At 71.7% G+C, this 57671-nt stretch carries 46 protein-coding genes, 3 tRNA genes and 4 pseudogenes (1 of these 53 running past the window's edge); 25 read left to right on the forward strand and 28 right to left on the reverse strand.

Annotation, left to right across the window (positions count from 1 at the left end; all coding sequences use genetic code 11):
• The 3 genes and pseudogenes from N5I75_RS10805 to N5I75_RS10815 form a co-directional block, all read left to right on the forward strand.
• A pseudogene (locus N5I75_RS10805) lies at positions 1-204 on the forward strand (sugar ABC transporter permease); the annotation flags it as partial.
• A gap of 67 nt (positions 205-271) precedes the next feature.
• Positions 272-1420 carry an aldose epimerase family protein gene (locus N5I75_RS10810; RefSeq protein ID WP_476676486.1) on the forward strand — a complete coding sequence of 383 codons (1149 nt, stop codon included), beginning with the start codon at positions 272-274 and terminating at the stop codon, positions 1418-1420.
• A 78-nt stretch (positions 1421-1498) separates the two neighbouring features.
• The gene (locus N5I75_RS10815; RefSeq protein WP_476676487.1) at positions 1499-2698 is read left to right on the forward strand and encodes a pyridoxal phosphate-dependent aminotransferase; all 1200 of its coding nucleotides are present in this window, start codon (positions 1499-1501) and stop codon (positions 2696-2698) included.
• 6 nt (positions 2699-2704) lie between these two features.
• Here N5I75_RS10815 and N5I75_RS10820 read toward each other — a convergent pair whose 3' ends face one another.
• The 13 genes and pseudogenes from N5I75_RS10820 to N5I75_RS10880 form a co-directional block, all read right to left on the reverse strand.
• Positions 2705-3172 carry an RrF2 family transcriptional regulator gene (locus N5I75_RS10820; protein ID WP_476676488.1) on the reverse strand — a complete coding sequence of 156 codons (468 nt, stop codon included), beginning with the start codon at positions 3170-3172 and terminating at the stop codon, positions 2705-2707.
• Positions 3169-4080 carry a sulfite exporter TauE/SafE family protein gene (locus N5I75_RS10825; protein ID WP_476676489.1) on the reverse strand — a complete coding sequence of 304 codons (912 nt, stop codon included), beginning with the start codon at positions 4078-4080 and terminating at the stop codon, positions 3169-3171. The genes N5I75_RS10820 and N5I75_RS10825 overlap by 4 nt, the downstream gene beginning before the upstream one ends.
• An 81-nt stretch (positions 4081-4161) precedes the next feature.
• On the reverse strand, positions 4162-4362 hold the full coding sequence (locus N5I75_RS10830; RefSeq protein ID WP_476676490.1) for a DUF397 domain-containing protein: 201 nt from the start codon (positions 4360-4362) through the stop codon (positions 4162-4164).
• The gene (locus N5I75_RS10835) at positions 4359-4562 is read right to left on the reverse strand and encodes a DUF397 domain-containing protein (RefSeq protein WP_476676491.1); all 204 of its coding nucleotides are present in this window, start codon (positions 4560-4562) and stop codon (positions 4359-4361) included. Before N5I75_RS10835 ends, N5I75_RS10830 begins: the two co-directional genes overlap by 4 nt.
• Positions 4559-5415 (reverse strand): annotated as a pseudogene (locus tag N5I75_RS10840) (helix-turn-helix domain-containing protein). Before N5I75_RS10840 ends, N5I75_RS10835 begins: the two are co-directional and overlap by 4 nt.
• Positions 5416-5531: 116 nt before the next feature.
• Positions 5532-7037, reverse strand: coding sequence for an arabinosylfuranosidase ArfA (arfA, locus tag N5I75_RS10845; protein ID WP_476676492.1), 1506 nt, complete (start codon positions 7035-7037; stop codon positions 5532-5534).
• Between the two features lie 32 nt (positions 7038-7069).
• A complete protein-coding gene (locus tag N5I75_RS10850) occupies positions 7070-7921 on the reverse strand; it encodes a carbohydrate ABC transporter permease (protein ID WP_476676493.1) in 852 nt (283 codons plus the stop codon).
• A complete protein-coding gene (locus N5I75_RS10855; RefSeq protein ID WP_476676494.1) occupies positions 7918-8865 on the reverse strand; it encodes a carbohydrate ABC transporter permease in 948 nt (315 codons plus the stop codon). The genes N5I75_RS10850 and N5I75_RS10855 overlap by 4 nt, the downstream gene beginning before the upstream one ends.
• Complete coding sequence (locus N5I75_RS10860) at positions 8862-10211, reverse strand: extracellular solute-binding protein (protein ID WP_476676495.1); 1350 nt, start codon at positions 10209-10211, stop codon at positions 8862-8864. The genes N5I75_RS10855 and N5I75_RS10860 overlap by 4 nt, the downstream gene beginning before the upstream one ends.
• Positions 10212-10429: 218 nt before the next feature.
• Positions 10430-11287, reverse strand: coding sequence for an SMP-30/gluconolactonase/LRE family protein (locus tag N5I75_RS10865; RefSeq protein WP_476676496.1), 858 nt, complete (start codon positions 11285-11287; stop codon positions 10430-10432).
• Positions 11284-12057 carry an IclR family transcriptional regulator gene (locus N5I75_RS10870; protein WP_476676497.1) on the reverse strand — a complete coding sequence of 258 codons (774 nt, stop codon included), beginning with the start codon at positions 12055-12057 and terminating at the stop codon, positions 11284-11286. Before N5I75_RS10870 ends, N5I75_RS10865 begins: the two co-directional genes overlap by 4 nt.
• A gap of 92 nt (positions 12058-12149) precedes the next feature.
• Positions 12150-13385, reverse strand: coding sequence for a PucR-like N-terminal domain-containing protein (locus tag N5I75_RS10875; RefSeq protein WP_476676498.1), 1236 nt, complete (start codon positions 13383-13385; stop codon positions 12150-12152).
• 3 nt (positions 13386-13388) lie between these two features.
• The gene (locus N5I75_RS10880; RefSeq protein ID WP_476676499.1) at positions 13389-13559 is read right to left on the reverse strand and encodes a hypothetical protein; all 171 of its coding nucleotides are present in this window, start codon (positions 13557-13559) and stop codon (positions 13389-13391) included.
• A 113-nt stretch (positions 13560-13672) separates the two neighbouring features.
• Between N5I75_RS10880 and pgfA the strand changes: the two genes are divergently transcribed.
• The 10 genes from pgfA (at position 13673) to N5I75_RS10930 (ending at position 25593) form a co-directional block, all read left to right on the forward strand.
• Positions 13673-14686 carry a cell envelope lipid trafficking protein PgfA gene (pgfA, locus tag N5I75_RS10885; protein ID WP_476676500.1) on the forward strand — a complete coding sequence of 338 codons (1014 nt, stop codon included), beginning with the start codon at positions 13673-13675 and terminating at the stop codon, positions 14684-14686.
• Positions 14687-14862: 176 nt separating this feature from the next.
• The gene (locus N5I75_RS10890; protein WP_476676501.1) at positions 14863-16089 is read left to right on the forward strand and encodes a glycosyltransferase family 4 protein; all 1227 of its coding nucleotides are present in this window, start codon (positions 14863-14865) and stop codon (positions 16087-16089) included.
• Positions 16086-16823 carry a class I SAM-dependent methyltransferase gene (locus tag N5I75_RS10895; protein ID WP_476676502.1) on the forward strand — a complete coding sequence of 246 codons (738 nt, stop codon included), beginning with the start codon at positions 16086-16088 and terminating at the stop codon, positions 16821-16823. The genes N5I75_RS10890 and N5I75_RS10895 overlap by 4 nt, the downstream gene beginning before the upstream one ends.
• On the forward strand, positions 16820-21031 hold the full coding sequence (locus tag N5I75_RS10900) for an alpha-(1->3)-arabinofuranosyltransferase (RefSeq protein ID WP_476676503.1): 4212 nt from the start codon (positions 16820-16822) through the stop codon (positions 21029-21031). Before N5I75_RS10895 ends, N5I75_RS10900 begins: the two co-directional genes overlap by 4 nt.
• Complete coding sequence (locus tag N5I75_RS10905) at positions 21028-22311, forward strand: condensation protein (protein ID WP_476676504.1); 1284 nt, start codon at positions 21028-21030, stop codon at positions 22309-22311. Before N5I75_RS10900 ends, N5I75_RS10905 begins: the two co-directional genes overlap by 4 nt.
• Positions 22308-23039, forward strand: a complete 732-nt coding sequence (locus N5I75_RS10910) for a class I SAM-dependent methyltransferase (RefSeq protein ID WP_476676505.1) — start codon at positions 22308-22310, stop codon at positions 23037-23039. Before N5I75_RS10905 ends, N5I75_RS10910 begins: the two co-directional genes overlap by 4 nt.
• Before the next feature lie 6 nt (positions 23040-23045).
• A complete protein-coding gene (locus N5I75_RS10915; protein ID WP_476676506.1) occupies positions 23046-24002 on the forward strand; it encodes a DMT family transporter in 957 nt (318 codons plus the stop codon).
• Positions 23992-24201 carry a Trm112 family protein gene (locus N5I75_RS10920; protein WP_476676507.1) on the forward strand — a complete coding sequence of 70 codons (210 nt, stop codon included), beginning with the start codon at positions 23992-23994 and terminating at the stop codon, positions 24199-24201. The genes N5I75_RS10915 and N5I75_RS10920 overlap by 11 nt, the downstream gene beginning before the upstream one ends.
• Complete coding sequence (locus N5I75_RS10925) at positions 24198-25028, forward strand: FkbM family methyltransferase (RefSeq protein ID WP_476676508.1); 831 nt, start codon at positions 24198-24200, stop codon at positions 25026-25028. Before N5I75_RS10920 ends, N5I75_RS10925 begins: the two co-directional genes overlap by 4 nt.
• Positions 25006-25593 (forward strand): hypothetical protein, encoded by a 588-nt coding sequence (locus N5I75_RS10930; RefSeq protein ID WP_476676509.1) that lies wholly within the window; start codon positions 25006-25008, stop codon positions 25591-25593. The genes N5I75_RS10925 and N5I75_RS10930 overlap by 23 nt, the downstream gene beginning before the upstream one ends.
• Here N5I75_RS10930 and N5I75_RS10935 read toward each other — a convergent pair.
• Entirely contained in the window at positions 25556-25771 is a 216-nt protein-coding gene (locus N5I75_RS10935; RefSeq protein ID WP_476676510.1) for a DUF397 domain-containing protein, read from the reverse strand. The genes N5I75_RS10930 and N5I75_RS10935 overlap by 38 nt on opposite strands.
• Positions 25772-25779: 8 nt before the next feature.
• Positions 25780-26598 carry a helix-turn-helix domain-containing protein gene (locus tag N5I75_RS10940; RefSeq protein ID WP_476676511.1) on the reverse strand — a complete coding sequence of 273 codons (819 nt, stop codon included), beginning with the start codon at positions 26596-26598 and terminating at the stop codon, positions 25780-25782.
• 202 nt (positions 26599-26800) lie between these two features.
• Here N5I75_RS10940 and N5I75_RS10945 point away from each other — a divergent pair, with 202 nt between their 5' ends.
• Positions 26801-27202: an ATP-binding protein gene (locus tag N5I75_RS10945; protein ID WP_476676512.1), complete on the forward strand. Its 402-nt coding sequence runs from the start codon at positions 26801-26803 to the stop codon at positions 27200-27202.
• 7 nt (positions 27203-27209) lie between these two features.
• Here the strand turns inward: N5I75_RS10945 and N5I75_RS10950 are convergent, their stop codons facing one another.
• The 3 genes from N5I75_RS10950 to N5I75_RS10960 all read right to left on the reverse strand — a co-directional run bounded on the left by N5I75_RS10950 (position 27210) and on the right by N5I75_RS10960 (position 29813).
• Positions 27210-28400: an MFS transporter gene (locus tag N5I75_RS10950; RefSeq protein WP_476676513.1), complete on the reverse strand. Its 1191-nt coding sequence runs from the start codon at positions 28398-28400 to the stop codon at positions 27210-27212.
• Between the two features lie 283 nt (positions 28401-28683).
• The gene (locus N5I75_RS10955) at positions 28684-28968 is read right to left on the reverse strand and encodes a DUF4190 domain-containing protein (protein ID WP_476676514.1); all 285 of its coding nucleotides are present in this window, start codon (positions 28966-28968) and stop codon (positions 28684-28686) included.
• A 113-nt stretch (positions 28969-29081) separates the two neighbouring features.
• Positions 29082-29813: a FadR/GntR family transcriptional regulator gene (locus tag N5I75_RS10960; protein ID WP_476676515.1), complete on the reverse strand. Its 732-nt coding sequence runs from the start codon at positions 29811-29813 to the stop codon at positions 29082-29084.
• Positions 29814-30011: 198 nt separating this feature from the next.
• On the opposite strand from N5I75_RS10960, the gene N5I75_RS10965 reads away from it, so the two are divergent.
• Both N5I75_RS10965 and N5I75_RS10970 read left to right on the forward strand, forming a co-directional pair.
• Positions 30012-31469 (forward strand): acyl-CoA synthetase, encoded by a 1458-nt coding sequence (locus N5I75_RS10965; RefSeq protein ID WP_476676516.1) that lies wholly within the window; start codon positions 30012-30014, stop codon positions 31467-31469.
• Positions 31462-32850, forward strand: coding sequence for a carboxyl transferase domain-containing protein (locus N5I75_RS10970; protein WP_476676517.1), 1389 nt, complete (start codon positions 31462-31464; stop codon positions 32848-32850). The genes N5I75_RS10965 and N5I75_RS10970 overlap by 8 nt, the downstream gene beginning before the upstream one ends.
• A 274-nt stretch (positions 32851-33124) precedes the next feature.
• On the opposite strand, the gene N5I75_RS10975 is transcribed toward N5I75_RS10970, so the two are convergent.
• On the reverse strand, positions 33125-34021 hold the full coding sequence (locus tag N5I75_RS10975) for an LLM class flavin-dependent oxidoreductase (RefSeq protein ID WP_476676518.1): 897 nt from the start codon (positions 34019-34021) through the stop codon (positions 33125-33127).
• A 380-nt stretch (positions 34022-34401) separates the two neighbouring features.
• Complete coding sequence (locus tag N5I75_RS10980) at positions 34402-38094, reverse strand: S8 family serine peptidase (protein WP_476676519.1); 3693 nt, start codon at positions 38092-38094, stop codon at positions 34402-34404.
• 294 nt (positions 38095-38388) lie between these two features.
• On the opposite strand from N5I75_RS10980, the gene N5I75_RS10985 reads away from it, so the two are divergent.
• Together N5I75_RS10985 and N5I75_RS10990 are read left to right on the forward strand one after the other, a co-directional pair.
• Positions 38389-39426, forward strand: coding sequence for a rod shape-determining protein (locus N5I75_RS10985; RefSeq protein WP_476676520.1), 1038 nt, complete (start codon positions 38389-38391; stop codon positions 39424-39426).
• A 410-nt stretch (positions 39427-39836) separates the two neighbouring features.
• Positions 39837-41294, forward strand: coding sequence for a sensor histidine kinase (locus tag N5I75_RS10990; RefSeq protein WP_476676521.1), 1458 nt, complete (start codon positions 39837-39839; stop codon positions 41292-41294).
• Between the two features lie 115 nt (positions 41295-41409).
• On the opposite strand, the gene N5I75_RS10995 is transcribed toward N5I75_RS10990, so the two are convergent.
• The 3 genes from N5I75_RS10995 to N5I75_RS11005 form a co-directional block, all read right to left on the reverse strand.
• Positions 41410-41486, reverse strand: a tRNA-Ile gene (locus N5I75_RS10995).
• 176 nt (positions 41487-41662) lie between these two features.
• Positions 41663-41735: transfer RNA gene (locus N5I75_RS11000), tRNA-Asn, on the reverse strand.
• A 5-nt stretch (positions 41736-41740) separates the two neighbouring features.
• Positions 41741-41813 (reverse strand) — tRNA-Asn (locus tag N5I75_RS11005).
• 147 nt (positions 41814-41960) lie between these two features.
• Here N5I75_RS11005 and N5I75_RS11010 point away from each other — a divergent pair.
• The 4 genes from N5I75_RS11010 to N5I75_RS11025 all read left to right on the forward strand — a co-directional run bounded on the left by N5I75_RS11010 (position 41961) and on the right by N5I75_RS11025 (position 47580).
• Positions 41961-42263 carry a YtxH domain-containing protein gene (locus tag N5I75_RS11010; RefSeq protein WP_476676522.1) on the forward strand — a complete coding sequence of 101 codons (303 nt, stop codon included), beginning with the start codon at positions 41961-41963 and terminating at the stop codon, positions 42261-42263.
• Positions 42264-42317: 54 nt separating this feature from the next.
• Positions 42318-43748 carry an FGGY family carbohydrate kinase gene (locus tag N5I75_RS11015; protein ID WP_476676523.1) on the forward strand — a complete coding sequence of 477 codons (1431 nt, stop codon included), beginning with the start codon at positions 42318-42320 and terminating at the stop codon, positions 43746-43748.
• A 164-nt stretch (positions 43749-43912) separates the two neighbouring features.
• A complete protein-coding gene (locus N5I75_RS11020; RefSeq protein WP_476676524.1) occupies positions 43913-45652 on the forward strand; it encodes an ABC transporter ATP-binding protein in 1740 nt (579 codons plus the stop codon).
• A complete protein-coding gene (locus N5I75_RS11025; RefSeq protein ID WP_476676525.1) occupies positions 45652-47580 on the forward strand; it encodes an ABC transporter ATP-binding protein in 1929 nt (642 codons plus the stop codon). The genes N5I75_RS11020 and N5I75_RS11025 overlap by 1 nt, the downstream gene beginning before the upstream one ends.
• 84 nt (positions 47581-47664) lie before the next feature.
• On the opposite strand, the gene N5I75_RS11030 is transcribed toward N5I75_RS11025, so the two are convergent.
• The 5 genes and pseudogenes from N5I75_RS11030 to N5I75_RS11050 all read right to left on the reverse strand — a co-directional run.
• A complete protein-coding gene (locus N5I75_RS11030) occupies positions 47665-48939 on the reverse strand; it encodes an RNA polymerase sigma factor (RefSeq protein ID WP_476676526.1) in 1275 nt (424 codons plus the stop codon).
• Between the two features lie 157 nt (positions 48940-49096).
• Positions 49097-51004, reverse strand: coding sequence for a DNA primase (gene dnaG / locus N5I75_RS11035; RefSeq protein ID WP_476676527.1), 1908 nt, complete (start codon positions 51002-51004; stop codon positions 49097-49099).
• A 45-nt stretch (positions 51005-51049) separates the two neighbouring features.
• Positions 51050-52315: an NAD(P)/FAD-dependent oxidoreductase gene (locus N5I75_RS11040; protein ID WP_476676528.1), complete on the reverse strand. Its 1266-nt coding sequence runs from the start codon at positions 52313-52315 to the stop codon at positions 51050-51052.
• Between the two features lie 115 nt (positions 52316-52430).
• Positions 52431-53732, reverse strand: a complete 1302-nt coding sequence (locus N5I75_RS11045; protein ID WP_476676529.1) for a deoxyguanosinetriphosphate triphosphohydrolase — start codon at positions 53730-53732, stop codon at positions 52431-52433.
• Positions 53733-53781: 49 nt separating this feature from the next.
• A pseudogene (locus N5I75_RS11050) lies at positions 53782-54543 on the reverse strand (sirohydrochlorin chelatase); the annotation flags it as partial.
• Between the two features lie 148 nt (positions 54544-54691).
• Between N5I75_RS11050 and N5I75_RS11055 the strand changes: the two are divergent.
• The 3 genes and pseudogenes from N5I75_RS11055 to N5I75_RS11065 form a co-directional block, all read left to right on the forward strand.
• Entirely contained in the window at positions 54692-55360 is a 669-nt protein-coding gene (locus N5I75_RS11055) for a SanA/YdcF family protein (RefSeq protein WP_476676530.1), read from the forward strand.
• Positions 55361-55384: 24 nt separating this feature from the next.
• A pseudogene (locus N5I75_RS11060) lies at positions 55385-55912 on the forward strand (DUF5753 domain-containing protein); the annotation flags it as partial.
• A 189-nt stretch (positions 55913-56101) separates the two neighbouring features.
• Positions 56102-57671 carry the 5' portion of a molybdopterin oxidoreductase family protein gene (locus tag N5I75_RS11065; protein ID WP_476676531.1) on the forward strand. 524 nt of this gene lie beyond the right edge of the window, so only the first 1570 of its 2094 coding nucleotides appear in the window; it begins with the start codon at positions 56102-56104; the stop codon falls past the right edge of the window.

Genomic DNA, 57671 nt, shown 5'->3' on the forward strand with positions numbered 1-57671 from the left:
GCGTCCTTCATCGGCGGCGCCTCCATGAGCGGCGGTGTCGGCACCATCCTCGGCGCGATCATCGGCGGCCTCGTCCTCGGTGTGCTGAACAACGGCATGAACCTGCTCGGTGTCGGCTCCGACTGGCAGTCCGTGATCAAGGGCCTCGCCCTGCTCGCCGCGGTCGGCTTCGACGTGTGGAACAAGCGCCGCGCCGGTTCCTGAGCACTCTCCGCCCCCCACACGCACGTCGCACGTCATCAGGCACCACTCCCCGCATTAGGAGCGTCAGATGGACACGACCAGACGTACGGTGCTCGCGGCGACCGCCGCCGCGGGCATCGCCGCCACCACCCTGGGGGGCACGGCCCAGGCCGCCTCGCGCGGGAAACCGACGAAGGAGCTGTTCGGCAGGCTCGCCGACGGTACGAAGATCTACCGCTGGTCCCTGTCGAACGGCTCCACCCGCCTGAAGGTCCTCTCCTACGGCGGCATCGTGCAGTCCCTGGAGCTGCCGGACCGCAAGGGCCGGTACGTGAACGTCTCCCTCGGCTACGACCACATCGAGGGCTACGTCACCGGGACGACGTTCTTCGGCGCGACCATCGGCCGGTACGGCAACCGCATCGCGAACGGCCGCTTCACGCTGGACGGCAAGACGTACCAACTGTCGGTGAACGACGGCGAGAACTCACTGCACGGCGGCGCGAAGGGCTTCAACACACGGGTCTGGGACGTCGAGCCGTTCACGTCGGGATCCGACGTCGGCCTGCACCTGCACTACACGTCGATCGACGGCGAGATGGGCTACCCCGGCACACTCAAGACGACAGTCACCTACACGCTCACCGCGCGCGGCGACTGGCGCATCGACTACAGGGCGACGACGGACAAGGCGACCGTCGTCAACCTCACCAACCACACCTACTACAACCTCGCGGGAGAGGGCAGCGGAGGCATCTACGACCACGAACTGACCCTCGCCGCGTCGCGCTACACACCCACGGACGCGGGTCTCATCCCCACCGGTGAGCTGGCGAAGGTGGCGGGCACCCCGTTCGACTTCCGTCGCGCGAAGGCGATCGGCGACGACATCCGCGTCGCCCACCCGCAGCTCGTCACAGCGAAGGGCTTCGACCACAACTGGGTCCTCGACAAGGGCATCACGGCCCGCCCGGTGCACTTCGCGACGCTCCGCGACCCGGGCTCGGGCCGCACGCTGAAGATCGCCACGGACCAGCCCGGGGTGCAGTTCTACTCCGGCAACTTCCTCGACGGCACGCTCGTCGGCCCGTCGGGCCGCACCTACCGCCAGGGCGACGGCCTCTGCCTGGAGACCCAGCACTTCCCGGACTCCCCGAACCAGCCCAAGTTCCCGTCGACGGTGCTGCGGCCCGGGGAGACGTACCGGACGACGACGGTGCACTCGTTCGGCACGTGAGCCACCCGGGTTGAACACCGCCCCGCCCGTATCCGTATCCGTGGTTCCCATGGTCGCGGATACGGGCGGAGTCATGTGATGAGTGGAAGCGTCGTCTCGCTGTTCCAGGGCGCCACCGCCCACACCCCGTCGTACGGGCAGCTCACGCGGGCCGGGGCGGCGTCCGGCGGGCCCGTGACCGACTTCTGCATCCCCTGCAACCCCTACTTCCCCACCCCCGCGATGCTCGACGCGCTGCGCGGGCGGCTGCACGAGATCCTGACGTACTACCCGAGCGACGCGGCCACGATCACCGCCGAGCTGTGCCAGGTCCTGGGCCTCAACCCCGCCACGGTGGCCATGGGCAACGGTTCGACGGAACTCATCACCTGGATCGACCACCTACTGGTCCGCGAGTCCCTGGCCGTCCCCGTCCCCACCTTCGGCCGGTGGACGGACCAGCCGATGGAGACGGGCAAACGCGTCGACATGTTCCCGCTGCCCGAGCGCGACGGCTTCGCCCTGGACCCGGCGGCGTACGCGGACTTCCTCCACGCCCGCGGCTCCCGGGCCGCCGTGATCTGCAACCCCAACAACCCGGACGGCGGCCTGCTCCCCCGCCGCGCGCTGCTCACCCTCCTCGACGAACTGCGCCACCTGGACCTGATCGTCGTCGACGAGTCCTTCCTGGACTTCGCCGACGCGGACGGCGGCGGCCAGAACCCGAGCGTGGTCCAGGAAGCCGTACTCCGTCCGAACGTCATCGTCCTGCGCAGCCTCGGCAAGAACTTCGGCCTGCACGGCATCCGCTTCGGCTACCTGGTCGCGAACCCGGCCCTGGCGGGGCACGTACGGGCGGCACTCCCGAAGTGGAACCTCAACTCCTTCGCGGAGACGGTGGTGTTCATGCTCCGCGAGCACCGCCAGGAGTACGCGGCCAGCATCCGCCAGGTCTGCCACGACCGCCAGGACATGCGGTGGCAGCTCGACCGCCTCCCCGGCCTCACCGTCTACCCCTCGCAGGGCAACTTCCTGTACGTGCGTCTGCCCGACGGGGTCGACGGGGTGTGGCTCCGCGATCAGCTCCTGGCCCGGCACGGGGTGCTGGTCCGCGAGTGCGGCAACAAGATCGGCGCATCGAGCCGCTTCCTGCGCCTGGTGGTGCGGCCACGGGCGGACGTGGAGCGGCTGGTGGCGGGGCTTGAGTCGCTGCTCGGGGCGGGTGCTTCTTCGGGTGTGACGCGGCCCTACAGTTCGGGGACGGCGGCGGTGGACCGGCTGATGCCGGCGGGTTACTGAGGGGCCTCAGGGGTTGTGCCAGGCGGCGGGGTCGTCGGCCAGCTCCCGTACGGGGGCCGGGAGCCGGTCGCGGGCGATGTCGTCGAGGGTGACGCCCTCCAGGATCTTGCGGACGTTGGCGCGCAGGGCGACCCAGAGCGGCAGGAGCGGCTCGGCGGGCCCGGTGTAGGCGAGGGCGTTCGGCCGCTCGCCGCGCACCGACACAATGGGCCCTTCGACGGCGCGTACGACATCGGCGACGGTGATGGCGTCGGCGGGCCGGGCGAGAAGATAGCCGCCGTTGCCGCCGCGCCGGCTGACGACGATGGAGCCGCGGCGCAGGTCGCTGAGGATTCCCTCCAGGAACTTGTGCGGGATGTCCTGGGCGTCGGAGAGCACTTCGGCCTTGACGGGTTCGGCGCCCTCGGGGCTCGTGCGGGCGGCGAGTTCCAGGCATGCGCGCACCGCGTAGTCGGCTCGGGCTGAAATCCTCATGGGGTCATTGTCGGGGTCCGTTCGGGGCTCGTGACGGCAGGCTCCTCGCGGCGCCGGGTGCGCAAGGTGACGGCGACGCCGAAGGCGGCGACACCGAGGCAGACCAGCACCAGCGGCACCCCTTCGAGTCCCCACATGGCGAGGCCGGACCCGGTGAGCAGCACGATCAGCGCCCAGCGCAGGGCGGGCCCCGCGACCCGGGTGGAGAGCACGGCCCCGCACAGGACCCCCGGAATGGCACCGATCAGCAGGGTCCCGGCGAGACCGAGGGAGACGTCGCCGACGAGAAGATGCCCGAGGGCGGCGGCGCCGACGAGCGGAACGGCCTGCAACAGATCAGTCCCGACCAGGTGGTTCGCCTTGAGCCGGGGATGCGCCAGCATCAGCATCACGATGATCAGCGACCCGGAGCCGACCGAGGTCATCCCGACGACGACCCCGCCGACAAGCCCGATCAGGAGGGTGGCGACCGGCCTGACCCGCACGTCAGCGTCCTCGGCGGCATCGGATCCGAGCCCGCGCCGCCGGTCGAGCCACATCCGGGCGACCATCCCCACCACGGCGAGCAGCAGGGCGCCCCCGATGACGTACTTCACCCGCTCCTGAAGCTCCTCGCCGTCCCCGAACGCCTGGAGCAGCAGGGCGCCCCCGAACGCGGCGGGCACGGCCGTCGGCAGCAGCCACCGCACGATGTCCCAGCGGATCGTCCCCGCCCTGTGGTGCACGGCGGCGCCGAACGGCTTCATGAACAGGGACGTCGCGAGGTCACTGCCGATGGCGGCGGTGGGATTGACCCCGAAGAACATGACCATGATCGGCGTCATCAGGGCGCCGCCGCCCATCCCGGTCAGCCCGACCGCGAGGCCGACGAGCGCCCCGGCGACGACGATCGCCCACGAGAAATCCATGCGCACTACTGTGCATACATTCCCTATGGGATTGATATGGATTACGTTCGAATCTCGGTGGGTGGACGCGGCTGGGCGGCTTCAACAGTCGCGGGTGACGTGCCGCACGAATCGAGCCCAGGCCGGGCCGCCCACGGCGACATACGGCTCGGTCAGACGCTTGGAGTCCCGTACGCACATCGCGTCTCCGATGACGGCGACCTCGACACAGTCAGAACCGGCCTCGCTACCGCTGTAGCTGCTCTTGAACCACGCACCCGTGTTCGCGCCCGTGCCCGTCATGCCTCGTTCAGCACCCGGGTGACGTGGCTTACGAACTGGGCCCATGCCGACCCGCCAACTGCGAACCATGGGCCGGCGTCCCGCTTGGAGTCCCGTACGAGCATCGACTCGTAGGCGACAGCGACCTCGACACAGTCGGAACCCGGCTCGCTGCCGCTGTAGCTGCTCTTGAACCACGTGTACGTCTCGGTGTCCGTCATGTCTCGTTCAGCACCTTCTCGATGAACGCCAGCGATTCGCGGGGTGCGAGCGCTTGAGCCCGGATCATGCCATAGCGCATTTCGAGGTACTGGACCTGCGCCGGGTCCGTGATCAACTGCCGGAAGGACTGCACCTCCACATGCCCAAGTGTCGTACCGCCGCGCTGTTTCAGCACGCGAAAGGCACCGTCGAGACCGGGGTGCACTTCGCAGTCGGTCGGCATGACCTGGATGTCGACGTTCATCAGCGCGCCCAGCCGCAGCAGGTGTTGCAGTTGGCGCCGGTGGACATCCCGCCCGCCGAGTGGCCTGCGCAGCGTCACCTCTTCCTGCACGAAGCTGAAGACGGGAAAGACTCCGCTGTCGAGAATGTCCGGGCGATTCGGGCGGCCACCTCGCGTTCGATCACCTCCGGCTTGAGTGTGGGGCGCCGGACCGCGAACAGCGCCGTCGCATACTCCTCCGTCTGCAACAGCGCGTGCAACGTCCGGTCCCCGTACGCCAGTACCTCCACCGAGTCCCGCTCCAGCTTGGCCAGATCGCGGACCTTCTTCGGATATCTGGCGTCCTCCAGGTCCACCTTCATGGCCGCGATCCGGCCCCGCGCGTCCAGCACCTCGTCGGCCTTGTCCAGGTACTCGGGCCGGGGAATCCTCGTGCCCTGCTCCACCTTGTGGACGAGCCCTTCCCCGTACCCGAGCCGCGCCCCGAACTGCCCCGCGCTCAGCCCGGCCACCTTCCGCCAGGCCCGCAGTTGCCGCCCGACGGCGACGACCACCGGTTTGACCTCGTCGTCCGGCTCGACGTCCCAACCTGATCCGTCGCCCGGCTCGCCTGTCTGCTCAGCGATCACGAAGACCACCTCCGCACCGCTAACGACCGGCCTTCGCAACCGGCGCACGGTGTGCAGCGACAGCAAGAAAAAATTCGAACGTGTGCCAGTCAATTACCGCGATACGGGGCATTTGCTCACGCCAGCCGGATCACATTCCAGGACAGTGGTTCCAGGGATGCCTTCAGGGTGCCGTCCTCCAGCTCTGTCCCCGTTCCCGCGTGCGGCTTCACCCGCTCCGGGTCGTCCAGCGTGTTGCGGGCGTCCGGGTCCTCGTCGGACAGGACCGAGTGTTCGGCCACCTCCGACAACTCCAGGCCGTGCAGCGCCACTTCCAGTGGCAGCGGCTCCGTCTGGCTGCGGTTCACCGCGAACACCGTCACCGTGCCGTCCTCCGCGCGGACCGCCGTCGCGTGCAGCAGGTCCGCCGTGCCGTGGCGCTGAGTTTCGTACGTCGGGCCCGAGACCCGTACGTCCAGGACCTCGCCGCGGCCGTACTTCGAGGCCTGGGCGAAGGGGTAGAACGTCGTCTGGCGCCAGGCCGGGCCACCCGGTTCGGTCATGATCGGGGCGATGACGTTCACCAGCTGCGCGAGGCAAGCGACCTTGACGCGGTCCGCGTGGCGGAGGAGGGCGATGAGGAGGGAGCCGAAGACGACCGCGTCGGTGACCGAGTAGACGTCCTCCAGGAGGCGCGGGGCCTCCGGCCAGTCCAGGGCCGAGACCTGGGCCTCGGTGCGGGACATGTACCAGACGTTCCACTCGTCGAAGGAGAGGTTGATCCTCTTCGGGGATTTGAGGCGGGCGCCCACGTGGTCGCAGGTCGCCACGACGTTCTCGATGAACGACTCCATGTCGACCGCCGACGCGAGGAACGAGTCCCGGTCGCCGTCGTGCTCCTCGTAGTAGGCGTGGAGCGAGATCGCGTCCACCAGGTCGTAGGTCTCGGCCAGGACTGTCGCCTCCCACTCCGCGAACGTCTCCATCGACTGGCCCGAGCTGCCGCACGCGACCAGCTCGACGTCCTTGTCGATCTGGCGCATCGCGCGTGCTGTCTCGGCGGCCAGCCGGCCGTATTCCTCCGCCGTCTTGTGGCCGGTCTGCCAGGGGCCGTCCATCTCGTTGCCCAGGCACCAGAGGCGGATGCCGAAGGGGTCCTTGTCGCCGTGGGCGATGCGCAGGTCGGAGAGGGCCGTGCCCTGCGGGTGGTTCGCGTACTCCTGGAGTTCTATCGCCTCCGCCACGCCCCGCGTGCCGAGGTTCACCGCCATCATCGGCTCCGCCTGCGGGCCGATCTTCCGCAGGAACGCGATGTACTCGGAGAGCCCGAAGCGGTTCGGCTCCGTCGTGCGCCAGGCCAGGTCCAGGCGGCGGGGGCGGTCCTCGACCGGGCCCACCGAGTCCTCCCACTTGTAGCCCGAGACGAAGTTGCCGCCGGGGTAGCGGATCGCCGTCACGCCCAGTTCGCGGACCAGGTCGAGGACGTCCGCGCGCAGGCCCGCCTCGTCCGCCGTCGGGTGGTCCGGCTCGTGGATGCCGGTGTAGACGCAGCGGCCGAGGTGTTCGACGAACGAGCCGAAGAGGCGCGGGTCGACCTCGCCGACCTTGAACGCCGGGTCGAGTGTGAAGCGTGCCGTGTGCAATGGTTCCCTTTCCGTAAGGTGCGCGGTCCGTGTCACTGGCCCGCGAGGCCCGTGTGCGCCACTCCCGCCACGATCTGCCGCTGGAAGAAGACGAAGACCACGATCAGCGGCAGGCCCGCCATCAGGCCGCCGGCCATGAGCTGGGCCCACTGGATGCCGTAGGAGTTCATGACGGTCGCGATGCCGTTCGGCATGGTCATGAGGTCGGGGTTGTTGGTGACCATGTACGGCCACAGGAAGTTGTTCCACGACGCGATGAACGTGAAGATGCCGACCGCCGCGAGGGAGGGGCGGGCGAGCGGGACGACGATGGTGAAGAAGATCCGCCAGCGGCCCGCGCCGTCGATGAACGCCGCTTCCTCCAGTTCGCGCGGGATGCCCTGGAAGAACTTGTAGAGGATGTAGACCATGGCCGCCGGGGCGCACTGGGGCAGGATCATCCCCCAGTAGGTGTCGACCATGCCCATCTGCTGGACCGTGGTGAACAGCGGGACGCCGAGCACCGCCGGGGAGATCATCAGGCCCGCCATCACCACGCCCATCAGGACGCCCTTGCCCCGGAACTCCGTACGGGCGAAGCCGTAGCCCGCGAGGGCCGCGACGACCAGGACCACGGCCGTGACGCACACCGAGACGACCAGCGAGTTCACGAACCAGTTGGTGATGTTGCCGGTCTCGAAGAGCGCCTTCCACGCCTGGCCGGTCCACTCCTTCGGCAGCCAGTGCGGCGGCACCTCGACCGCCTCGGTCTCCGACTTGAGCGAGGTGAACAGGGCCCAGGCCAGCGGCGCCAGGAAGACCGCCGAGACGGCCGTCCCGAGCAGCGTCAGGGCTATCTGGCTCGGTGTCCACGCACGACGGACACCACGGGTGGCCGTACTCATCGCGCCCCCTCCTCACGGTTGCGCAGCAGCCACATCCGCCCCAGGGCGACGGCCGCGATGATCACGAAGAAGATGACGGAGATCGCGGAGGCGTAGCCCACGCGGTAGCTGGTGAAGCCCTGTTCGAGCGTGTACTGCACGAAGGTGCGGGTCGAGTCCTCCGGTCCGGGGCCGAAGTCCATCATCACCACGGCCTGGTCGAAGACCTGGAGCGAGGCGAGGATCTGGAGCGCGATGACGAGGCCCGTGATGTTGCGGAGCATCGGCAGCGTGATGTGGACCATGCGGTGCCAGGCGTTCGCGCCGTCCAGCTTCGCGGCCTCGTAGAGGTGGGCCGGGATGCCCTGGAGCGCGGCGAGGTAGAGCAGGAAGCTGAAGCCGACCGTCCACCACAGGGTCGTGATGACGACGGCGAGCATGGCGTACGCCTTGTCGGTCAGCCAGGGCGTCTCGATGCCGAAGACGTAGTTGATCATGCCCGTGCCCGGGTTGAACAGCCACTGCCACAGGTTGCCCGCGACCGTCGACGGCAGGAGGAACGGGAGGAAGAAGCAGAGCCTCCACAGCCACTTCCCGCGCTCGATGTGGTGCGCCAGCATCGCGAGGAGGAAGGCGATGACGGTGATGCAGGGCACGACGAGGAGGGTGAAGTGCGCGCTGTGGCCGAGCGCGTCCCACATCAGGGGGTCCCGCAACGCCTCGCGGTAGTTGTCCAGGCCGACGAAGCCGGGGTTGTCGCCGGAGATGTCGGCGTCGGTGAAGCTGAGGTAGACGCCGCGCAGCAGCGGCCAGATCACGAACAGCGCGAACAGGATCAGGAACGGGGCCACGAACCAGCCGCCGTGCTGGAAGCCCTGCTTGCGGCGGACGGCGGCCCCGCGCGGAGCGGTCGCGCTGCGCGCGCGGGGTGGGGCGATGACGGTCTCGGCGCTGGTCGTCGTCATGCGGCCGCACCTCCCTGCGCGGCGGTCCTGCCGTCCATGGGGTTCTTCATGTCGAGGAGCTGGGCGAGGGTGCTCTTCATGCGGCGGGCGGCGGCCTCCGGCTTCGCCGAGCCCATCGTCGAGGAGACGACGATCGGGCCGACGCGCTGGGCGAGGATGCCGGTGGAGCCCGCGAACCACACCTTCGGCTCGGTGGCCTGGTGGTTCATGGCCGACACGTACTCGTTCTGCGGGGCGAGCCTCCGGTACGCGGCCGTCGACAGGGTGGGTGTGTGGGCCGGGATGTGGCCGCCCGCCGCCCATTGCCGGGCGTGCTGGACGACGTACGCGGCCAGCTGGTGGGCGGCCTCGTTGGCCGCGCCGCCCCGGCCCGCCTGGTGCGGCAGCACGAACGCGTGCGACTCCGCGTGTGTGGCCCGCTTGCCGAAGACGGGTGGCAGCGGGGTCGCCCCGTAGTCGAGTTTCGCGCCGTCGAAGACCGGGACCGACCAGTTGCCCTCCCAGGTGAAGGGCGCCCCGTTGATGAACTGTTCGCCGTCGGCCGCGCCCGCGATCGCGTACCCGTCGGTGACGTGCTGCCGCAGGAACTCCAGGACCTGGGTCGCCTTGTCGGTGTCGAACGTGACCTCGGTGTTCGCCGCGTCGAAGTAGGTGCCGCCGAGCTGCGTGTAGAACGCCACGAAGAACCACCACATGAAATTCAGGTCGTTCGCGTGCAGGCCGAGGGTCTGCAGCCCCTTCTTCGTCGCCTTCTTCGCCTTCTTCAGCACCGCGAACCACTCGTCCGTCGACGTCACCGGCACGATCCGGCCGTCGTCGCCGAGCAGGTCCGCCCTCTTCAGCACGTCCTTGCGGTAGAAGCTGAGCTGTACGTGGATGTCGAGGGGCAGGGCGTAGAGCTTGCCGTCGATCACGGCGCGCTTCCACAGCGCGGGGTTGAAGTCCCGTTCCCGCACGCCGTACTTGGCGAGGAGGCCCACGTCCCAGGGGTCGAGGAGGCGGCCCGGGGAGAAGCCCGTGACCCGGCCCAGGTGCATGACACCGAGGTCAGGGGCGCGGTTGCCGGCCGCCGCCATGGCGAGCTTGGTGTAGAAGGGGCTGCCCCACTGGAGCGTGGAGTCCTTGACGTCGATGCCGGGGCTGGCGGCGCGGAAGGCGTCCAGCATCGCGATCATGTTGTAGCCGTCGCCGCCGCTGAAGAGGTTCCAGTAGCGGACCCGGGTGTCGGCGCCGGAGGCGAGTGCGTCGGCGCCGGTTCCGAGCGCCGCGAAGCCGAAGCTTCCGGCTACGGTCAACCCGCCCAGTCCGGCGAGGAGTTGCCTGCGGTTCAGGCCAGGTCGTCCCATGCCCTGCCCTCACTGTCGAGGATGGCTCGTTCGAAATTTCGGCTGCTGCTCGTAACTTCGAACGGGACCGTAGAAGCGAAGCGCTTCGACGTCAATGGGTCGCGCTGGAATTCGCGCGGCCCATGGGAAAAGCCGCCCTCGCGGGTGCCCCTTGCGGGATCGTCGCGAGTGCGGCTTGTCTGTGGCTGGTCGCGCAGTTCCCCGCGCCCCCGGCGGGGCTATCCGAAGGGGGGCTGCGGGAGGCCCTGGCCTGCTCCCGGGAGGGCCAGCAGGGAGCCCGCCAAGGGGGACGGAGCCTTCAGGCCCACCCTCGCCGTCGTCACGTACAGGTCCCTCAAGTCGCCACCCCCGAACGCGCACGCCGTCGGGCGCTGGATCGGCAGGGGCACGACACGGTCCAGGGCGCCGGACGGCGTGTAGCGGCGCAGGGCCGCGCCGTCCCAGAGGGCCACCCAGATGCAGCCCTCCGCGTCCACGGTCAGGCCGTCGGGGAAGCCCGCGCCCTCCTCGATCGTGGCCAGCTCCCGGCGGCCGGTGACCCGTTCACCGTCCACGTCGAGGACGTCGATGCGGCGCGTCGGCGTGTCGACGTAGTACATGCGGCTGCCGTCCGGGCTCCAGCCGGTGCCGTTGGAGACCGTGACGTCGTCGAGGACCGTGGTCACCGTCGTGCCGTCCGGGGCGACGCGGATCAGGTTGCCCGCGCCGGGCGTCTCGTCGTACGCCATCGAGCCCGCCCAGAGCGCGCCGTCGGGGGCGACGGCCGCGTCGTTGCCGCGGCGGCCCGCGACCGGCTCGCGGTGCAGCCATGCGAAGGAGCCGTCCGGTGCGTAAGTACCCACCCCGTCACGGAGGTTGACCACCAGGCCACCGCCCGCGCGCGGTTTCGCCGCGCCCACGTGCTGCTCCGTCGCCATGACCGTACGGCGTCCGCTGTCCGGCTCGTAGGTGTGGACGCGCGAGCCGAGTATGTCCACCCAGATCAGGCGGTCGCCCTCCGCGTCCCAGGTCGGGCCCTCGCCGAGCTGTGCCGACTCGCGTACGGCCACCTCGACCGGGGTCTCGGCGGCGCTCACATCGTCCCCCGGTGCCCGAGCCGCTCCGACAGATCGGCGGCGCCCTTCGCCGCGAGCTGCGTCAGCTCGTCCAGGCGGTCGTCGCTCCAGCGGATCATCGGTACGGAGATGGAGAGCGCGGCGACGACCCGGTTGGTGCGGTCGCGGACCGGGGCGGCGACGCACGACACGTCGGTGTTCGACTCGCGGGACTCCACGGCGATGCCGCGGCGGCGGATGTCGGCCAGGTGGGCGTGGAGCGCGGCCGGGTCCGTGATGCTGTTCTCCGTCATGGCGAGCAGCTCGGCGCCGGCCGGGATGCGGGCCGCCAGCTCGGTCTCGGGCAGGGACGCGAGGAGCATCTTGCCGACCGAGGTGCAGTGCGCGGGCAGGCGGCGGCCCGCGGCGGAGACCATGCGCACGGCGTGCGTGGAGTCGACCTTGGCGATGTAGATGACGTCGGTGCCCTCCAGGATCGCGACGTGCACCGTCTCGTCGCAGGTCTCGGCGACGCTGCGGGCGACCTGCTGGCCCTCGGCGGCGAGGTCGAGCTGTTCCGCGTACCGGCTGCCGAGCTGGTAGGGGCGGACGCCGAGGCGGTAGCGGCCCGGCTGGCCGGGGACCTGCACGATGTAGGAGCGGGCGGCGAGCGTGGTCACCAGCTCATGGACCGTGGTGCGCGGCAGCTGTAGCTTGCGGACGATGTCGGGGGCGGACAGCGTGCCGTCCCCGTCCAGGAAGAGCTCCAGAATGTCCAGAGCCCGCGTCACGGCGGGTACGAGACGTCCCACGACCGGCCCCCTCCCATGTTCGACATTTCAACAGTCGGTCGGTATCACGAACATAGGCTACGCACAGCGGGGTTGAGCGGGCAAGGGAGGAACTAGGCCCCCAGTTCACCGCGCAGGCGGCGGGCCCGAAGGACCAGTTCCAGTTCGAAGCGGCGGTCCGGGTCGTCGACCTCGGCGCCCCACAGTTCGCGGATCTGGCGCAGGCGGTAGCGGACCGTCTGCGGGTGGACGCCCAGGCGGGCGGCGACCTCCGGGGCGCCGCCGCGCGTCTCCAGCCAGGCGAGCAGCGTCTCGGCGAGGCGCCGCGCGTGTGTCGGCCCGCACTGGGTGAGCGGGGCGAGGGCGCGCCGGGTCAGGTCGTCGACCAGCTCCTCGGGCTGGAGCAGGACGAGGGCCTGGGTGTGCTCGGTGCAGTGCAGGACCTCCTCGCCGGGGAGCAGCCCGCGCTCCATCAGGGCCACCGCCGACTCGGCCCAGCGCAGCGACTTCGCGGCGGCGGGCGGGGCGACGGGCGGTCCGATCGCGCCGCTCCACCCGGCGAGCGCGCGGCGCAGCAGGTCGGGGCGGCCTGCCGCGTCGGGGTCGGGGACGACGAGCCGGGGCCGCTCGGTCTCCATGTCGAGCAGGACGTCGGGGCCGACGGCCGGGGCGACGGCGTCGCGCGCGGGGCGCACGAGGACGCCGACGGCGACGCGCTCGGGCACCGGCCAGCCGATGCGGGCGGCGCGTTCGGTGAGCGCCTTGACGGGGTCGGGCGGCGCCGCGGTCCGCCCTTCGAGCATCAGGTCCATGAGCTTGCGCTCCAGGCGGAGACGTTCTCCGGCCTGCCTCGCGGCGGCCTCGGCGTAGCCGCGGACCGACTGGTCGACGAGGCCGTCGAGGTACTCGTAGCCCGCTTCGGCGAGTTCGTACATGGCCGGGGGCGGGATGCGCAGGCGGGTGCCGAGGTCGGCGAGGCGGCGCCAGGCGAGTTTCACGCCGAGCCGGTACATGGCCTGGAGGGAGTCGAGGCTGCGGCCGTGCAGGCTCTGTCCGCGCCCGAACTCCTGGAAGACGCGCGGGGGCCGGCCGTCCGGCGCCGGTCCGGTGTCGGAGGCGGAGACGTCCGGCAGGCGGCGCACAAAGCCCTCGATGGCGCGGCGGATGCCGACCAGGGCGAGGGGTTCGCCGGAGGTGTCGTGGACGAGCGGCAGGTGCGGGAACTCGCGGCGGATCTCGTCGAAGATGTCCTGGGCGAGCCGGGGCGCCTCCTCCAGGGCGAGCGCGGCGAACTGCTTGACCTGGAGGCGCGGTACGTCGCACCAGGCGGAGCGGGTCGTGGCGGGCACGGTTCAGCGCCCTTGTCCGGGGTTTGCGGGCGTCTTCGGGGTCTCGTAGGTCACGAGCGGGGTGTTGGGCTGGTCCGGGGTCGCGTTGATCAGCGCGAGCACGCCGAAGGAGGCGGCGACGGCGAGCGCCGCTCCGGCGGCCGCGGTGAGCGCGGCGGCGAGCAGTCGGTTCATCGCAGGGTCAGCCTCTCTGCAGCGGCCTGGTCCCCACCCGGTGCCAACCGTCAAGTACCCAGTTTTGACAGCAGATTGACACTCCGTCAAGGCGCGTCTACGGTTCCCGGCCCATGAAGAGCCCTCCCGCGAAAACCTCTTTCGTCTGTGTGGGTCTCGGCACGTTCCTGCTCGTCCTCGCGGGGATGCTCGCCTGGTACGTGGAGCCGCGCGCCGAGCGCACCAGCATCGACGTCGACGTGACGACCGTGTTCACCGGAACCGGGAGCTACTTCGACACCGACCGGATCAGAACGGTCGAGGACCGGCGGCTGACGATCACGCGGCAGGTCCGCGGCGACGTCGCCGAGAGCGAGCGCAGCGGCCGGGCCGTGTGGGACGTGGTGACGTCCGTCGACACGGACAGGACACTGCCCGCCGCCGATCCGCACGACGCGCTCCAGTGGACCAAGGAGCGCTGGGTCACCGACCGCGCGACCAACGCCCCGGTGCACTGCTGCGGCGAGGACCCGGAGTTCGCGGGCGAGGCGTACCTGAAGTTCCCCTTCGACGTCGAGAAGCGCACCTACACCTGGTGGGACAACACGCTCGGCGCGACGGTGCCGCTCCGGTACGCGGGGAAGGCGAAGGTGCGGGGCCACACGGGCTACCGGTTCGTCGGCAGCGTCGCCCCCACCCGGACCGGCTCGCGCCAGGTGCCGGGGCGGATCGTCGGGCAGCCCGACAAGGGGCAGGTCCTCGCCGAGGAGTGGTACGCCAACCACCGCGTCGATCTCGTCGCGGACCCGCGCACCGGACGGGTCGTGTACGCGGCCGTCGGCCCCCGCCTGACGCTGCGCGCGCCCGGCACGGTGCGGGACGCGGCGGTGCTCCTGGACAGCCGGAAGATCGCCTTCACCCCGCAGACGCAGCGCGAGCAGGTGGCGCTCGCCCGGGACGACAACAAGCTCCTGCGGCTGCTCGGCACGGTGTTGCCGCTCGTGGCGGGGGCGCTGGGCGCGGTGCTCGTGGTGGCCGGGGCCGTGTTCGTCGTACGGGGCGGGAGGGGCAGGCGCGAGCCGGGCGGGCAGCCGGGGCGCCCCGGGCCCGGCCCGTCGCCGACAGCGCTGGAGAAAACCATGATGTGACGGCACGTCAGCTCGGAAAGAGGCCGAACTTGTCACGCGGGTGAGTAGCCGCGGCGCACAGCGCGGCGAAAACTGTCGAACCCCACCTTGTGCAACCGGCAAGTACGGCCCCGCTCGGCCGACCGCGTCCTGCCGAGCGTCCCCCCGCACGCGTTCAGTGACGAGTTGGAGCACCCATGCCCCAGCACGTGCCGCGCCGCATCGTCTTCCTCGCCCACCGCGACCTCGGCAACCCGGCCGCGGGCGGCTCCGAGCTGCTCGTCGACCGCCTGGCCGACGGGCTCACGGACCTGGGTCACCAGGTGACGCTGCTGTGCGGCGGACCGGCCGGGCACGGCGCCTTCCGCGACTACCGCGTGGTCTCGGCGGGCGGGCAGGCCGCGCACTACCTGCGGGCCCGCTCGGCCTTCGCCCGGCAGGTCGGCGACTGCGACCTCCTGGTCGAGGTCTGCAACGGCATGCCGTACCTGGCGCCGCTCTGGCACCGCGGCCCCACGCTGTGCCTGGTCAACCACGTCCACACGGACCTGTGGCGGATGCGCCTTCGCGGCCCCCTCGCGCCCGCCGCGCACGTCGGCCGAAGACTCGAACAGTGGGCGCTGTCCGGCGCCCAGCGCCGCAACCTGCTCGTCGCCGTCTCCCCCTCCACCGCGCACGCGCTGCACACCATCGGCGTCGACCAGGACCGCATCCGGCTCGTCCCCAACGGCGTCGAGGAGCCGGGGCCACGCGCCGACCGCTCACCGGACCCGCTGTTCCTGGCGATGGGCCGCCTCGTCGAGTACAAGCGGATCGATCTGCTCCTGCGCCTGTGGGAACGGGTGCGTCCGGTGACCGGCGGCCGGCTGGTGATCGTCGGCGACGGCCCCGAGGGGGCCCGCCTGCGCCGCCTCGCGGGCCCCGGCACCGAGTTCACCGGCCACGTCTCCGAGGCCGACAAGCACCGGCTGCTCTGCGAGGCGTGGCTGCTCCTGCACCCCTCGGCCGTCGAGGGGTGGGGCCTGGTCGTCACGGAGGCGGCGGCGCGCGGCACGCCCGCGGTCGGCTTCGACGTGCCCGGCGTCCGCGACTCCGTCGAGCACGGCGTGACCGGCCTCCTCGCCGGAGGACCCTCCTCCTTCGCGGCGGCCTGGTGCACCCTCGCCCTCTCCACCCGCCGCCGCGAACTGATGGGCAAGGCCGCGGAGGAACGCGCCTCCGCCTACCGCTGGACCCAGACGGTCCGCCAGTTCAGGGCAGTGGCGGCGGAGGCGGTGAGAGGCGTGGCCGAACGTGACGTGGCCGAACGTGACGTGGCCGAACGTGGCCTGGCCGAACGTGACGTGGCCGAACGTGGCGTGGCCGAACGTGGCGTGGCCGAACGTGGCGTGGCCGAGCGGTGGCACAAGGGTCCGGGGCCATGACCCCGGCCGGGTTCCGGGACCCCTCGACGGGGCGGTCCCTCGCACTCCTGCGGGCCTTCCTGCACGAACAGGACGACCCGGCGGCCTGCTACGCGCTGCTCGCGCGGGACGCCGCCGACCAGGTCGAGGCGTACGGGAAAGTGGCGGGGAAGATCGTCGTGGATGTCGGCGGCGGCAGCGGGCACTTCACGCGGGAGTTCCGGGAGCGCGGCGCGCAGGGCATCCTCTTCGAGCCGGACGCGCGCGAGTTCGGCCCCGACCCGCCGCCGTCCACGGTCGTCGCCGACGGCTACCTGCTGCCGCTGGCCGACGCGGCGGCCGACGTCACGTTCTCCTCGAACGTCCTGGAGCACGTCGCCGACCGCGACACCTTCCTCGGCGAACTCGTCCGTGTCACCCGCCCCGGCGGCCTCATCTACGTCTCGTTCACCAACTGGCTCTCGCCGTGGGGCGGCCACGAATGGGCGCCCTGGCACTACCTCGGCGCCCGCCGCGCGCAGGCCCGCTACCGGCGCCGCACCGGCCGGGCCCCCAAGCACACCCTCGGCGTGAACCTCTTCGTCCACCACATCGGCCCGACGCTGCGCCACGTCCGCGCCCGGGACGACGTGGCGGTCGTCACGGCGCGCTCGCGCTACTGGCCGTTCCTCACGGAGGCGGTCGCGCGCGTGCCCGGGGTGCGCGAGTTCGTCACCTGGAACCTCCTCCTCATCCTCAGGCGGTGTCCCCCATGACGACCACGGTCCAGGCCCCACCCGCCGCGCCGCCGCACCCGGACCCCGAGCCGGGCCCGCGCTCGCGCCGCTGGCTGCTGTCGTTCTGGGCCGTGCTGTTCGTCCTGTTCTGCGCGGTGCACCCGGGACGGATGACGTTCGAGACGAAGCTCGGCGTCGTGCTCGACCCGTGGCGGTTCATCGGGGACCTCGGCCAGCTCTGGCACGACCGCGCCGGGTTCGGCGGCATCACGGACCAGTACATCGGCTACGCCTTCCCGATGCTGCCGTACTACGGCCTGGCGGACCTGGTGCGGCTGCCGGTCTGGCTGGCCGAACGCCTGTGGATGTCGCTCGTCGTGACGGCCGCGTTCTGGGGCGCCCTCCGACTCATGGAGCGCCTAGGCGCCGGGACCTCGCGCAGCCGCCTCCTCGCCGCGGTGGCGTACGCGCTGTGGCCCACGTACACGATCGTCATCGGCTCGACGTCGGCGGCGGCGCTGCCCGGCGCGTTCCTCCCCTGGGTCCTGCTGCCCCTGGCCGACGCCCGCAGGTCCCCGCGCGTCTCGGCGGTCCACTCGGCTCTCCTCATCCCCTTCATGGGCGGCGTGAACGCGGCGGCGACCCTCGCCTCGCTCCTCCCCGTCGGCCTCTACCTCCTCTCCCGCGCGCCGGGCCCGCGCAAGCGGCAGCAGATCGCCTGGTGGTTCCCGTCGGTGGTCGCGGCGACCCTCTGGTGGACGGTCCCGCTGCTCCTCCTCGGCGTGTACGGGGAGAACTTCCTGCCCTTCATCGAGGACGCGCGGACCACGACCGACACGATGGCGGCGACGGAGTCCCTGCGCGGCGCGGGCAACTGGGTCGCCTATCTGCACCTCGGCGAGGCGTGGCTGCCGGCCGGCTGGACCGTGGCGACCGCCGCCGTCGCCATCGTCTGCTCGGCGCTCGCGGCGGCGTTCGGCCTCGCGGGGCTCGCCCGCCGCGACCTGCCCGAGCGCCGCTGGCTGCTGCTCACGGTGACGGCCGCCGCCCTCGTCACGCTCGCCGGGTACGGGGGCGCGGCGGGCGCGCCCTTCCACGAGACGGTCCAGTCGTGGCTGGACGGCGGCCTGGCTCCGTTCCGCAACATCTACAAGTTCCAGACGGGCCTCGCGCTCGCCCTGGTCATCGGCCTCGCGCACGTCGTCGGCATCGCCACGGAGACCCGCGGCACCAGACCGCTGCGCGGGCGCCGGTTCGCCCCGCTCGCCGTCGCGGTCCTGATCCTGCCGGGCCTTGCCTGGCCGTACCTGAACGGTTCGATCCTCCAGCCCGGCTCGTTCCAGAAGCTGCCGACGTACTGGGAGACGACGGCGGACTGGCTGCACAAGTACTCCCCGGACTCGCGCGCCCTCGTCGTCCCGGCCACCGCGCACGGCATCTACACCTGGGGCTCCCCCATCGACCAGCCGCTCGACGTGCTCGCGGACTCCCGCTGGGCGCAGCGCGACTACGTCCCGTTCGGCACGCCGGGCAACCGCCGCGCCCTCGACGCGATCGAGCAGGCGCTGATGTCGGGCGGCGAGGTGCCGGGGCTTCAGGACTTCCTGAGCCGCAGCGGCCTGTACTACGTGGTGGTCCGCAACGACCTGGACCCGGACCAGTTCGGCTACGTGCCCACCGCCACCGTCAAGCGGGCGCTGACCGAGTCCGGCTACCACCGTGTCACCGGCTTCGGCCCGGCCGTCACCGGCGGCCGGATCGCCGAGGACACCCCGGTCCAGGTGGAGGGCATCTACCCGCGCTCCCGTGCGGTCGAGATCTACGCGCCCGCCGCCGACGCCCGCCGTCCAGGCCAGGCGGGTCTGCTCCCGGTCAGCGCCACGGCGGAGGTCAGCGGCGGCCCCGAGTCGCTGCTCCCGCTCTCCGCGGACCCGGCGCTCCGCAACCGCCCGGCGGTCCTGACCGGCGACAACCACCCGGGCATCGGCACTCCGGCCGTCCGTATGGCGGTCGACGGCCTGCGCCGCGCCGACACCCGCTTCGGCCTGGTCAACACCAACACCTCGTTCCCGTACACGCCGACGGAGCGCAACAGCCCGGACGCCGCCGAGAACCCGGGCGGGAAACCGAAGCAGATCCTCCCCACCCGGGGGCTCGCGCATCAGACCACCGCGCGGATCGAGGGGGCCCGTTCGGTCACCGCGTCCTCCAGCGGCAACTGGCTGCTCCACCTCCCGCAGTTCGACCCGGTGAACGCCTTCGACGGCGACCCGGACACCGCGTGGACGGCGGGCGCCGCGGACTCGGCGGACGTCGCATGGGTCCGCGTCGAGTTCACCCGCCCGACCCGCATCCCGTCGACGCTCCGGGTGACACCGCTCCCGCAGGAGCAGGTACGGGCAGCGCCCACCCGCATCCGGATCGAGACGGACAAGGACAGCGTGACGTCCGACATCCTCCCGAACGGCAAGCCTCAGCGCGTCGAAGCACCAGCCGGGGAGGCGAGATGGCTGAAGGTCGAGATCCTGGACACGCAGGCCCGGCGCCCCTCCCTGACCGGCGCGGGCTTCGCCGAGATCAGCGTCCCCGGCGTACGGGTGGCCCGCGCGCTGCAACTGCCGGCGGACTCGGACGAGGCGGACCAGTACACGTTCCGCCGCGCGACCGGCGACGGCTCCCTCACCCTCACCGACCTGGCCCCGTCGATCCACCGCGCCTTCACGACGTCCACCTCCGCGCCCTTCACGTTCGAGGCGACGGCGGTCCCGGCCCCGACGGAAGCGCTCGACGAACTCCTCTACTCCGTCGCCCCCGACCAGCGCCGCGCCATCACGGCCACCGCCGACTCCACGGCCCGGATCGGCCCCAACACCACGCCGCGCAACCTCACGGACGGGGACCTGACCACGGCCTGGATCGCGGGCGACGAGCCGACGATCCATCTGCGCTGGCCCGACAAGTGGCCCGTCTCCCAGGTGGTCCTGCCCGCGGCCGGCGGCCTGTCCAGCCGCCCCGAGCGGATCGAGATCAGCTCCCCGGACGGCGCCGCGACCGCCGGGGTGGACGAGAACGGGGTGGCGAACTTCGCCCCCATCACCACCGACCGCCTGGACATCACCATCACGGACACCGCACCCCTCACCCTCCACAACCCGGTCGCGGACGAGGACCTCCAGCTCCCGGTGGGCCTGACCGAGGCGTACATCCCCGCGCTCGACGCGTACCGGGTACGACAGCCCACGCCCGAACGGCGCTTCAGCCTCCCGTGCGGCAAGGGCCCGACGGTCACGATCGACGGCGTCCGCCACCGCACCTCGGCCCGCGGCACCCTCGCGGACCTGACGGAGCGCCGCCCGGTCGCCCTCACCCTGTGCGACCGGCTCACGCTGACCGCCGGACCCCACACCCTCAGCACGGACAGGCGCGGCCCCCTGGCACCGACCAGCATCACGCTGACCCGCGCGGGCGCCGACACGGACGCCGTCCCGCCCGCCGCCCGCGACCTCACCATCGAGGACTGGCTCGGCGACCACCGCGAGGTGCGGGTGGGCGCGGGCGAGGCCACGTACCTGACGACGTACGAGAACGCCAACGACGGCTGGCGCGCGACCCTCAACGGCAAGAAACTCTCCAGCCTCCGCCTGGACGGCTGGCAACAGGCGTGGCTGATCCCGGAGGGGGCGGCGGGCACGGTGAAACTCTCCTACCAGCCCGCGACCAGCTACGACGTCGGGCTGATCGTGAGCGCGGCGATGCTGGTGCTGCTCATCGCCCTGGCACTGTGGCGCCGCCACCCCGTCGACCCGGTGGAGCGCCCCGCGCCTCCGCCGCCCCCGGGCTGGATCCTCGGCACGCTGGTCCTCACGGCGGTGGGCATCGTGATCGCGGGCCCCTGGGCGGCCCTGGTCCCGGCCCTGGCCCTCCTGGCCTGGAAACGCCACACGCTCCTCGTACCGCTGGCGTTCCTGACGATGACGGCGGCGGGCGTGGTGGCGGCGACGGGTTCGGGTGCGCCGGTACGGGACGGGGAGGGGGCGTTCAGCGGGGTGGCGCAGGTGCTGGCGCTGGCGGGGTTGTTCGCGGCGCTGGTGACACACCGAGCCCCGCCTTTGTACGAGAGGCAGCGGGGTCCGGGGCGGAGCCCCGAAAATTCAGCCCCTCCGGCGATTGAGGAGCGGGGTCCGGGGCGGAGCCCCGAGACGTCCACAACGGCCCGGAGCGCCACGGAAAAGGGGCCCCAGCCATGACAGCCACGACAACCCCGCGCACCACCACAACCCACCCCTTCCCGACCGTCGACGAAATCGCCCGCCACTGCCAACAACACGACGAACCCGAAACGGTCCACATAGAGATCCACCTCACCGGCCACCTGGACCCGCCCAGACTGACCGCCGCCTTCGACCAGGCCCTGCGCACACACCCCCGCATCCTCATGCGAGAGGCCCCCCGCCACTGGTACACGCGCCGCTACACCTGGGAGCTGACAAACGCCCCGGACGTCCCCCCGGTGTCGTTCCCCGAACCGGGCCCAACCGCGCTGAAGCAAGCTCGCACCCGCGCCCTGACCGAGGCCCCGCCCCTGACGACGTCCCCACCCGTACGCCTGGAGTGCGTACCGCACCCGGAGACCGGCAACTCGGTCCTGTTCCTCACCATCAACCACACCGCACTGGACGGCCCGGCCTGCCTCCGCGTCCTGGCGACGGCGGCGAACCTCTACGGCGGCCGGGACAACACCCCGCCACCCCCGGCGCCCCCGCCGACCCGCAGACCGCCCCCACCGGACCTGCCGTCCTCCTGGGCACGCCCGGCACGGGTCGCCCCGGGCAGGCCCGAGGCACGTCCCGGCAACGGCATGCTGGTCTGCGAACTGGCGGTGCCGCACCGCCCGAAGGGCGCCCCGTACACGGTGAACGACCAGCTCATGGTGGCGACGGCCCGCACGGTCGCGGACTGGAACGACGAACACGGCGCACTCCGTCCCCGCCGCCCCCTGCGCATCACGATGCCGGTGGACGACCGCCCCCGGGACGCGACGATGCCGATCGGAAACGGCACGCGCCTGGTGGAAGTGCCCCTCTCCTTGGCCGAGTTGCGAGAGGAAACCCCAACCCTCCTCCGCCTGACCGCCGAACGCACAGCGGCCCTGAGATCACTCGTCCGCCCGCAACTAGGCCACGGAGCAGCCCTGTTGACCGCCCCCTACGCCCCCGTGGCGTGGCGCGCCGCGGCCACCCGCGCCCTGCGCACGGCCGCCGCCCCCTGGACCTCCACGACGCTGCTCAGCAACATCGGCCGGGTCCCGTACCCCCTGGACTTCGGCGACGGCGGCCGGGCGAGCGCCGTCTGGTTCTCGGCACCGGCCCGGATGCCACGCGGCCTGACGGTGACCACCGCGTCCACGGCGGGCCGGCTCCACCTGGCCCTGCGCTGGTCGCTCACGCTCCTGAGCCACGGCGACGGAGCACGTCTGCGCGACCTGTTCGAGCACCACCTCCACGCGACACAGGAGGAAGCACGATGACGACGACGAAGCCGCCGCCGCGCAACGGCCTCCGGGACTTCTACGAGAACCCGGAAGTCCCCGTGGCCTCCGGCGCCCCCCGCACCCTGCGCCAGACCCGCGCCCTGGCCGCCACCCTCACCGGCACCCACGACGCCACGATCCTGGACGTGGGCTGCGGCGACGGCAGCGCGGCGGCGACGGTGGCCCGCCTGCTGCCGGGCCATCGCCTGATCGGCGTCGACTGGTCGCAGGACGCGTTGCGCCGAGCGGCCCGCCGCATACCGGACGTCGTTCGCGGCGAGCTCACGGGAGGGGGCCTCCCTGTCGCGTCGGGATCGGCGGACGCGGTCCTCTTCTCCGAAGTCCTGGAACACCTCGTCGACCCCGACGCCGCCCTCGACGAACTCCGCAGGGTCCTGCGCCCGGGAGGCCACCTGATGCTCTCCACCCCGAACCTCGCCGCCTGGTACAACCGGGCACTGCTCCTGGCCGGCGTACAGCCCGTCTTCTCGGAGGTGAGCCTGCGCGCGGTGCACGGCCGCCCCGGCACGGAAGTGGTGGGCCACCTGCGCCTGTACACGCGGCGCGCGCTGTGCGAGTTCGTCGGGGCGTCGGGTTTCGAGGTCGTACGGGTGACGGGCGCGCCCTTCCACGGGGTGCCCCGCGTGCTGCGCCCCCTGGACCGCCTGGCCTGCGGGGCGCCGTCGCTCGCCTCGATCCTCCTCCTGCACGCCCGAAGGACGTGAGGGGCGATGCCCGCCGTGGCATGGGGGGTCGGCGCGGCACTGCTCGCGAACACGTTGTACAGCGTCGGCTTCGTCCTGGAGAAGCGGGCCCTGACCCGGCTGCCGGAGGTCAGCGTGCGCCGCCCGGCGCAGTTGCTCCGCCAGGTGGTGACGAGCCCGTTGTGGCTGGTCGGCTCCCTCGCCCTGGCCTCGGGTTTCGGCGCGCAACTGGTGGTGTACCGGACCCTGCCGATCGCGGCGGCGCAGGGCATCTTCATCGCGGGCCTGGTGCTCCTGCTGCTGCTCTCCTCCCGGATGCTCGGCGAGCACACGTCCGTCCGCGAGCGGTACGCCATCGCCGGCATCCTGCTGGCCCTGCTGATGGTGGTGCTCTCGCTGCGCGACACCGGCCACGACCGGGACACGGTCGGCGGCGGCGCCCCGGCCCCGCTGATCCTGACGGTCTGCCTGCCGTCGCTGGCGGCGGGCCTGTACCTGTACGCGGCGGCGGAGCGCAGGGCGGGCCACCGGCACCGCCAGCCGACGTCGGGCGTCGAGTACGGGGTGGCGGTGGGCCTGCTCTACGGGGTCAGCTCCCTGGCCATCAAGGGCGTGTCCGGGGCCCTTCCGGACATCCCGGCGCTGTTCAGGACTCCGTATCCGTATCTGCTGCTGTGCACGGGCGCGTTCGGCCTTGTGATGTCGCAGGCGGCGTTGCAGCGCTGCCGGGCCTCGCTGATCGTGCCGGTGTGCACGACGGTGACCTGCGTGTTCACGGCGGTGCTCGGCACGGTGGCGTTCGGTGAGTCACTGCCGTCGGAGCCGCTGCGGGTCGCTCTGCGCGTGGCGGGGACGGCGCTCGCGGTGGCGGTGCTCCTGCTGATGCCGAAACACGACCCGCGGCCCGTCCCCGCTCCCATCCCTCCCCCGAGAGAGTTGCTCCCTCATGTGCCCCACGAGCCCCAAGAACCCCATGAGCCCTGACGACCCGCTCCTGCGCATCCTCGCCTGCCCCCTCGACAAGGGCCCGCTGCTGCTGCTCCCGGACGGGTCCGCGCTCTACAATCCGCGCCTGCACCGCCGCTACCCGATCGTCGACGGCATCCCGCAACTGCTGCCGTCGTCGGGCGAGCAACTGCCCGAGGACGAGCACGAGCGGCTCCTGAAGGACCTGGAGACATGACCACCCTCGCGGCCCGCCTCGGCCCCTACCTGCCGCCCCGTCTGACCGCGGCGACGGCCAGAGCCCTCTACCCGCGTTTCGAACCCGAACTGGCCCGCTTGTCCGACATGCTGCCGTCCCCGCGCGGCCAGTGCGGCACGGCGATCGACGTGGGCGGCTGGTACGGCCCGTGGACACACCGTCTGGCGGCCCGCGCGAGACGCGTGGTCGCTCTGGAACCGGTCCCGCACCTGGCCCGCACGCTGGCCGCCTCCGCGCCGCCGAACGTCCGGGTCGTCCGCGCCGCCGCCAGCGACCGCCCCGGCGCCGCGCCGCTGTGGCAACCCCCCGACGACGAGCGCGGCGAACGCGGTGTCTCGTCCCTGGTCAGGAGGGAGGGCCTGCACGCACGGACCCCGCAGACGGTGCGGTGCGTGACGCTGGACGAGCTGTCGCTGCGCGAGGTCGACTTCATCAAAATAGACGTGGACGGAGCGGAGCTCCCGGTCCTACGAGGCGCGAGTGTGCTCCTCCACCGCGACCGCCCGGCCCTCTTCGTCGAGCTGGAGACCCGTATCCAACCGATCGCCCCGGTGGTGGCGCACTTGCGGGCACAGGGCTACGAGGGCTGGGTCCTCCCGGCGACGCACTGGCTGCGTCTCACCGACTTCGACCTCCAGACCCACCAGCACGGCACGTCCCACATCGCCTCGCAGGGTCTGCTGCGCCGCGCCCTGACCCCGACGGCCCGCCGCCCGCGCTACGTGAACTCGGTCCTGTTCCTCCCGGAAGGCCGCCGCCCGGGACCGACACCGGTGCGCGACCATGGGAAACATGCCAGCCGCTGACCCGTTCACGCCCCTCCACTTCCAACTGGTCCTGCTGCGCCGCATGGCCGACCACAACCCGGAACTGGTGGAGACCGCCCGCGCCGACCTGGGCGTCTCGGTGGCCGACATGCGCGAGGCGAATCGCCGCTGGCAGGCGATGCGGCATGCCCGGGGCGGGCGTTCCGGGGTCTCTCAGTACCGCTCAATCCTGGGCGCCCCGGAACAACGCCTCGCCCGCAAGATCGGCGACCTGACCTGCGAGGCCCTTCTCTGGCCGGTCCCGCTCTGGCCCGACCTCCGCTTCGAGGTCCTCCTGGCCCCGACGGGCTCGGTCTGGAACGAGTGGCTGATCCGCACCCCGGGCGTCCCAGGCCCGCGCCTGCGTACCCTGGCCGACCTGACCCCGTGGTCCTGCACGGTCGACGAGGCGGCCCGAGCGTTCGCCCCGGCCCGCCCGTTGGAGGGCTCGGCGCCCACGCGCTGGGGCCTGGAGTTCATGGCCCCGGATGACATTTCCGGTACGCCACGCCGGGTGCGGGCGGAGTTCACATGGGGGTTGCTGCAGCGCTGGCAGGAGGTGTGACCTTCAGGGCACCGAGGAGTGCGGTGAAGGCGCCGTGGGAGACGGCCAGGGTTCCGCGCCCCGGGGACTTCGAGTCGCGGATGCCCACATGAGTGGATTGATCAGCGATCTCCACGCAGTTGTTGCCGTCTCCGCCGCCCGAGTAGGACGACTTCCGCCAGATGCAGGTGCGGGCCATGGTGTCCCTCACACTTCCTTCGCCAGTGCGTGGATGAAGTCCCGGGAGCGCTCAGGTTCGAGTGCCACTGCCTCCACTTTACGGAAAAGCGCCCGGAAAACCGTAAGTTGCGCCTCGCAATCGATGAACGCAACGCCATGGGGGGCGTCCCTGACTGCGGTGTCCAGCCGCGGGCACGCTCCCTCCGCCAACATCATCGCGCTCCACGTTCCGCCGAACCCGTCCAGGTCGAAGGGGATGACGCGGACGCTGATGTGGTCCATTTCGGACGCTTCAAGCAGTCGCGTCAATTGCGCTCGGGCGACTGCCCGGTCACGCACCCGGATGCGAAGCGCCGCTTCGTGAATCACGGCGTCGTACGGAACGGGAACAGGCCGGTCCAGAATCACTTTGCGCCGCATACGGTGCTGCACGCGTGACTCCAGTTGCTCCGCAGGTATCGCGGGGATTCGTGAGGCGAAGGTTGCTCGCGCGTAGTCGTCCGTCTGAAGCAGCCCCGGAATGAGCAGAAGCTCGACGTCGCGCCGACGCGTGGCGTGATGCTCCAGCTCGGCGACGTCCATGAACGACGTAGGGAGCACCCCTCGGTACTCCTCCCACCAACCCCGGGTCCGATCCCCCGCCATCGTCGCCAGCGCGCTGATCAACTGCTCGTCCGTGCAGGCGTAATGCGACGCCATGAGCCGCAGCCGCTTCTCACTCACGCCCGCGAGGGCCGACTCGATCTGGCTGATCTGCGCGGAACTCACACCGAGCAGGGCCGCCGCCTCGCGCGACGTCAGACCGGCCGCCCGGCGCAGCCTGCGCAACTCGGTTGCCAGACGCATCTGGCGGGCCGTCGGTTCGCTCCTGAGCGCCAAAGCGGTCCCTTCAACCTGCTGACTGTCACCCCTCGTTCGGGGTGATGTTACGCGTCCCGCTTGCAGACCTTAAAAAGTTAGGTCTACCGTCAGTGACGCGCCGCACACTCTACGGGTTCCCGGGACCCGGACCGCCGCCACCCTCCATCGAACCGAGCGGAGCAATCGCATGCCCGAAACCGAACCCTGGGAGTACTCCCTCTACATCCCCAACGACCTGCGCGCAGTGACGGTGAGCCGTCGCACTCTGCGCCTGATCCTGACCATGCACGGCCTGATCCGCCTGGTCGACGTCGCGGAGCTGCTCGCCGCCGAGCTGGTCGGCAACGCCGTACGGCACACGAAGGGCCCGGCCGCGCTCAGGGTCCGATGGTCGGTCGGGGTACTGCGCCTCGGCGCGTGGGACACGGCCCCGGAACCACCCGACCCGCCCTGCGCGAACATGTGGGACACCGAGGAGGGCCGGGGCCTGATGCTGGTCAAGGCGTGCGCCAGCGACTGGGGCTGGCACGCACTGGGCAGCGGGGCGAACCGGGGCAAGTACGTGTGGTGCGAACTGGCAGCCGCGTAAGGGCCCTTCACTTCATCCGTGGCCCCCGCCCACGCCCGGCAAGCACCACCATCGCCAGCGCAGCCACCGCCCCCACCGCGAACCCGGCATGCGGCCCCGCCCCGTCCACCGCCCGCCCGGCCAGCGCAGCGGCCCCCGCCGATCCCGCCGCGCTGGCGGACCCGAGCCATGTGAACGCCTGGGTCAGGACGGCGCGCTCCACGGTGTGCTCGGCGAGGACGGAGAAGACGACCAGCAGCACCGGCACCGCCAGCCCCGTCAACGCGAGACAGACCGCCACGGCCGGCACCCCGTCCACCACCGTCAACGGCGCGGACGCCAGCGCCATCCCGAGCGCCGCCCACGCCCGCTGCCGCTCCGGCGACGCCCCACCCCAGGACCGCGCCCCGTACACCCAACCCCCCACCAAATTGGTGCAGTTGGACACCGCATACAGCACCGGCGCCACATCCGGCGTCCCGCGCCCGACCGCGTACGCCGTCACCGACACCTGCATCGCACCGAAGAAGACGCCGAGCGCGGCGTTGAGCGCGACCAGCCGGACGAAGGCGGGCCGCAACAAACTCCGACCGGCACCCCGGCGTTCCGCCCGCCCCGCGACCGGTGGCGCGGTACGCCGCTGCGCGGCGAGCGCGAGACCCCCACCGACCACGAGAACCGCGGCGAGCAGACTGCCGAGGCGCGGATACCCGGCGGCGCCGACCGCGCTGACCAGCGCCGGGCCCGCGAGGAAGGAGACGCCGTTGGCGAGCGCTTCGAGGGTGTAGGCGCGGGGCAGCGCGGACTCGTGCGGAGTGCCTCGAAGCAGCGTCGACCAGCGGGCCGCGGAGAGGGCGCTGAGCTGCGGAAGACTGACCCCCGCGAGGGTCGCCCCGAGAACGGTCACGAGGTCACCGCCCGCGAACAGCAACCCGATCGCCCCCGCGTGCACCACCAGCGCGCACGGCAGCACCCGCGTCTGCCCGAACCGGTCGACCAGGCGTCCGACCTGTGGCCCGCCCGCCGCGTCCGCGACGGCGAAACAGCCCGTCACCAAGCCCGCGTCCCCGAACGACCCGGTCCGCGCGTGCACCAGCCAGACGATGCCGACCCCGGTCATCGCGAGCCCGACGCGCCCGACGACGCCGCTGAGGAAGAAGGCGGCCGCACCCGGAACACCGAAAAGATCCCTGTAAGTCCGTTGATTCGCCGACGGCACGGCGCGTCCCTTTCGCCGCCCGGCGGGACGCGCTCACCCGGGGTCGCCGGCGTCCGGAATGTGCCGACCCGTGAGCGCGCCTGGAGCCGTCCAGTGCGGGCATGAGGCGGGGACGCACGCCTCTTGCCGACTTCGTCACCGGGCAGAAGTACGAGTACGAGTAAGAATTCAGCTCGACCTTAACCCAGACGGCACGAAAAAGCACCGGAGGGAATGCGCGTACTGCCACACGCATTCCGTCCGGTGCTTTTCGCTCCCGCCCGGTCCGTTCACCGGTCCACGGTCATCCGCCGACGTACCAGCTGAACCCGCCGTTGGCCGCGACGATCATCAGCACGATGAAGAGGACCACGTCGATGACGCCGAGGATGAGGCCCGCCTTGGCCATGCCCGCACCGCCGCTGGCGGCCTTCTGCTTGAGGGCGAGCACGCCGAAGATGATCGCGAGCGGTCCCAGAATGAAGCTGAGGAAGAACAGTCCGACGATGCCGCATACGAGTCCGGCTATCGCGAGGCCATTCGTCCGGGTACCGGAAGAAGCAGCAGGACGGCTACCGTAGGCCGACATGGTCCACACCCCTCAGATCGATTTGATCGATTCGCAGAACGTCGTTACGACCCTCCGGGTGCCCCGGAATTCGGCGCACACGCGACCCGAATTCCGAGATTAAGCGGAACCTCCTATTCCGGTGCGCCTTCCTCCGGTTCCGGCTCCCACTCAAGCAACCGCACCTTCGCCACCGAGCGCACATGCCTGCGCATCGCCGCCGCCGCCCGGCGCCCCTGCCCCGCCTCGATGGCGTCGAGGATCGCCCGGTGCTGGGCGAGCGAGCGGCCGGGCCGGCGCGGCTGGCGCAGCGACTCGGTGCGGGATTCCGCGATCGGCTCGTCGATCTCCCGCATGAACGCGGCGAGCAGCGCGCTGTGGGCGGCGGCCGTCACCGCCGCGTGGAACAGCCGGTCCCCCTCGATGCCGAGGCCGCCCGCCTCGATGTCGCGCGCCATGGTGTCGAGGGCGGCACGCAGCGCGGTGAGGTCGGCATCGGTCCGGCGCTCCGCCGCCAGCTCCGCCAACTTCGTCTCCAGCGCCTCGCGCGCCTCAAGGACGTCAGGCAGCCGCTTCTTGCGGGCGACGAGGCTCTCCACCGGTTCGACGACGACCGTGTCGAGGCTGTCCCGCATCAGATACGTGCCGCCGCCGTGCCGCGCCTCGACCAGGCCCTGCACCTCCAGGACGACGATGGCCTGCTTGACCGAGGCGCGGCTCACCCCGAGACGCGCTGCGAGGTCGCGCTCGGTCGGCAGCCGGTCGCCCGCACGCAGGCCGCCCTCGGCGACGTACGTCCGCAGCCGGTCGAGCACCTGCTCGTACAGGCGCGGGCGCGCCGCCATCGGCCGCAGTGCGTCGCTCACCTCGGCCTACCCCTTTCAGCCCTGGTCGTGTGCCCGGCAGCGTACGTCCTTGACGTGGGCGCCTGCCAGACGGCACGCTCGGATTGGCTCAGCCACTGAACCAATCGCAGCCACCGACCCAGCCCCAGCCCCAGCCCCAGCCCCAGCCACTGAACCAATTCGCCGCCGGACCATCCGCTGCAGATCAGGAGCGTTCACGTGTCCCGACTCCTCCCGGCCCTGGCCGACACCCCCGACCGCCCGGCCCTGCGCTTCGGCGACCGGTCCCTGACCTACGGCGAACTGGCGGCGGCCGCCGCGCCCCTGGCGGCCCGGCTGAGCGGCTCGGCGCGCGTCGCCGTGTGGGCCACGCCGACCCTGGAGACCGCCGTCGGCGTGGTCGCCGCGCTGCTCGCCGGGGTCGCCGCCGTTCCGGTCAACCCGAAGTCGGGCGGGAGCGAGCTGGGGCACATCGTGGCGGACAGCGCACCCGACGCGGTCCTCGCGGCGCCGGGCACGGAACTCCCGCCCGCGCTGGCCGAGTTGAACCGGATCGACATCACCGTAGAGGCAGAACCGCACGGACCCTCCGCACTCCCCGCCGAACCCACCGACCCCGAGACCCCCGCCTTCATCGTCTACACCTCCGGCACCACCGGCCCGCCCAAGGGCGCTGTCCTCCCCCGGCGTGCCGTCTCCACCACGCTCGACGCGCTCCGCGACGCCTGGCAGTGGACGGACCGCGACACGCTCGTGCACGGGCTGCCGCTCTTCCACGTGCACGGACTGATCCTGGGCGTCATCGGCCCGTTGCGCAGGGGCGGCGCGGTGCGCCACCTCGGCCGGTTCGACACGGACGGGGTGACGCGCGAGCTGGCGTCCGGGGCGACGATGCTGTTCGGCGTCCCGACGATGTACCACCGCATCGCGGAGACGCTGCCCTCCGACCCGGCGCTCGCGAAGGCGCTCGCCTCGGCCCGCCTCCTCGTGTCCGGGTCGGCCGCGCTGCCCGTCCACGACCACGAGCGGATCACCGCCGCCACCGGTCAGCGCGTCGTCGAGCGGTACGGGATGACGGAGACGCTGATGAACACCAGCGTCCGCGCCGACGGCGAGCCGCGCCCCGGCACGGTCGGCGTCCCGCTGCTGGGCGTGGAGCTGCGGCTCACCGAGGACGACGGGACGACCGAGGTACCGGCCGGTGATCCGGAGGCCGTCGGGGAGATCCAGGTGCGCGGGCCCAACCTGTTCCTGGAGTACCTGAACCGGCCCGACGCGACGGCGGCGGCGTTCGCGCCGGGCGGCTGGTTCCGCACCGGCGACATGGCCGTGCGCGACCCGGACGGCTATGTCCGCATCATCGGCCGCAAGGCCACCGACCTCATCAAGAGCGGCGGCTACAAGATCGGCGCGGGCGAGATCGAGAACGCGCTCCTGGAACACCCCGGCGTCAAGGAGGCCGCCGTCACCGGCGCTCCCGACGCCGACCTGGGCGAACGCGTCGTCGCCTGGATCGTCCCCGCCGACCCCGGCAACCCGCCGAGCGACGCCGCCCTCGCCGACCACGTGGCCGCCCGCCTCGCCCCGCACAAGCGGCCCCGTACGGTCCATCACCTCGACGCGCTGCCCCGCAACGACATGGGCAAGATCCTCAAGCGGGCGCTTCCGCATGACTGACGGCTCCGGCGCGCGATCCGTCCTCGCCGCCGTCTGCGACCCCGGCACCCTCGACGAACTCCCGCCCCCGCCCCCACCCGCACGCCCCGACCCGCTCCGCTGGCCCGGGTACGCCGACTCCCGGGCGCGTGCCGCCGAACGCACCGGGGAGGCGGAGTCCGTCGTCATCGGCACCGCCGAGATCGACGGAGCCCCGGCCGTCGTCCTCGCCTTCGAGTTCGGGTACCTGGGCGGCTCCCTCGGCCAGGAGACCGGCGACCGTATCGAGGCCGCCCACGTCCACGCCCGCGCGCACCGCCTGCCCGTCGTCCCGCTCATCGCCACGGGCGGCAGCCGGATGCAGGAAGGCATGATCGCGCTGACCCAACTCCAGCGCGTGGCGCGGCAGTCGGCGCTGACCCGGGCCGCCGGGCTGCCCCAGATCGCCGTCGTACGGGATCCGACGACGGGCGGCGGCTGGGCGACCCTGGGCGCGGGCGCCGACCTGACCCTCGCGCTGCCGGGCGCGCAGATCGGGTTCGCCGGGTCCCGGGTACGGCCGCCGGACGCGGACCCGGCGGCGTACACCGCGCAGGCGCAGTGGGAGGCGGGCTCCGTCGACACGGTCGTGGCCCCGGACGAGCTGCGCGCCGCGCTCGGCCACCGCCTGCGTCTGCTGACCCGGCCGCCCGGTTCCCCGGCGGCCCCGGCGGCCCCGGCGCCCGTCCCGTACGCGCTGGGCCGCACCGACCTCCCCACCATCGGATGGGAGGCGGTCGAACGCGCCCGTGCCCCCGAACGCCCGCGCGCCGACGCCTACTTGGACGCCTACTTCACGGACCGCTTCGCCCTGCGGGGCGACCGCGCGGGCGGCGCGGACGACGGCATGATCTGCGGATTCGGCACACACCAGGCGCCCGGCCAGAGCCGCACCCTCGCCTATGCGGCCCAGCGCGGCACCGCCACCACCCCGGCCGGCTACCGCACCGCCACCCGTCTGGTCCGGCTCGCGGGCCGCCTCGGCATCCCCGTACTCACGCTCGTGGACACACCCGGCGCGGCGAGCGGCGACGCGGCCGAGCGGGCGGGCGCGGGCGCGGCCATCGCCGAACTGTTCCTCGCGCTCGCCGAGTCGCCGGTACCGGTGACCACCCTGGTCATTGGCGAGGGCGGCTCGGGCGGCGCACTGGCGCTCGCCGCGCCCGGCCGCACATGGGTGGCGCCGGACGCGTACTTCTCGGTGATCGCCCCCGAACTGGCCGCCGCGATCCTCAAACGGCCCGCCGACCAGGCCCCGGAGACCGCCGGACAACTCCGCATCACGCCACAGGACTTGCTGGACCTGGGCGTCGTACGCGGCATCGCCGGGCCGCCGCCGCCGGCCGTGCGTCCCATGATCTAGAAACGAACAGGCGCGCAGTTGTTCCCACGAACAGGTGATCGTTCCGCCAAAAATTGCATGAGGCACGAGTGACCAACGATGCTTACGGTGCGCAAGCAACGGGCTGCAGACCGTAGTTGTCGCGCACCCGGCTCATGTCCCAAACGAAGCCGGGGTGTTGTCCCACACACACGTGCACACGCACATGCACCATCGCAAGGAGAACGTTTCACCATGAACCTGCTCACCGACATCCTCGCCGGCCTCGTCCACTTCGTCGGCTGGCTGGTGTAACTCAGTCGGACACCAGCGCGGCGCCGCCTCCCCCGGTCCCACGGGGAGGCGGCGCCGCCGCATGTCCGCCCGCCGCATCCTCGGCGAGCAACTCCCGCAATCGCGGCGCCACTTCCGCCCCCACCCGCAGGGCGTCGTCCGCGTCCGTGCCACCCGAGAGCACGAACTCGTCGACGCCCGCGAGACAGTACGCGCGCAGACGCCGGGCAGCGCCCTCGTGGTCCCGGACGCCCGCCCCGACGGACAGCCGCAGGGCGAACCGCAACCCCGGATTCCGGTCCCGCACCCGGGCGACCCGGGCGGCGACCTCCGCAGGGGACTGCTCCGACTCGCTCCACAGCAGATGGACGTCGGCGCGCCGCGCGGCAAGGTTCTCCGCGGCCCCCGACACGCCGCCCAGATACAGCGGCACCTTGTGCTCGACGGCTGGATCGGTCAGCCGCGCGCCCTCGACCTGCACATGCTGCCCCTGGAAGTCGATGCGCCTGCCGTCGAGCAGATCCCGCACCACCGCCAGCACCTCATCCGTGCGGCCATAGCGCTGGTCGTGGGCCAACTGCTCGCCCGCAGAACGCTGTTCGGCCCGGTCGTCGGCCGTCACGACGTTCAGCCGCAGCCGCCCGCCCGTGAACCGGCGGAACGCGTCCGCCTGCTGCGCGAGCAGCGTCGGGCTGACCGACCCCGCCCGCACCCCGACCAGGAACCCGATCCGCTCCGTCCGCCCGGCGAGCACGGACGGCAGGTGCCACGGGTCCGCGCGCCCGCGCCCCACCGGCGCGAACAGCGACGCGAACCCGGCCCGTTCGGCGGCGCGCGCGACCCGCACGGGCCCGGCCGTGTCACCCCGGTCGCCTCCGGCGGGCAGGAACCAATGCAGCGACGGCACGTTCTGGGACATGGGCACCTCGGGCCTACGACAGGGTGGCAAGGGCAGCGCGGCACCCCCGCGGAGACACGGGGTGCGGGCGCGTCAGGGCGACGGGAGGACGCCGCTGCGGAGCGGGCGGACGAGCGGGCCGGGGAGTACCTCAGCGACCAGCGGGAGGTCTCAGCACCCGGCCGTGCGGCGACGCGCGGAGGCCCGACAGAGCATCGTCGCGACACGCAGCAGATCAACGTGTCGACGCGAGACGAGTACGGGGGCCATGCCCGCATCCTTTCCGGGCCCCGCCCCCACCACAACCCAGGGTCCGCATCCCGGACGACGTCGTATCACCCCTTGACATGCCGGAGCCCGGCGCGGCACTGCTCCGCACCGGGCTCGGCCGCGTACTGGCGCTACTTCACCCCGACCGCCCGGATGATCTCCTGGGTCACGGACCCACCCTTGTCATCCCTGGCCGACGCCCGCAACGACACGTACTCCGCGTGCCGCGGAACGCTGAGGCTCCCCTTCCACGAGGCGCCGCGCCCGCTCAGGGCCACCGGCCGCCAGCTCTGGCCGTCGTCGTACGAGACCTCGAGCCGGCCCGCGCCGATGGTCCCCGTACCGGCCGCGTCCTTCACGTACTCGCCGAAGATCCCGACCGGGACGCGCGAGCCGCCCCGTACGTCACCCGCCAGATCGGTGTCGATGTCGAAACCGAGGTTGATCAGCGGCAGATACGTCCACCGGTCGTCGGGCGTCGCCGCCGACCGGAACGTCCACTCGGCATGGCCCTTCGTCGACAGCTCCCAGCGCGCGGGGTCGAGCGTGGTGTCCGTGGCGACCTTGTACGTGTGCTCGGCCGGATCGGCGTCCCACACGTACACACCCGAACTTTTCTTGCGGTCGACCTGGACCCCGTCCACGGACACCGACGTGTACTGGTCGATGCCGTTGGTCTCGCTGCTCCACGCGTCGCCGAAGCCGGTGTGGTCGGGCCCGGAGTCGCCCCAGCCAGGTGTGTTGAACTGAAGCGAGTTGCCCGAGCGCTGCTGCCCCCAGCCGAGCCCGGTGCCGAGCCACGGGTGCCAGACCGGCTTGAACCAGTCGAGGTCCGTCCGCGTACCGCCCTCGTACGTGACCAGGCCGCTGCGCTGCTCCAGGTCGGTCGGGCCGGTCTGCACGGACTCGTGCCAGGTCTGTCCCGCGCCCGTGGAGACGTACTCGGTGCGCTCGGCCGGGTAGGCGATCTTCTCCAGGAAGCCGAGGCCGACCGGGAACGTGTCGGTGATCGAGTACCGGAACTCGCCCCCGTCCTGCGGCTTCACGGCATGGAACTTCGTGTCGAGGACGGCCAGGTCACGCTTGCCGGGCCGGTACTCCAGGCTCCCCCTCGGCACGCCGCCCTTGTGCTCGTCGGTGAGGTCGTACACCCAGGGCGTGTACCGCGTGCCCGTCATCGACAGGGTGCGGCCCTTCCTCGCCAGCCCGGCGAGCGTGGCGCCGCCCGCCGCGTCGACGGACGCGATCTGCAGCGGCCGGTCGCTGCCGTCCTCGGGACCGAACCAGGCGCTGAGCCTGCCCGGCGCGTCGTCCGTCACGAACAGCGCCTTCGCGCCCGCGTCCTGTGCGGCCTGGGCGAGCTGGTCGGAGGCGACGGCGTCGGTGCGGCGCACGAGAACGGCCTTGCCGCGCACGTCCTTGCCCGTATAGTCGCTGGGCGTGCCGTCCCCCGCGTCCACGACCCGCAGGCGGCTGCGGCCCTCGACGAGCGTGCCGCCCGCCTGCACGGTGGCCTCGCGCACCCCGTCGACCTGGAGCGTCGGCTTCCCGAGGCGCCACACCGTGCGGTACTCGAAGCTGCCCTCGGCCACCTTGCCCGTCGGCGCGGCGAAGACACTGTCGTACGCGACCGGGAGCTGCACGGCGCTCATGTAGTCGGCGCCGCCCGCCTTGCGGTCGGCCTCCATGACGAGCTGCCGGGTCTCCGTGGTGCGCCCGACGTCGGCGGTGATCTCCCTCAGCTGCCGCCCGTCGAGGGTGACCTCGCGGTCGCGGTCGAGCTTCACCTCCGGCTCCGCGAGGTAGCCGAGCCCGAGCGAGTCCTTCCCGTGGCTGCCGCGCACGTCGAGGTAGGACTCCAGGTGGTAGGAGCCCGGCTTCAGCCGCAGCTTCAGCGTCCCGGACGCGTCGACCGCGGCCGGGAACGGGTCCGTATTGGCGGCGAGCCGCTGCACCGCCAAGTCGGCGGCGGTGGGAGCGCCGGACCGGTCCTTCACATGGACGGTCAGCGTGTACCGCTCCTCCTCCTTCACCAGGCCGAACACCGTGTGCGCGACGGTCCTGCCGCCCGCGCTCGCGACGATCTGCCCGCTGAGCTCGCCGACCGCCGCCTTGGCGCCGTCGCCGGTGACACTGGTGGAGGCGGTGCCGTGCGCCGGAACGGTCAGCGCGCTGTCCGCGAGCGTGGCGACACCGGCACCGCCGCCCCGCACGGCGAGATCCAACGAAACGTCGGTGTCCCCGGAGTTGCGGTAGGTGACGGTCCGCGTCACCGGCTTGTTCTCCTCGTAGGGCCAGGCGTAGTAGCCGAGGTCGGCGCTGCCGGTGGCGGTGATCTGCGCGCCGATGGCGTCCGGCACGCTGACCCGCCCGGCGCCCAGCGCGTAGGCGGAGGCGTCCGCCAGCTCCTTGCTGCTGGACATGAGCGCGTCCTTGAGCTGCGCGCCCGTCCAGTCCGGGTGCTTCTGGGCGAGCAGCGCGGCGACACCGGCGACGTGCGGCGTCGCCATCGACGTACCGCTCATCTCCGTGTACGGGCCTTCGCCCTCGGCCGCCAGCGAGGAGCGCGCGGCCAGGATGTTCACGCCGGGCGCCGAGACGTCGGGCTTGAGGGCGTTGTCGCCGATGCGCGGGCCCTGGCTGGTGAAGTACGCGGCCTGGTCGGCGGAGTCGACGGCGCCGACGGTGAGCGCGGAGTCGGCGGCGCCGGGCGAGCCGATGGAGCTGGGCGCGCCGGTGTTCCCGGCGGCGACGACGAAGAGGGCGCCGGTCTCGGCGGACAGCGCGTTGACGGCGGCGGACATCGGATCGGTGCCGTCACTGGCCACGTCCGAGCCGAGGCTCATGGAGACGACCTTGGCCTCGACGTCCCTGGCGGCCCACTCCATACCGGCGATGATCTGCGACTCGGTGCCGGAGCCCGCGTCGCTGAGCACCTTGCCGACGGCGAGCGTGGCGCCCGGGGCGACACCCTTCTCCTTGCCGTCCTCGGAGGCGGCACCGGACCCGCCGACGGTCGAGGCCACGTGCGTGCCGTGCCCGTGCCGGTCGGCGACCTCCTCCCCCTCGATGAACGACTTCGACTCGGTCACCCGTGTGGCGAGGTCCGGGTGGGAGGCGTCGTACCCGGTGTCGAGGACGGCGACCTTCACGCCCTTGCCGGTGAGCCCCGCCTCCCACGCCGCCGGGGTGCCGATCTGCGCGTTGCTCTCGGCCATGTCGGCCTCGACGCGCCCGTCGAGCCACACTTTGCTGATGCCGTCGGCCAGTTTCTTCCCGTCCGTCGCGGCGTCCCAGAAGGTCCGCCCCTTGTCGGCCTCCAGAGCGGCACCACGAACACTGGCGAGTGTCCGGGTCCGCTCGGCGCCCCTGGGGACGGCGCGGGCGCTGCGCGCCTCGGCCTTGCTGCCGTAGGTCACGATGAGGGGCGTCGCGTCGGCCTTGCCGTCCGCGAGGCCCTGGCGTATCAGCTCGCTGACGTCGAACAGACGGGCGTCGAGCGTGCCCGCGGCCAGGAAGGGCCGGGCCTCGTCCGGTACGACGCTGATGTCGCCGTGCGCGACCTGGGTCCGGACGGCGCCGGTCGCGCCCCGCGCCCGCTCCACGGTGACGGTCCGCTTGCCACCGCCCAGCTCCGTCACGGTCACCTTGTCGCCGGTCACCAGGGTCACGGTGTGCGCGGCACCCGCGGCCTTCACCGCCTTCGCCTTCGCGTGCGGTACGGGCATGGGGGCGGCCTGCGCGCCACCGGCGGGCAGCAGCGCGCACGCGATGCCGGCCGACAGCAGGGCCGCGCCGCGTCTCGCGGCAGGTCCTCTGGTCATCGTCGCCTCTCTTCGTAGGCCTCGGATCGGGGGTCACCCGAGTGCTCAGAAGAGTCTCAAGCCGCTTGTGTTGCAGGGGAGTTACCGGGAGCTGGCGGAAATCTGCCCTGGCACGTTCCCGCCAGTGGCCGCCTTCCGGAGACCGGGGCCGGTCGGCTCATCGAACTTTTCACCCGTTCGGCCCCGCCCCTGTCGGCCCAGTCCAGCGCGCGGAATCGCGAACCTGCCCGCACGCTGCCAAAAGGGCCGCGCCCGCGACCCCGTCCACGGTCTGCGCTCTCGGGAGGATCTGCCATGACCGTCAGTCTGGAGCAGCTGTATCGCTGCCACTTCGCCGTCGACCTGGGTGCCGCGCGCACCCGCGTCTACGTGAAGGGCCTCGGCCTCGCCGTCGACGAGCCGAGCGCGGCGGCGGTCAACACCCGCACCGGTGCGCTCATCGCGGTCGGTGAACTCGCCGAGAAGATGACCGGCCGCACGCCCGAGCACATCCGGGTCGTCCGCCCCATCTGCGGCGGCAGCGTCGTCGACATCGAGATGGCCCAGCGGATGCTCCGCCACCTCCTCGGCGACAAGCTCCGCCGCGCCCTGCGCCGCAAGCCCCGGCTGCGCGCCGCGATCTGCACGCCGCACGACGCGGACCCGCTGGCGCGACGCGCGGCGGTGGAGACACTGGTCGGGCTCGGCGCACGCCGCGTCGAGATGGTCGACACGCTCATCGCGGCGGCCGTCGGCTGCGGCCTCCCGGTCGAACAGCCGGAAGCCACCATGGTCATCATCTGCGGAACGGCATCGACGCAGATCGCGGTGCTCTCGCTGGGCGCGATCGTGACGTCCGTCCGCGTCCCGGTCGGCGGGGAGGCCGTCGACCAGGCGGTCGTCCAGCACCTGCGCCAGCAGCACGCGCTCCTGCTCCCCTCGCAGACCGTCCGCCCCCTGCAACTCGCCCTGCGCGGCAACGGTCTGACCCCGCACGGCCCCGAGCGCACCGAGATCCACGGCCGCGACGTGACGACGGGCCTGGCCCGCTCGGTGGAAGTCGAGACGGCGGCGGTCCGCGACGCCATCTACACCCCGCTGACCGGCCTGCTCGACGGCATCAGCAAGGTGCTCCGCGACTGCCCGCCCGACCTCGTCGCCGACCTCGCGGAACGCGGCATCATGATGGTCGGCGGCTCGGCCCGCCTCCCCGGCCTCGACGCGATGCTCAGCGAGGCGACGGGCATGCCGGTCCGCACCGCGGAACGCCCCGACGTGTGCGCGGTCCAGGGCCTCGGCGCGATGATGGAGGGCAAGATCCAGCCAATGGTCCTGGACCCGACGGGCAGCTGACCCGGGTCAAATCGGCCCCGCCAGGGGCGCCGGGAATTGCGCGACCAGCCACGCACAAGCCGCACACACCGTGCAACCGAACGAGGCAGACGCCGCCATGCGGCCAGCAATACCGGCCCGAGCCACCCCGCCCCGCCAGGGGCGCGGGGAACTGCGCGACCAGCCACGTACAGGCCGCACCCGCCGTGCAACCGAACGAGGCAGACGCCCATGCGGCCAGCGATACCGGCCCGAGCCGTTCCGCCCCGCCAGGGGCGCGGGGAACTGCGCGACCAGCCACGCACAAGCCGCACCCGCCGTACGACCGACCGTGGCAGACGCGACCGCGCCCCGGCGGTGGCTGAGCGCGCAGTTCCCCGCGCCCCTGAGGCAGACCTACTCGCCCCCCCCACCCACCACACCTGGCCCCCATGACTGAACCCCCCGCCGGCCTCCCCCTCCTCCTGGACGCCGTCCTGAACGTGGGCTCCGAGCTGGACCTGCTCCCCACCCTCCAGCACCTGGTGGAGAGCGCGGTCACCCTGACCGGAGCGAGCCACGGCGTGCTGGGCGTGCTCGACCCGGACCACGGAACCCTCGTCGAGGCAGTCGGCACCGGAACCGCCCACCCCGTCCTGCCCCCCGAAGAGCCCCCGGACGCGGTGGTCCACGCCAAGGACACCCTGGCCGTCCCCATCCACGTACAACACACCGTCTTCGGCCGCCTGCGCCTGACCAAAGGCCCCTTGGGCACGGACCGCACCGGATTCACCGACGACGACATGGCCCTGCTCCGCATCCTCGCCACCCAGGCCGGCATCGCCATCGGCAACGCCCGCCTCTACGACACCGCCAGACAGCGCGAACGCTGGATCGAGGGCGCCGCCGCCGTGACGACGGCACTGCTGACCGGCCGCGCGGGCGACGCCCTGACGACGGTCGCGGAACAGGCGCGGCTCCTCGCGGGCGCGGTCGCCGGCGTCGTGCTCCAGCCGACGGAGACGGGCGGCATGGAGATCGTCGCGGCGGCCACGACGGACGACCCCCCGGAGGCGCTGCTCGGCGCGACGATCCTGCCGGGCAGCGCGGTCCTGGAACAGCTCCTGACCGGCGAGCCCGTCTTCATCGACGACTCGGCGACGGACCCGCGCATGACGACGGAGGTCCGGTCCCGGTTCGGCCCGAGCATGATGCTCCCGCTGAAGGCCGACGGAAAGCTGATCGGCACGCTCGCCCTGCCCCGCTCCCCCGGCGCCCGCCCGTACACCTCGGTCGACCACCTCCTGGCCACCCAGTTCGCCACGCAGGCGGCGCTCGCCCTGGTCCTGGCGGAGGCCCAGGAGGGCCGCGAGCGCCTCGCCGTCTACGAGGACCGCGACCGCATCGCCCGCGACCTGCACGACCTTGTCGTCCAGCGCCTCTTCGCGACGGGCATGATGCTCGAATCGACGCAGCGCCGCACCCAGGCGGACGACGTCCGCGCCACGCTCGCGCACGCCGTGGACGAACTGGAGTCGACGATCCAGGAGGTCCGCACGACGATCTTCGCGCTGCAACAGCCCCCGGCGGACGCCCCGACCACGTTCCGCGGCAAGGTCCTCCGCGAGACGGCGGGCGCCGCGGCGCTCCTCGGTTTCACCCCGTCGGTGCACTTCACGGGCGCGGTGGAGGCGGCCCTCGCCGACCCGGTGCAGTCCCGTCTCCTGTCCCACCTGCGCCGCGCCCTGGCCACGGCGTCCCGCCGCCCCGGGGTCTCACGCGTCGAGGTGACGATCGACACCCGCACACCGCTGCCGGACGGCCGCGCGGGCGTGCACCTCACGGTGTCGGACGACGGCGCCCGCGAGAACACGGAACCGGCCGCGCTCGTGTGGCACTCACCACGCTGATCGGCCGCTACGGGCGGCGCTCGCGCTGATCGGGTGACGAAAAGGCCGCCACGGTTTCCGTGACGGCCCCTCAGGCTACGTACGTCCTGGTCGCATCGTTTCTGCGTCAGGACGGTGGTGGGGCGGGTGGGACTCGAACCCACGGCCGACGGATTATGAGTCCGCTGCTCTAACCGGCTGAGCTACCGCCCCGTAACGGCGCGCCGCGCACATGTGTGCGCGCCGTCTGCCGCAGCATAGCCGCTCATACGATCTCCTGCCTCGAATGGTCCGGCTCTGCACGACCTTGAGGACTCCGCGCACGCGCGCACGGTTCCACGGGGTGCGAAAAAGCCCTCCGGAGTGTCTCCGAAGGGCTTGTTCCGCAGCTCTCCCGACTGGACTCGAACCAGTAACCTGCCGGTTAACAGCCGGCTGCTCTGCCAATTGAGCTACAGGAGATCGAGCTCCCCCGACTGGACTCGAACCAGTAACCTGCCGGTTAACAGCCGGCTGCTCTGCCAATTGAGCTACAGGGGAATGCTTCATCTGCTTCGAACGCATCCACCTGGGTACTTGCCAGGCGGCGGGCGCTCGCTGCGACACATACATTAGCGCAAGCAGGGGGGTGCTCCGCCAATCGGTATCCCCTCAGTGATCACGACGAGCTACGGAAGGGTGGCCGCCATGCGCTACCGGCTCACATTCATCGCCGGTCTGGCCCTCGGTTACGTGCTGGGTACGCGCGCCGGGCGCGAGCGGTACGAGAAGCTGAAGAAGACCGCGCGCGAGGTCGCCCAGAACCCCGCAGTGCGCAACACCGCGGAGTCCGCGGCCCAGCAGACGCGCACCTACGCGGGCAAGGCGTTCAGCACGGTCAGCGAGAAGGTCGAGGGCCGCGTGCCGGACGCCGTCGCCGACCGGGTCCGTTCGCTGCGCGAGCGCACGAGCGCGACCGGCGAGGACGACTGGGGCACGAGCAACACATAGGCCCCGTCGGAGGCGCGGCACGGGAGTGTCCTGCGGTGCGGCAGAATTTCTGTCATGGGGATAGTCGCAGGGCTGGACAGTTCGCCCGATTTCACGCGCATTGTGGTTTGTGACGCCGACACCGGGGCCGTGCTGCGGCAGGGCTACGCCCCGCACCCGCTGGACCCGGTGGAGGGCGGCGGCCGCCCGTCGGACGTCGATCCCCAGGCGTGGCTGCTCTCGCTCGGCGAGGCCGCGGGCGGCGGGCTGCTCGAAGGCGTGCAGGCCATCGGGGTCTCCGCCCAGCAGAACGCGCTGGTGCCGCTCGACAACCAGGGCAACACGGTGCGCCCGGCCCTGGTCGGCGGCGACAAGCGGGCGCAGTCGGCCGCCGCGGACCTGATCGACCGGTTCGGCTCGCGCGAGGCGTGGGCCGACGCCGTCGGCTGTCTGCCGCAGGCGGCGCACCCGGTCACCAAGCTGCGCTGGCTGGCCCGCACCGAACCGGAGAACGCCCGGCGGGTGGCGCTCCTTCTCCAGGCGCACGACTGGCTGGTGTGGCAGCTCCTCGGCCGGCCCGCGCGCCGCACGACGGACCGGGGCGGCGCTTCCAGCACCGGCTACTGGTCCGCCGCCGCCGGCTCCTGGCGCCCCGACCTCGTCGAGCTGGCGCTCGGGCAGCAGGCGATGCTGCCCGAGGTGCTCGGCCCGGGCGACGCGGCGGGCACGACCCCGGAGGGCCTGATCATCTCGGCCGGGACCGGCGAGACCATGGCCGCCGCGTTCGGGCTGGGCGTGATGGCCGGGGACGCCGTGGTCTCGCTCGGCGCGTCCGGCTCCGTGATGGCCGTGCACCACGAGGCGCTCACCGACTCCAGCGGTGCCATCACCTCCCTCGCCGACGCGACCGGCATGCACCTGCCCGTCGTCCACACGTCGAACGCCGTACGGGCGCTGCGCGGCACCGCCGAGATGCTGGGCCTGGACGGAGGCCTGGAAGAGCTGTCCGAGCTGGCCATGAAGTCGACGCCGGGCGCCCACGGCCTCGTACTCCTGCCGTACCTGGAGGGCGAGAAGACGCCGAACCTGCCGCACACCGCCGGGACGCTCAGCGGGCTCCGGCGGGAGTCCATGCGGCCCGAGCATCTGGCGCGGGCCGCGTTCGAGGGCATGGTGTGCGGGCTCGCGGACGCCATGGACGTGCTGCGCGGGCGGGGCGTGGAGATCCGGCGGGTGTTCCTGCTCGGCGCCGCCGCCGAGCTGCACGCCGTGCAGGCCGTGGCGCCGATGCTGTTCGGGGCGCAGGTCGTCGTGCCGCAGCCCGCGGACTACGCGGCGATCGGCGCGGCGCGGCAGGCCGCGTGGGCGCTGAACGGGCAGCTTCCGCAGTGGCAGGGCGCGGCGGCGCAGGTCTTCGAACCGGGCGAGGAGGCGGCCGTCGGACAGGCGGTGCGCCAGCAGTACCGGGCGGTGCGGGAGCAGATCCACCCGGGCGCGTTCTCGTAGACCCGGACCGGGGCCGATTTTGGGCTGCTCTTGGGTTAATCGGTTGAGGTAACGCGGGTGGAGTGTCGGACGATGAGGGTCCATGCGTCCGCGCTCCGGTGCGGGCGCGACACTCCCCAGTCCACCGCTCACACTCAACGACCGCCGACACCGAGAGACCGAGCGTGCTCATACGACTCCTGCGGACCCATCTCAGTCCGTACAAGAAATCCATCGGGCTGCTTGTGCTGCTGCAGTTCCTGCAGACCTGCGCCGCGCTGTACCTGCCGACCCTGAACGCGGACATCATCGACAACGGCGTCGTGAACGGCGACACCGGCTACATCCTGCGGTTCGGCGTCCTGATGCTGGGCATCACCGTCGTCCAGGTGGTGTGCAACACGGGCGCCGTGTTCTTCGGCGCCCGGACCGCCGCCGCCCTCGGGCGCGACGTGCGCGGCGCCGTCTTCGACCGGGTGCAGTCCTTCTCGGCGCGTGAGGTCGGCCACTTCGGGGCGCCCTCGCTGATCACCCGGACCACCAACGACGTCCAGCAGGTCCAGATGCTGGCGCTGCTCTCGTTCACGCTGATGGTGTCGGCGCCGATCATGTGCGTCGGCGGTGTGGTCATGGCGCTCGGCCTCGACGTGCCGCTCTCGGGCGTGCTGCTCGCGGTGCTGCCCGTCATGGCGCTCGTGCTCTCGCTGATCATCCGCAGGATGCGCCCGCTGTTCCGGTCGATGCAGACCAAGCTGGACACGGTGAACCGGGTGCTGCGCGAGCAGATCACCGGAAACCGCGTGATCCGCGCCTTCGTCCGCGACGACTTCGAGAAGGGCCGCTTCGGCGAGGCCAACCAGGACCTGACCGAGACGTCGCTCGCGACCGGCCGGATCATGGCACTGATGTTCCCGTTCGTCATGACGATCGTGAACATCGCCTCGATCGCCGTCGTCTGGTTCGGCGCGCACCGCATCGACGGCGGCCACATGCAGATCGGCGACCTGACCGCGTTCCTCGCGTACCTCATGCAGATCGTGATGAGTGTGATGATGGCCACCTTCATGTTCATGCAGGTGCCGCGCGCCGAGGTCTGCGCCGAGCGCATCCAGGAAGTCCTCGACACCGAGTCCAGCGTCGTCCCGCCGAGCGGGAAGGCGGCCGTACGGGAGCTGCGCCGCCGCGGCCATCTGGAGATCCGGGGCGCCGACTTCGGCTACCCGGGCGCCGAGGAGCCGGTGCTTCGCGCCGTCGACCTGACCGCGCTGCCCGGCGAGACCACCGCGATCATCGGCTCGACCGGCAGCGGCAAGTCGACGCTGCTCGGCCTGGTGCCGCGGCTGTACGACACCACGGCGGGCGCCGTGTACGTGGACGGCGAGGACGTCCGCACGGTCGACCCCGAGCTGATGGCGAGAACCGTCGGCCTCGTCCCGCAGAAGCCGTACCTCTTCTCCGGGACCGTCGCCTCGAACCTCCGCTACGGGCGGCCCGACGCCACCGACGACGAGCTGTGGCACGCCCTGGAGGTGGCGCAGGCCAAGGACTTCGTCAGCAAGCTCGAAGGCGGGCTCGACGCGCCCATCACGCAAGGCGGCACGAACGTCTCCGGTGGTCAGCGCCAGCGCCTGGCCATCGCGCGCACGCTCGTGCAGCAGCCGGAGATCTACCTCTTCGACGACTCCTTCTCCGCGCTCGACTACGCCACCGACGCCGCGCTGCGCCGGGCGCTCGGCAACGAGACGGCCGACTCGACGGTGGTGATCGTCGCCCAGCGCGTCGCCACCATCCGCGACGCGGACCGGATCATCGTCCTCGACGAGGGCCGGGTCGTCGGCGAGGGCCGCCATCACGAACTGATGGCCGACAACGAGACGTACCGGGAGATCGTCCTCTCCCAGCTGACGGAAGCGGAGGCCGCCTGATGGCCGGGCCGATGGCGGCGCGCATGGCGGCCGGTGGCCCCGGTGCGCGTTCGATGGACTTCAAGAACTCCGGGAAACGGCTGCTCAAGCGGCTCGCGGTGCACCGCTCGGCGGTGTTCGCCGTGCTGGGCGCGGTCGTGGTCAGCGTGGGGCTCTCGGTGGTCGGGCCGAAGATCCTCGGCCACGCGACCGACCTCCTCTTCGGCGGGATCATCGGCGGGCAGCTCCCCGCCGGGCAGACCAAGGACCAGGTCATCGAGGGCCTGCGGGCCAAGGGCGACAACGGCATGGCCGACATGCTCGGCGGCGTCGACTTCACCCCCGGCCAGGGCGTCGACTTCGACGCGATCGGCCAGGTCCTGCTGCTCGCCCTCGCCGTGTTCGCTGTGGCGGGCTTCGCGATGATGATCGGCACCCGGCTCGCCAACCGGGTCATCAACCTGGCGGTGTCCCAGCTGCGCAAGGAGATGCAGGCGAAGCTGGCCCGGCTGCCCCTGTCGTACTACGACAAGCAGAAGCGCGGCGAGGTGCTGAGCCGCGCGACCAACGACATCGACAACATCGGGCAGACGCTCCAGCAGACGATGGGCCAGATGCTCAACTCGCTGCTGACCATCATCGGCGTCCTCGTGATGATGTTCTGGATCTCCTGGCTGCTCGCGCTCGTCGCGCTCGTCACGGTGCCGCTCTCCGTGCTCGTCGCGGCGAAGGTCGGCAAGCGCTCGCAGCCGCAGTTCGTGCAGCAGTGGCGGACGACCGGCGCGCTCAACGCGCACATCGAGGAGATGTACACCGGCCACACCCTGGTGAAGGTCTTCGGCCGCCAGAAGGAGTCGGCGGAGCAGTTCGCCGAGCAGAACGAGGCGCTGTACGAGGCGTCGTTCAAGGCGCAGTTCAACAGCGGCATCATGCAGCCGCTGATGTTCTTCATCTCGAACCTGAACTATGTGCTCGTGGCCGTGGTCGGCGGCCTGCGCGTCGCCTCCGGCTCGCTCTCCATCGGCGACGTGCAGGCGTTCATCCAGTACTCGCGGCAGTTCTCGATGCCGCTGACGCAGGTCGCGTCGATGGCCAACCTCGTGCAGTCGGGCGTCGCCTCCGCCGAGCGGATCTTCGAGCTGCTCGACGCCGAGGAGCAGTCGGCCGACCCCGTACCGGGCGAGAAGCCGGCCGACCTGCGCGGCCGCGTCGAGTTCGAGCACGTCGCCTTCCGCTACGAGAAGGACAAGCCCCTCATCGAGGACCTGTCCCTGACGGCGGACCCCGGCCACACGGTCGCCATCGTCGGCCCGACGGGCGCGGGCAAGACCACGCTGGTCAACCTGCTCCTGCGGTTCTACGAGGTCACCGGCGGGCGGATCACGCTCGACGGGGTCGACATCGCGAAGATGGACCGGGACGAGCTGCGGGCCGGAATCGGGATGGTCCTCCAGGACACCTGGCTGTTCGGCGGGACCATCGCGGACAACATCGCGTACGGCGCGACGAAGTCCGTGACCCGGGCCGATGTGGAAGCGGCGGCGAAGGCGGCGCACGCCGACCGGTTCATCCGGACCCTTCCCGACGGATACGACACCGTCATCGACGACGAGGGGACGGGTGTCAGCGCCGGTGAGAAGCAGCTCATCACCATCGCGCGGGCGTTCCTGTCGGACCCGGTGATCCTCGTGCTCGACGAGGCGACCTCCTCCGTCGATACCCGGACCGAGGTGCTGATCCAGAAGGCGATGGCGCGGCTCGCCTCCGGGCGGACCTCGTTCGTCATCGCTCATCGTCTGTCGACGATTCGCGATGCCGACACGATTCTCGTGATGGAGAGCGGGGCGATTGTCGAGCAGGGCTCGCATGAGGAGCTGGTCGGCTCCGGTGGGGCGTATCAGCGGTTGTACGAGGCTCAGTTCGCGCAGGCGGTTGCTGAGGTCGACTAATCGCCGTGGGGGCGTGGGGTTGACTGTCGAGTACCGGTCTCGTCGTGGCTGGTCGCGCAGTTCCCCGCGCCCCTGGGCGGGGTCTTAGTCCAGGTAGCCCCTCAGTTGGTCCGCGAAGGCGTGGTCGCGCAGTTTGTTCAGCGTCTTCGACTCGATCTGGCGGATTCGTTCCCTCGTGACGCCGAAGATGCGGCCGATCTCCTCCAGCGTGCGGGGGCGGCCGTCCGCCAGGCCGTAGCGGAGTTGGACCACCTTGCGTTCGCGCTCTCCCAGGGTGGAGAGAACGGCCTCCAGGTGTTCCCTGAGCAGGAGGAACGCCGCCGATTCGACGGGGCTCGTGGCGTCGCCGTCCTCAATGAGGTCGCCGAGGGCGACGTCGTCCTCCTCGCCGACGGGAGCGTGCAGCGAGACCGGTTCCTGGGCCAGGCGCAGGACCTCGCTGACGCGCTCGTGCGGGAGGTCCAGGTGGGCCGCCACCTCCTCCGGGGTCGGCTCGTAGCCGCGCTCCTGGAGCATCCGGCGCTGGACGCGGACGACCCGGTTGATGAGCTCGACGACGTGCACGGGGACCCGGATGGTGCGGGCCTGGTCGGCGAGGGCGCGGCTCATGGCCTGCCGGATCCACCAGGTCGCGTAGGTGGAGAACTTGTAGCCGCGGGCGTAGTCGAACTTCTCGACGGCGCGGATCAGGCCGAGGTTGCCCTCCTGGACGAGGTCGAGCATGGTGAGGCCGCGTCCCACGTACCGCTTGGCGACGGAGACGACGAGGCGCAGGTTGGCCTCGATGAGGCGGCGCTTGGCCATCCGCCCCATGACCACCAACTTGTCGAGATCGAGGGCGAGTTGAGAGTCCAGGTTGGGAGCGTAGGTGAGCTTCTCCTCGGCGAACAGGCCCGCTTCGACGCGCCGCGCCAGCTCGACCTCCTCGGCCGCGGTGAGCAGCGGGATGCGACCGATCTCGCGCAGGTACTGGCGGAACAGGTCGGAGGAGGGGTTCCCGGTCTCCGTACGGGTGCCGCGCACGGGCTCGGGCGGCTCGACCGGCTCGGCGTGTTCGCCGGGCTCGGGTTCGTCCGGCGTCTCGGGGTGGCGCGCCGCGCGGCTCTGCGGCGGCACCGTCGCGAGAGCCTCCCCGTCGGCGGCGGCGTCGGGATCGGCGAGAGCCTGCGCTGTGCTGTCGCTCTGGGTGAGGGTCTGGGTCTGCACGGGGGCGACCTCCATAGTGATCGCTGCTGAGGCGTGCGGCTGGGGGGCGGGAGCGGCGGCCGCGCCGCTGTCCGTCCCGTACGCGATGAGCGGAACCGCGGGGGTGTCGGACCCGGTGTCCGGGCTCCGGCCGCGCTCCGAGGACTCAGGCACCGCAACCCAGTGTGGAGTACGACACAGTGCCGCTACGAGGGGCGTGCGTTGACTTTTTGAGTCCGGTGCGTGACCAAGCGGTTACCGAGCTGTACGGGTGCCCACCCTGCCCGCCTTCGAACACGCCGAAACGGCGCGTGAGCGTGCGGCCCGGCGCCTACAGCGCGTCCGCGCCCCGTTCGCGCAGGGCCTGGTCGTACTGCTGGAGGACCCACAACTCGTTCTGCACGGCGGCCAGTTGTGCGGGGTCGCCGCCGGAGCCGAGGCGGGTGAAGGTGCCCTGCATGTCGCGGATGCGGCGCTCGACGGCGCGCCTGCGGACGGTGACGAGCTGGTCGCCCGCGTACACCTCGTCGACCGTTTTGCGGTGGATCGCCTCGACGGCCAGCTCGGTGACCATGGCGCGCACCGCGTCGTCCGGCGCCGCGTCACGGACGCGGACCAGGTACTCGTGGGGGTCGCCCGTGCCCTGCTCGGCGCCGCCCGCCTCCAGGATGGCGAGGCGTACGGCGGCGTAGGGCGGGGCGGTGAACTCGTCGACGCCGTACGCGTCGAACGCCGGGGAGACCAGGTGCGGGTGCTGGAGGGCCAGCTTGAGCAGCTCGCGCTCGGTGGCGTAGACGGGGTTGCGCAGGGTGAGCGCCGGGCCGCCGAAGGCGGGGGCGGCCGGGGCGGCCATCTCGGGCATCGGGCGCCCGCCGCGGCCGGCCGGGGCCGGGCCCTTGCCGCCGCGGTCACGGGCCCAGCGGGCGATCTGGGCGACGCGCTTGACGACGAACTGGGTGTCGAGGATGCCGAGCATGCCCGCGAGCTGGACGGCGACCTCGTGCTGGGAGGCGCTGTTCTTGATGCGGGCGACGACGGGCGCGGCCTCGTCGAGCGCGGCGGCGCGCCCGGCCGGGGTCTCCAGGTCGTACCGGCTCACGATCTGGCGGAGCGCGAACTCGAAGAGCGGGGTGCGCGGCTCGACCAGCTCGGCGACCGCCTCGTCGCCCTTGGCCAGGCGCAGGTCGCAGGGGTCCATGTTGTCCGGCGCGATGGCGATGTAGGTCTCGGCGGCGAACTTCTGGTCGTCCTCGAAGGCGCGTAGGGCGGCCTTCTGCCCGGCGGCGTCCCCGTCGAAGGTGAAGATGACCCGCGCGGACCCGTTGTCCATGAGGAGGCGGCGCAGGATCTTGATGTGGTCGCCGCCGAAGGCGGTGCCGCAGGTGGCGATGGCGGTGGTGATACCTGCCAGGTGGCACGCCATGACATCCGTGTAGCCCTCGACCACGACCGCGCGCGAGGTCTTGGCGATCTCCTTCTTGGCGAGGTCGATGCCGTACAGGACCTGCGACTTCTTGTAGATCGGGGTCTCGGGCGTGTTGAGGTACTTCGGCCCGTTGTCGTCCTCGCGCAGGCGGCGGGCGCCGAAGCCGACGACCTCGCCGCCGATGTCGCGGATCGGCCACATGAGGCGCCCGCGGAACCGGTCGATGGGCCCGCGACGCCCCTGCTGGGAGAGCCCGGAGAGGGTCAGCTCCTTGTCGGTGAAGCCCTTGCCGCGCAGGAAGCGGGTGAGGTGGTCCCAGCCCGCCGGGCTGTAGCCGACGCCGAAGTGCGCGGCGGCGGCCTGGTCGAAGCCGCGCTCGGCGAGGAAGGCGCGGCCGATCTCGGCTTCGGGGGACTCCAGCTGATCGACGTAGAACTGCGCGGCGGCCTTGTGCGCCTCGACCAGGCGGATGCGCTCGCCGCGCTGGTGGGAGGGGTTGTAGCCGCCCTCTTCGTAGCGCAGGGTGATGCCGGCCTGGCCGGCCAGGCGCTCGACCGCCTCGGAGAAGGTGAGGTGGTCGATCTTCATCACGAACGTGATGGTGTCGCCGCCCTCCTGGCAGCCGAAGCAGTGGAAGAACCCCTTGCTCGGACTGACCTGGAAGGACGGTGACTTCTCGTCGTGGAACGGGCACAGGCCCTTCAGGTTCCCGCCGCCCGCGTTGCGCAACTGGAGGTACTCGGAGACCACGGCGTCGATCGGGACCGCGTCCCGAACAGCCTTCACGTCCTCGTCGTTGATCCTGCCAGCCACGGAAGAATTCTACGGCCCGCCACTGACACCCTCGTCACTCCGGCGTCACCCGGGCAGCAGATCACCGAGCGGGACGGTCGGGTCGGAGAGCCGCTCGGTGCCGGGCCGCACGCCCGACCGGATGAGCCGCTGGATGTCCTCAGTGACATCCCACACATTCACGTTCATCCCGGCCAGGACCTGTCCGTCCTTCAGCCAGAAGGCGATGAACTCGCGCTTGCCCGCGTTGCCGCGCAGCACGACCTGGTCGTACGAGCCCGGGGGCGCCCAGCCCGAGTACTCCAGGCCGACGTCGTACTGGTCGGAGAAGAAGTAGGGCACCCGGTCGTAGGTGACGTCCTGGCCGAGCATGGCGCGGGCGGCGGCGGGCCCGCCGTTCAGCGCGTTGGCCCAGTGCTCGACGCGGAGCCGCTCCGTGTAGAGGGGGTGTGCGAGGGCGGCCACGTCACCGGCGGCGTAGATGTCGGGGTCGGAGGTGCGCAGGGAGGTGTCGACGGCGATGCCGCCGCCGTGCTCGCCGCCGACCAGGGTCAGACCGGCGTGCTCGGCGAGGGCGGTGCGCGGCGCGGCGCCGATCGCGGCGAGGACGTCGTGCGCCGGGTGCTCCTCACCGTCGTCGGTGTGCGCGGCGAGAACGAGGCCGTCCTGCCCGGAGATCTCGGTGAGCCGGGCGCCGAAGTGGAAGCGGACGCCGTGATCGCTGTGCAGCTCGGTGAAGATCTGCCCGACCTCGGGCCCGAGCACGGCGTGCAGCGGCGTCGCCTCCGGCTCGACCACGGTCACCTCGGCGCCGAACTCGCGCGCGGCGGCGGCGACCTCCAGGCCGATCCAGCCGGCCCCGGCGATGACGAGGTGCCCGTTGTCACGGCCGAGCGAGCCGAGCACGTTCTTCAGCCGCTCGGCGTGGGCGAGGCGGCGCAGGTGGTGGACGCCGACGAGGCCGGTGCCGGGAATGTCGAGGCGGCGCGGCTCGGCGCCGGTGGCGAGGAGGAGCTTGTCGTAGCGGATGACGGTGGAGTCGCCGAGCCGGACCGTCTTCACGGCACGGTCGATGGCGGTGACCGTCTGCCCGAGGTGCAGCTCGACGTCGTTGCTCGCGTACCAGGCGGGCTCGTGGACGAAGACGCTCTCCCGCTCCTCCTTGCCCTGGAGGTACCCCTTGGACAGGGGCGGGCGTTCGTACGGGTGGTCCAGCTCGTCACCGATGAGGATCACCCGCCCGGTGAACCCTTCCGCGCGGAGCGTCTCGGCGGCCTTCGCCCCGGCGAGCCCTCCTCCGACGATGACGAACGTCTGGTCCGCGTCGACCACTTGATGCCTCCTCGTTGCGCTGCCGTCATATGCGAGCGTCCCGCACGCAGCGTGATGCGGGAAGGGGGCGTGACCCGATCAGGGCACCTGACTACGGTGCCCGGGAATCCCTCCGTCACACCCCGTGTCCGACAGACAATCCGGCGTGCAGGGAGCGCGCCGACGCATCCGTCAGGGACGCGATCTGATCGACGATGACGCGCTTCCTCGTACGGTCGTCGGGCGCGTCGTCGAACAGGGCGCGGAACTGGGGGTCGAGCCCGTCCGGCGCCCGCGCCGTCAGCGCCTCGGCCAGTTCGGCGACGACGATGCGCTGGTCGGCGCGGAGCCGCTCCTGCTGCGGCCGCTGCATCACGTACCGGTCGGCGACGGCCTTGAGGACGGCGCACTCGTGCCGGGCGGCGCGCGGCACGACCAGTTCGGCGGCGTACCGCGTGAGGCGCCCGGTACCGTACCGCGCGCGGGTCGCGGCCTCGGCGGCGAGACAGAACCGCCCGATGAGCTGGCTGGTGGCGTCCTTGAGCCGGGCCTGGGAGACGGCGGTGCCGTCGTACCCGTGCGGCCACCACTCCTGGTCGAGGAGGCGGTCGAGGGCGGCGGCGAGCTCCGCCGGATCGGTGTCGGCGGGCACATACCGCCCAAGAGCGACGGCGAAGACGTCGGCGCGCTCGGGCTCGGCGTGCAGCATGTTCGGATCGAGATGCCCCGCGTGCAGCCCGTCCTCCAGGTCGTGCACGGAGTACGCGACATCGTCGGCCCAGTCCATGACCTGCGCCTCGAAGCAGGTCCGGCGCCCGGGCGCCTCTTTCCTGACCCAGTCGAAGACGGGCCGGTCGTCCTCGTAGACCCCGAACTTGGCCGAGCCCGGATCGCTCGGGTGCTCACCGCGCGGCCACGGGTACTTGGTGGCGGCGTCGAGAGCGGCCCGCGTCAGATTGAGCCCGACACTGACCAGCTCCCCGCCCTCGGCGGCCCGTACGAACCGCTTGGGCTCGATGCGGGTGAGCAGCCGCAGGGACTGCGCGTTGCCCTCGAACCCCCCGCAGTCCTCGGCCACTTCGTTGAGCGCCTGCTCACCGTTGTGCCCGAAGGGCGGATGCCCCATGTCGTGCGAGAGACAAGCGGTCTCGACGAGATCCGGATCACACCCGAGAGCCGCCCCCAGCTCACGCCCCACCTGCGCACACTCAAGGGAGTGCGTGAGCCGCGTCCGCGGACTGGCGTCCCAGTGCAGACTGCGCGTGCCCGGCGTGACGACCTGCGTCTTGCCCGCGAGCCTGCGCAGCGCCGAGGAGTGCAGGACGCGGGCCCGGTCGCGCTGGAACGCGGTGCGCCCCGGGCGCTTGTCGGGCTCGGCGGCCCAGCGCTCGACGGCCGCCTCGTCGTACGTACCGGAACCTTCGTCCGTGGTGTTCATGCACCGACATTAAGGCCAGGCACCGACAAAGGGCGTGTGACCGGCGAGGTCAGGCGGGCGCGAGCTGCCGCGCGGGCCGCACGGGCGAGAGCAGGGCACGGCCGTACCGGTGCAGGACGAGCCGGGCGAGACCGGGATGGGCGCCGAGCGGCGCGGCGACAGGACCGCCCCCGAACGCCTCCGCCGCTTCCCTCGCGAACCGCCCGGGTGCGGTGAAGTAGGAGGCGAGGGCGGCCCGGTGACGATGGCACCCCTGCCGGGCAAGGTCGCGCAGGGCGTCCGCGACGCCGGGCCCGCCCCCGGAGGCGTAGGCCGGCACGACGGGCACCCCGAGCCGCGAGGCGAGCCGGACGGCCGTACGCCGCGTGTCCACATCGGCGTCGGGATCCCGCGACCCGGAGGCGGCGAGCACCACCCCACCCCGCCCGTCCCACCCGCTCTCCACGAGCCGATCGCACAGCACGTCGACGAGCAGAGGATGCGGCCCGAGCGGCTCGGCGACCCGGGTGACCAGATGCCGGGCGGCGTCGGCGGCACGCGGCAGATCGACCTTGACGTGATACCCGCGCGACAACAGCAGGGGCACGAGGACGGCGCGCCGCCCGTCACCCAGCCCGTCCAGCACATCGGCGACCAAGGGCTCGTTCAACTCGATATGAGCAAGCCGAACGTCGATCCCCGGCCGCTGCTCCCGCACCCGCTCGACAAGCTCACGCACGGTGGCCAGGGCACGCGGATCACGACTGCCGTGCGCGACAAGGACGAGCGTGCTGCTGTCGAATTCCGTCATGGGCTGATCGTGACGGACCCGGGTTGCGCACCTGTTGCCCGTTGATGACGCCCGGTTGCCCCAGGTTCACACCACCCGGCGCCGCACCGTGAGCGCGCCCCTCGAACCAACCGCCCCCGCAGGGCGTCTGTCACTTCCGAGAACAGACACCATCGCACCCGGGAGTCCCATGCGCCTGCCCTCGCTCCGCACCCGCCGCGCCCGACGACGGGCGGTACAGGCGCTGATGACGCTCTGCGTGCTGGCGCTGCTCCCCTCCGCGTGGTTGTTCACCTCGACCGGCGACCGCCTGCGCTCGACGACGGACGTGCCCGGCACCGAGGTGGCGATGGTGTTCGGGGCGGGCCTGTGGCAGGGCGAACCGTCCCCCTACCTGGCGCACCGCCTGGACGCGGCGGCCGAGCTGTACCGGGCGGGCAAGGTCCGCGCCGTCCTGGTCACGGGCGACAACAGCCGCAGGGACTACGACGAGCCGGACGCGATGCGCACGTATCTGACCCGCCACGGCGTGCCGGACCGGGCGGTGGTCAGCGACTACGCGGGCTTCGACACCTGGGACTCGTGCGTACGGGCGAAGAAGATCTTCGGGGTGGACCGGGCGGTCCTGCTCAGCCAGGGCTTCCACATCCGCCGGGCGGTGGCGCTCTGCGAGGCGGCGGGGGTGGCGTCGTACGGCGTGGGGGTGGACGAGAAGCACGACGCGACCTGGTACGCGGGCGGCGCGCGGGAAGTGTTCGCGGCGAGCAAGGCGGCGCTGGACGCGCTGGTCCGCCCGGACCCGCACTTCCTGGGACCGCAGGAGAACGGCGTTCAGCGGGCGCTGGCGGGGACCCGCTGAGACCCGTCGGACATCAGACGGGGAAGGCCCCGGTTGTACGAGGTGGGCGTCGTCCCCGGTCTGCTCCAGACGCCGGAGTACGCCCGCGTGCTCGCCGAGAGCGACGTAAAGCGCCGCGCGATCACCGCCGACCAGGCGGAGGAACGCATCACGCTCGTCGCCGAACGACAGGCGACCCTCGATCGCACCCCGGCACCACTTGTCCTGGTCGTCCTGGACGAGAGCTGCGTCCGGTGTCCCATCGGCGACGCGGCCACTATGGACGCACAGTTCAGTCGCCTGGTCGAGTTCGCCGCGCTGCCCAACACCGTCGTGCAGATCGCCCCGTTCACCATGGGCGCCCGCCGTCCGTTCGACCTGCCGATCACTGTGCTGACACTGCCCGACCGGTCACTCATGGCCTACGCCGAGTCCTCGCAGCGCGGACACCTGGAACGGGAAAGCACGTTCGTATTGCCCGCGCTCACGGCCTACCATCAGCTACAGGCCGAAGCGCTCTCGCAGGCGGCTTCCGTTGCCATGATCGAACAGCTTCGAAAGGGCACTCCGTGACGACCGAAAACCCCCAGTGGTTCACGTCCTCGTACAGCAACGACTCGTTCGCCGCGTTCGTGGCGAGCGTCAAGGCCGGGGAATTCTGACTGACCTCACACTCATCGACGGGCGGCTGCGAGATGTGCGTACCCCCCGCGTAACCCGCTCCACCCGCACCGCGTAACAAGCCACATCCACCCTGGCGGTATGCACACGCAGACCGCTCCCCCGGCCACCGCGACATCCACCCACTGCCCGTATTGCGCGTTGCAGTGCGGGATGACGCTCACGCCGGGCGGGGCGGGTGTGGAGGTCGCGGGGCGGGTGGACTTCCCGGTGAACAAGGGCGCGCTGTGCGGAAAGGGCCAGAGCGCGGCGGCGGTACTGGCACCCGGAGCCCGCCTGACGACCCCGCTGATCCGCTCATCGGCCGGCACCCTGGAACCAGCCACCTGGGACGAGGCGCTGGACGCGATAGCCGACAACCTGATCCGCACCCGCACCGAGCACGGCAACGACGCCTGCGCGCTGTTCGGCGGCGGTGGGCTGACGAACGAGAAGGCGTACGCGCTGGGCAAGTTCGCCCGCACGGTCCTGCGCACGTCGCAGATCGACTACAACGGCCGCTTCTGCATGTCATCGGCGGCAGCGGCGAACCAGAAGGCCTTCGGCCTGGACCGCGGCCTCCCCTTCCCGCTGGAGGACATCGCGCACACGGGCTGCGTGATCCTGGTGGGCTCGAACCCGGCCGAGACGATGCCACCGGCGATGCGCTACCTCACCGAGCTGAAGGCCAACGGCGGCAAGCTGATAGTGATCGACCCCCGCCGCACCCGCACGGCGGAACAGGCGGACCTGCACCTGGCCCCGCGCCCCGGCACGGACCTGGCCCTGGCACTGGGGATGCTGCACCTGGTGGTGGCCGAGGGCAGGGTGGACGAGGAGTACGTAAGAACGCGCACAAGGGGCTGGGAGGAGGCGAGGGCGGCGGCCATGGCGCACTGGCCGGAGTACGTGGAGCGCGTGACGGGCGTACCCCTCCCCCAACTACGCGAAGCAGTCCGGCTCTTCACCACACCGGACCACGCCATGGTGCTGACGGCTCGCGGCCCGGAACAACAGTCCAAGGGCACGGACACGGTCGGCGCCTGGATCAACCTGGCGCTGGCGACCGGCCGCCCGGGCCGCCCGTTGTCCGGCTACGGATGCCTGACGGGCCAGGGCAACGGCCAGGGCGGACGCGAACACGGCCAGAAGGCGGACCAGCTCCCCGGCTACCGCAAACTGACGGACCCGGCGGCACGAGCTCACGTGGCAAGCGTCTGGGGCGTGGCCCCCGACACCCTCCCAGCCCCGGGCCGCTCAGCGTACGAACTACTGGACGCCCTGGGCACAGACATCCACGCCCTGCTGGTGATGGCGTCGAACCCAGTGGTCTCGGCCCCCCGAGCCGCACACATAGAGAACAAGCTCCGCTCCCTCGACTTCCTGGCAGTGGCGGACGTGGTCCTCTCCGAAACGGCGGAACTGGCCGATGTAGTGCTCCCGGTGACCCAATGGGCGGAGGAGACGGGAACGACCACCAACCTGGAGGGCCGCGTCCTGCTCCGCAGGCAGGCGCTCACCCCACCCACCGGAGTCCGTTCCGACCTGCACATACTCCGCGACCTGACGGCCCGCCTGGCCCCGGAGATGGAGAAGGGCTTCCCCACTTCCCCCGAGGAGGTCTTCGACGAGCTGCGCCGCGCATCGTCCGGCGGCCCGGCGGACTACGCGG

Source organism: Streptomyces sp. R818 (assembly GCF_056172735.1).

Bases quoted from the DNA above. Each gene is read 5' to 3' on its own strand.
- N5I75_RS10810 (WP_476676486.1), top strand. From the start codon at position 272: ATGGACACGACCAGACGTACGGTGCTCGCGGCGACCGCCGCCGCGGGC.
- N5I75_RS10815 (WP_476676487.1), top strand. From the start codon at position 1,499: ATGAGTGGAAGCGTCGTCTCGCTGTTCCAGGGCGCCACCGCCCACACC.
- N5I75_RS10820 (WP_476676488.1), bottom strand. From the start codon at position 3,172: ATGAGGATTTCAGCCCGAGCCGACTACGCGGTGCGCGCATGCCTGGAA.
- N5I75_RS10825 (WP_476676489.1), bottom strand. From the start codon at position 4,080: ATGGATTTCTCGTGGGCGATCGTCGTCGCCGGGGCGCTCGTCGGCCTC.
- N5I75_RS10830 (WP_476676490.1), bottom strand. From the start codon at position 4,362: ATGACGGGCACGGGCGCGAACACGGGTGCGTGGTTCAAGAGCAGCTAC.
- N5I75_RS10835 (WP_476676491.1), bottom strand. From the start codon at position 4,562: ATGACGGACACCGAGACGTACACGTGGTTCAAGAGCAGCTACAGCGGC.
- N5I75_RS10850 (WP_476676493.1), bottom strand. From the start codon at position 7,921: ATGAGTACGGCCACCCGTGGTGTCCGTCGTGCGTGGACACCGAGCCAG.
- N5I75_RS10855 (WP_476676494.1), bottom strand. From the start codon at position 8,865: ATGACGACGACCAGCGCCGAGACCGTCATCGCCCCACCCCGCGCGCGC.
- N5I75_RS10860 (WP_476676495.1), bottom strand. From the start codon at position 10,211: ATGGGACGACCTGGCCTGAACCGCAGGCAACTCCTCGCCGGACTGGGC.
- N5I75_RS10880 (WP_476676499.1), bottom strand. From the start codon at position 13,559: ATGAACCGACTGCTCGCCGCCGCGCTCACCGCGGCCGCCGGAGCGGCG.
- pgfA (WP_476676500.1), top strand. From the start codon at position 13,673: ATGAAGAGCCCTCCCGCGAAAACCTCTTTCGTCTGTGTGGGTCTCGGC.
- N5I75_RS10890 (WP_476676501.1), top strand. From the start codon at position 14,863: ATGCCCCAGCACGTGCCGCGCCGCATCGTCTTCCTCGCCCACCGCGAC.
- N5I75_RS10895 (WP_476676502.1), top strand. From the start codon at position 16,086: ATGACCCCGGCCGGGTTCCGGGACCCCTCGACGGGGCGGTCCCTCGCA.
- N5I75_RS10900 (WP_476676503.1), top strand. From the start codon at position 16,820: ATGACGACCACGGTCCAGGCCCCACCCGCCGCGCCGCCGCACCCGGAC.
- N5I75_RS10905 (WP_476676504.1), top strand. From the start codon at position 21,028: ATGACAGCCACGACAACCCCGCGCACCACCACAACCCACCCCTTCCCG.
- N5I75_RS10910 (WP_476676505.1), top strand. From the start codon at position 22,308: ATGACGACGACGAAGCCGCCGCCGCGCAACGGCCTCCGGGACTTCTAC.
- N5I75_RS10915 (WP_476676506.1), top strand. From the start codon at position 23,046: ATGCCCGCCGTGGCATGGGGGGTCGGCGCGGCACTGCTCGCGAACACG.
- N5I75_RS10920 (WP_476676507.1), top strand. From the start codon at position 23,992: ATGAGCCCTGACGACCCGCTCCTGCGCATCCTCGCCTGCCCCCTCGAC.
- N5I75_RS10925 (WP_476676508.1), top strand. From the start codon at position 24,198: ATGACCACCCTCGCGGCCCGCCTCGGCCCCTACCTGCCGCCCCGTCTG.
- N5I75_RS10930 (WP_476676509.1), top strand. From the start codon at position 25,006: ATGGGAAACATGCCAGCCGCTGACCCGTTCACGCCCCTCCACTTCCAA.
- N5I75_RS10935 (WP_476676510.1), bottom strand. From the start codon at position 25,771: ATGGCCCGCACCTGCATCTGGCGGAAGTCGTCCTACTCGGGCGGCGGA.
- N5I75_RS10940 (WP_476676511.1), bottom strand. From the start codon at position 26,598: ATGCGTCTGGCAACCGAGTTGCGCAGGCTGCGCCGGGCGGCCGGTCTG.
- N5I75_RS10945 (WP_476676512.1), top strand. From the start codon at position 26,801: ATGCCCGAAACCGAACCCTGGGAGTACTCCCTCTACATCCCCAACGAC.
- N5I75_RS10955 (WP_476676514.1), bottom strand. From the start codon at position 28,968: ATGTCGGCCTACGGTAGCCGTCCTGCTGCTTCTTCCGGTACCCGGACG.
- N5I75_RS10970 (WP_476676517.1), top strand. From the start codon at position 31,462: ATGACTGACGGCTCCGGCGCGCGATCCGTCCTCGCCGCCGTCTGCGAC.
- N5I75_RS10975 (WP_476676518.1), bottom strand. From the start codon at position 34,021: ATGTCCCAGAACGTGCCGTCGCTGCATTGGTTCCTGCCCGCCGGAGGC.
- N5I75_RS10980 (WP_476676519.1), bottom strand. From the start codon at position 38,094: ATGACCAGAGGACCTGCCGCGAGACGCGGCGCGGCCCTGCTGTCGGCC.
- N5I75_RS10985 (WP_476676520.1), top strand. From the start codon at position 38,389: ATGACCGTCAGTCTGGAGCAGCTGTATCGCTGCCACTTCGCCGTCGAC.
- N5I75_RS10990 (WP_476676521.1), top strand. From the start codon at position 39,837: ATGACTGAACCCCCCGCCGGCCTCCCCCTCCTCCTGGACGCCGTCCTG.
- N5I75_RS11010 (WP_476676522.1), top strand. From the start codon at position 41,961: ATGCGCTACCGGCTCACATTCATCGCCGGTCTGGCCCTCGGTTACGTG.
- N5I75_RS11015 (WP_476676523.1), top strand. From the start codon at position 42,318: ATGGGGATAGTCGCAGGGCTGGACAGTTCGCCCGATTTCACGCGCATT.
- N5I75_RS11025 (WP_476676525.1), top strand. From the start codon at position 45,652: ATGGCCGGGCCGATGGCGGCGCGCATGGCGGCCGGTGGCCCCGGTGCG.
- N5I75_RS11045 (WP_476676529.1), bottom strand. From the start codon at position 53,732: ATGAACACCACGGACGAAGGTTCCGGTACGTACGACGAGGCGGCCGTC.
- N5I75_RS11055 (WP_476676530.1), top strand. From the start codon at position 54,692: ATGCGCCTGCCCTCGCTCCGCACCCGCCGCGCCCGACGACGGGCGGTA.